This window comes from Parafilimonas sp. (genome assembly GCF_047606085.1).
In the GTDB taxonomy this organism is placed as follows: Bacteria; Bacteroidota; Bacteroidia; order Chitinophagales; family Chitinophagaceae; genus Parafilimonas.
Genome location: NZ_JASGEX010000142.1, coordinates 1 through 44,359, shown reverse-complemented (window position 1 = coordinate 44,359; position 44,359 = coordinate 1). Strand labels below are relative to the sequence as shown.

33 protein-coding genes are annotated in these 44,359 nt (G+C 42.5%); 13 read left to right on the top strand and 20 right to left on the bottom strand.

Features of this window, described 5'->3' with window-relative positions:
• The 3 genes from QM629_RS12675 to QM629_RS12665 all read right to left on the bottom strand — a co-directional run.
• Positions 1-236, bottom strand: a 236-nt coding sequence (locus tag QM629_RS12675; protein ID WP_415160247.1) for a PD-(D/E)XK nuclease family transposase, incomplete at its 3' end; no start/stop codon positions are given.
• 121 nt (positions 237-357) lie between these two features.
• Positions 358-1,116, bottom strand: a complete 759-nt coding sequence (locus QM629_RS12670) for a DUF3108 domain-containing protein (protein WP_415160246.1) — start codon at positions 1,114-1,116, stop codon at positions 358-360.
• 161 nt (positions 1,117-1,277) lie between these two features.
• Complete coding sequence (locus tag QM629_RS12665; RefSeq protein WP_415160245.1) at positions 1,278-2,000, bottom strand: hypothetical protein; 723 nt, start codon at positions 1,998-2,000, stop codon at positions 1,278-1,280.
• Between the two features lie 149 nt (positions 2,001-2,149).
• Between QM629_RS12665 and QM629_RS12660 the strand changes: the two genes are divergently transcribed.
• Entirely contained in the window at positions 2,150-4,945 is a 2,796-nt protein-coding gene (locus QM629_RS12660) for an FAD-binding and (Fe-S)-binding domain-containing protein (protein ID WP_415160244.1), read from the top strand.
• 98 nt (positions 4,946-5,043) lie between these two features.
• Here QM629_RS12660 and QM629_RS12655 read toward each other — a convergent pair whose 3' ends face one another.
• Together QM629_RS12655 and QM629_RS12650 are read right to left on the bottom strand one after the other, a co-directional pair.
• Positions 5,044-5,481 carry a hypothetical protein gene (locus QM629_RS12655; RefSeq protein WP_415160243.1) on the bottom strand — a complete coding sequence of 146 codons (438 nt, stop codon included), beginning with the start codon at positions 5,479-5,481 and terminating at the stop codon, positions 5,044-5,046.
• Between the two features lie 249 nt (positions 5,482-5,730).
• Positions 5,731-6,114, bottom strand: a complete 384-nt coding sequence (locus tag QM629_RS12650; protein ID WP_415160242.1) for a hypothetical protein — start codon at positions 6,112-6,114, stop codon at positions 5,731-5,733.
• Between the two features lie 204 nt (positions 6,115-6,318).
• Here QM629_RS12650 and QM629_RS12645 point away from each other — a divergent pair, with 204 nt between their 5' ends.
• Positions 6,319-8,781: a bifunctional UDP-N-acetylmuramoyl-tripeptide:D-alanyl-D-alanine ligase/alanine racemase gene (locus tag QM629_RS12645; RefSeq protein ID WP_415160241.1), complete on the top strand. Its 2,463-nt coding sequence runs from the start codon at positions 6,319-6,321 to the stop codon at positions 8,779-8,781.
• 576 nt (positions 8,782-9,357) lie between these two features.
• Here QM629_RS12645 and QM629_RS12640 read toward each other — a convergent pair.
• Entirely contained in the window at positions 9,358-10,401 is a 1,044-nt protein-coding gene (locus QM629_RS12640; RefSeq protein ID WP_415160240.1) for a sensor histidine kinase, read from the bottom strand.
• Between the two features lie 61 nt (positions 10,402-10,462).
• Positions 10,463-11,161: a response regulator transcription factor gene (locus tag QM629_RS12635; protein ID WP_415160239.1), complete on the bottom strand. Its 699-nt coding sequence runs from the start codon at positions 11,159-11,161 to the stop codon at positions 10,463-10,465.
• A 167-nt stretch (positions 11,162-11,328) separates the two neighbouring features.
• Here QM629_RS12635 and QM629_RS12630 point away from each other — a divergent pair, with 167 nt between their 5' ends.
• On the top strand, positions 11,329-13,512 hold the full coding sequence (locus tag QM629_RS12630; protein ID WP_415160238.1) for a hypothetical protein: 2,184 nt from the start codon (positions 11,329-11,331) through the stop codon (positions 13,510-13,512).
• Positions 13,513-13,599: 87 nt separating this feature from the next.
• Here QM629_RS12630 and QM629_RS12625 read toward each other — a convergent pair whose 3' ends face one another.
• From QM629_RS12625 to QM629_RS12610, 4 genes are read right to left on the bottom strand one after another with little or no spacing between them, the layout of a single operon-like run.
• Positions 13,600-15,507 (bottom strand): ATP-dependent DNA helicase RecQ, encoded by a 1,908-nt coding sequence (locus QM629_RS12625; protein WP_415160237.1) that lies wholly within the window; start codon positions 15,505-15,507, stop codon positions 13,600-13,602.
• A gap of 5 nt (positions 15,508-15,512) precedes the next feature.
• A complete protein-coding gene (locus QM629_RS12620; protein ID WP_415160236.1) occupies positions 15,513-15,779 on the bottom strand; it encodes a type II toxin-antitoxin system YafQ family toxin in 267 nt (88 codons plus the stop codon).
• On the bottom strand, positions 15,766-15,987 hold the full coding sequence (locus QM629_RS12615; RefSeq protein WP_415160235.1) for a hypothetical protein: 222 nt from the start codon (positions 15,985-15,987) through the stop codon (positions 15,766-15,768). The genes QM629_RS12620 and QM629_RS12615 overlap by 14 nt, the downstream gene beginning before the upstream one ends.
• Before the next feature lie 27 nt (positions 15,988-16,014).
• On the bottom strand, positions 16,015-18,165 hold the full coding sequence (locus QM629_RS12610; RefSeq protein ID WP_415160234.1) for a heavy metal translocating P-type ATPase: 2,151 nt from the start codon (positions 18,163-18,165) through the stop codon (positions 16,015-16,017).
• Between the two features lie 127 nt (positions 18,166-18,292).
• Here QM629_RS12610 and QM629_RS12605 point away from each other — a divergent pair, with 127 nt between their 5' ends.
• On the top strand, positions 18,293-19,315 hold the full coding sequence (locus QM629_RS12605) for an isoaspartyl peptidase/L-asparaginase family protein (protein ID WP_415160233.1): 1,023 nt from the start codon (positions 18,293-18,295) through the stop codon (positions 19,313-19,315).
• A gap of 132 nt (positions 19,316-19,447) precedes the next feature.
• On the opposite strand, the gene QM629_RS12600 is transcribed toward QM629_RS12605, so the two are convergent.
• The gene (locus QM629_RS12600) at positions 19,448-20,338 is read right to left on the bottom strand and encodes an SMP-30/gluconolactonase/LRE family protein (protein WP_415160232.1); all 891 of its coding nucleotides are present in this window, start codon (positions 20,336-20,338) and stop codon (positions 19,448-19,450) included.
• 80 nt (positions 20,339-20,418) lie between these two features.
• On the opposite strand from QM629_RS12600, the gene QM629_RS12595 reads away from it, so the two are divergent.
• The 4 genes from QM629_RS12595 to lepB all read left to right on the top strand — a co-directional run bounded on the left by QM629_RS12595 (position 20,419) and on the right by lepB (position 29,096).
• Positions 20,419-21,588, top strand: coding sequence for a sigma-54-dependent transcriptional regulator (locus QM629_RS12595; RefSeq protein WP_415160231.1), 1,170 nt, complete (start codon positions 20,419-20,421; stop codon positions 21,586-21,588).
• A gap of 492 nt (positions 21,589-22,080) precedes the next feature.
• Positions 22,081-24,255, top strand: a complete 2,175-nt coding sequence (locus QM629_RS12590) for a hypothetical protein (protein ID WP_415160230.1) — start codon at positions 22,081-22,083, stop codon at positions 24,253-24,255.
• A 276-nt stretch (positions 24,256-24,531) separates the two neighbouring features.
• Positions 24,532-27,291 (top strand): glycosyl hydrolase 2 galactose-binding domain-containing protein, encoded by a 2,760-nt coding sequence (locus QM629_RS12585; RefSeq protein WP_415160229.1) that lies wholly within the window; start codon positions 24,532-24,534, stop codon positions 27,289-27,291.
• Positions 27,292-27,590: 299 nt separating this feature from the next.
• Positions 27,591-29,096 (top strand): signal peptidase I, encoded by a 1,506-nt coding sequence (gene lepB / locus QM629_RS12580; protein WP_415160228.1) that lies wholly within the window; start codon positions 27,591-27,593, stop codon positions 29,094-29,096.
• A gap of 88 nt (positions 29,097-29,184) precedes the next feature.
• Here lepB and QM629_RS12575 read toward each other — a convergent pair whose 3' ends face one another.
• Positions 29,185-30,861 (bottom strand): glutamine--tRNA ligase/YqeY domain fusion protein, encoded by a 1,677-nt coding sequence (locus QM629_RS12575; RefSeq protein WP_415160227.1) that lies wholly within the window; start codon positions 30,859-30,861, stop codon positions 29,185-29,187.
• A gap of 169 nt (positions 30,862-31,030) precedes the next feature.
• Here QM629_RS12575 and msrA point away from each other — a divergent pair, with 169 nt between their 5' ends.
• From msrA to QM629_RS12560, 3 genes are all read left to right on the top strand, one after another.
• On the top strand, positions 31,031-31,726 hold the full coding sequence (gene msrA / locus QM629_RS12570; protein ID WP_415160226.1) for a peptide-methionine (S)-S-oxide reductase MsrA: 696 nt from the start codon (positions 31,031-31,033) through the stop codon (positions 31,724-31,726).
• A gap of 113 nt (positions 31,727-31,839) precedes the next feature.
• Entirely contained in the window at positions 31,840-32,121 is a 282-nt protein-coding gene (locus QM629_RS12565; protein ID WP_415160225.1) for a DUF721 domain-containing protein, read from the top strand.
• Positions 32,122-32,188: 67 nt separating this feature from the next.
• Positions 32,189-32,581 (top strand): response regulator, encoded by a 393-nt coding sequence (locus QM629_RS12560; RefSeq protein ID WP_415160224.1) that lies wholly within the window; start codon positions 32,189-32,191, stop codon positions 32,579-32,581.
• Between the two features lie 245 nt (positions 32,582-32,826).
• On the opposite strand, the gene QM629_RS12555 is transcribed toward QM629_RS12560, so the two are convergent.
• From QM629_RS12555 to tkt, 3 genes are all read right to left on the bottom strand, one after another.
• Positions 32,827-34,098, bottom strand: coding sequence for a glycosyltransferase (locus tag QM629_RS12555; protein WP_415160223.1), 1,272 nt, complete (start codon positions 34,096-34,098; stop codon positions 32,827-32,829).
• A gap of 11 nt (positions 34,099-34,109) precedes the next feature.
• Positions 34,110-36,176, bottom strand: a complete 2,067-nt coding sequence (locus QM629_RS12550; protein ID WP_415160222.1) for an HAD-IIB family hydrolase — start codon at positions 36,174-36,176, stop codon at positions 34,110-34,112.
• Between the two features lie 403 nt (positions 36,177-36,579).
• Positions 36,580-38,574 (bottom strand): transketolase, encoded by a 1,995-nt coding sequence (gene tkt / locus QM629_RS12545; protein ID WP_415160221.1) that lies wholly within the window; start codon positions 38,572-38,574, stop codon positions 36,580-36,582.
• Positions 38,575-38,696: 122 nt separating this feature from the next.
• Here tkt and QM629_RS12540 point away from each other — a divergent pair, with 122 nt between their 5' ends.
• Both QM629_RS12540 and QM629_RS12535 read left to right on the top strand, forming a co-directional pair.
• Positions 38,697-39,218 (top strand): VOC family protein, encoded by a 522-nt coding sequence (locus tag QM629_RS12540; protein ID WP_415160220.1) that lies wholly within the window; start codon positions 38,697-38,699, stop codon positions 39,216-39,218.
• A gap of 35 nt (positions 39,219-39,253) precedes the next feature.
• On the top strand, positions 39,254-39,976 hold the full coding sequence (locus QM629_RS12535) for a tRNA1(Val) (adenine(37)-N6)-methyltransferase (RefSeq protein ID WP_415160219.1): 723 nt from the start codon (positions 39,254-39,256) through the stop codon (positions 39,974-39,976).
• Positions 39,977-40,034: 58 nt separating this feature from the next.
• Here QM629_RS12535 and QM629_RS12530 read toward each other — a convergent pair whose 3' ends face one another.
• The 4 genes from QM629_RS12530 to QM629_RS12515 all read right to left on the bottom strand — a co-directional run bounded on the left by QM629_RS12530 (position 40,035) and on the right by QM629_RS12515 (position 44,239).
• Positions 40,035-40,835, bottom strand: a complete 801-nt coding sequence (locus QM629_RS12530; RefSeq protein ID WP_415160218.1) for a sensor histidine kinase — start codon at positions 40,833-40,835, stop codon at positions 40,035-40,037.
• Positions 40,778-41,455, bottom strand: coding sequence for a hypothetical protein (locus QM629_RS12525; protein WP_415160217.1), 678 nt, complete (start codon positions 41,453-41,455; stop codon positions 40,778-40,780). Before QM629_RS12525 ends, QM629_RS12530 begins: the two co-directional genes overlap by 58 nt.
• A gap of 10 nt (positions 41,456-41,465) precedes the next feature.
• A complete protein-coding gene (locus tag QM629_RS12520; protein WP_415160216.1) occupies positions 41,466-42,413 on the bottom strand; it encodes a hypothetical protein in 948 nt (315 codons plus the stop codon).
• 230 nt (positions 42,414-42,643) lie between these two features.
• On the bottom strand, positions 42,644-44,239 hold the full coding sequence (locus tag QM629_RS12515; RefSeq protein WP_415160215.1) for a peptide chain release factor 3: 1,596 nt from the start codon (positions 44,237-44,239) through the stop codon (positions 42,644-42,646).
• Positions 44,240-44,359 lie beyond the last annotated feature (120 nt).

Here is a 44,359-nt window from a genome sequence, read left to right as displayed (position 1 = left end):
GCTGTACAGGTAAGGTCGAAAATAACGCCGCCCATTTCTTCTGTATCCCCCACATGCTCGTTCTTGTTGTAGTATATATCGCTAATGTTTTTTCGCCCCCGGAACAGCGCATTGAGGAAGGCTATCAGCAGGTCTTTGCTTGGCTCTGAGGAAAATAATTTTTTCCAGCCAAAATCAGTCAGCGGGTCAATATACCGGCCTATTGGCGCAGCAATCTTCTTTTGTGTTTTTGCCATAAGCAAAATTAACTGCTTCCTGAGGTGATTTTATAGAAAACATGCCTGAATAAACTAATAAAAAATGGCAGAAATAGTGCGTCTGCCATTAGGGTGCTGCTTATAAATATTGGCCGGAAATTTAATTTATGACCAGCGGATATTTAAGATTTTCATACTGTGACAGGTCAACTTTAATGCTGCCCACAGTGAGCTTTGATTGAATTCTTACCGGTAAATGGTTACTGTCGTCTGTAACCCAAACTGTCATGTCTTCGCCGCCTTTAAATGCATTGCCTTTAAGCAGTAAAGGCTGCAGTTTTATAGTCTGAAATTTTCCGTAATTGGTGCTCACCGTTTCTTTACCCACGTATTTTATATACATGCTGTAAACATTGCTTCCAAAAAACATGCTGAAAGTGATCTTATCGCCCGGCTTGTATTTTGAATAATCAAGATTCCTGGCGAGATAAACGGAACTGATCACATCCTGAACATTTTCGGGCACATTATAAGTTCCCTTTTTGGTAGTGGCCGTATTATTGTGCTGATTGAAAATAACCTCTTCATACTTCCTGTATTTGCCTTCGCTCACATTGCGCACAAATTTTACGGGTTGCATATTGTCTGTATTAAGGTAGCTTTCATAGCGGTCGCGCACTTTAAATATCCAATCGTATTTTGAATTGGTTGACCCTACACCCACCAAATGGTAAATATTGGCATTGGATGTGTTTGCCCGGTTTACTGAAAAAGAAGCCGTGCCTGCATTAAAATAAATGCCTGCCACAGTATAATAAACGGTAAATATTATTTTTTCACCCGGTTGAAAAGAAAAATTCTGTGCCCGCAGGCCTGGCGCCATCCATAAAAGCATCCATAAACAACCAAATTTCTTCATTACAACCTCCATTCTTTAAATATGCAGGGCAAAGTTCGTATTTTTTCTAAAGTTAAACAATCGTTTAACTTTTACATTGCAAATTGCCGCTCCTAAAGACAGGCATTCCGGCCATATTGTAACGTTAGTGTTTGTTAAAAATTTTTTAATCCGGGAAATTATTAATGGTCACTCAGCAACTGCGCATAATAGGCTTCAAGAAAAGGCTTTCCCAATGCATTATAAGGCGTCCAGACCTGCTCAACCGGCAACAGCACCTCAACTGCTTCAGGATCTGGAAAAGTTTTATAATCAAAGCGTGTGCTTTCCGTACTTATATAACCTGTGTAATAATACTGCATATTTTCAGAAAGCGCATATTGCAGCTTTTGAAGTATCAGTAATTTTCCCAGGCTGTACGAATGGTACTTCGGGTGATACATATTCATAATGCCGGCAATGGCTTTATAGCCCTTGTCAAAATAACCGGCGGCAATCAATGTATTTCCGTCAAACACTTTTATCATCATAGCATCAAATGGCTCAGGCACTTCCGGCTGGTGCAGGTAACTGGTACAGGAAGCAGAAGCTTCAAACCGAACATGCTTTTTATATGCTGCATACAGGGCTTCTGTTTCATCATCCACGCTGGCAGGCAGAATGCGGGCCTTAAAACCGGCGCATTTTTTTAAAATGCTTTTGGCAGCGCTTTTTAATACGGCGTTTTGAACTGCGGTGCGCAGCCAGAATACCGGTATGGTTTTATAATCGCTGTTAATAATGGTTTCATTGCAGGTAAACATAAGATGCTGCATGCGGTAATAACCGGCCGCCAGCAATTTATCGAACAGCTCATTTTTAAAGCCTTCTTCCGGTGCAGATATATAATGTAAACTATTGCTCATCTCAATGCTAAAATAGCCTGGTTAATTAATTGTAATATAAGAACAGATTTTTATATCCTGCACCAAGTTTATATGCAGAAGCATATTTTTACAAAAGTATTTCTTAAATAAAATAAGGGTAAGTGTTATTAGAATCATTGCATAAAATTTTGCCTGCAGAACGAATTAAAACCAGATTGATTGATGTGATAACCTATGCCTCCGATGCGGGTTTTTACCAGCTTATACCAAAAGCGGTGGTACAACCTGTAAACGAAGACGAAGTGAAGCAGCTTTTTACATTATCTCATCAATATAATATACCGTTGGTTTTCCGGGCCGGCGGCACAAGCCTTTCAGGCCAGTGCATTACCGACGGTATTTTAATTGATTTAAGTAAGTTCTGGAACAAGCTGGCAATTGAAGAACAGGCTGCAAGGGTGAGGGTTCAGCCGGGCATAACCGGCGCTATGGTGAACACTTATCTTAAAAAGCACGCCTGCAAAATAGGCCCCGATCCTTCCAGCATATCGGCGGCCATGATGGGCGGCATTTTATCGAACAATGCCAGCGGCATGTGCTGCGGGGTGCGGTTTAATTCTTATCATACCACAAAATATATCCGCTTCATATTGCCCGATGGCAATATGTATTCAACCGAAGTTGAAGCAGATTATGATCGCTTTATAACAAACAATAAAACACTTGCCGGCGAATTATCAAACCTGCGGAATGAAATCTTAAACAAAATTGCGTTACGGGATAAAATACGATCGAAATATCAAACAAAAAATACGGTTGGTTATTCACTGAATGCGCTGGTGGATTATGTGCGCCCGCTTGATATGTTTGCTCATTTATTAATTGGTGCAGAAGGCACGCTGGCTTTTATTGCAGAAGCAGTGATGAAAACAATACCTGATCTTCCTTATAAATCAACGGCGCTTTTATATTTTACCGATATATATGCAGCCTGCAAAGCTATTGAACCGCTGATAGCTGCCGGGGCGGAAATGGTGGAGCTGATGGACAGGGCTTCACTGCGCTCTGTTGAAAATGTAAAGGGCATTGACCCTGTAATTAAAACATTGCCGGAGCCTGTGGCTGCTTTGCTGGCAGAATTCCAGGAAGTGGATGAGGCATTGCTGAACAACAGGGTTGATGGCTTCTTAAACACGGCAAAAGATCTTTCTCTTTTAAATAAGCCGGCCTTTACAAAAGATGCGGCGCAAAGGGAATTTTACTGGAAGATACGCAAGGGGTTGTTCCCGGCTGTGGGCGCAGTAAGGGCAAGCGGCACCACGGTTATTCTGGAAGATGTTGCTTTTCCCCTGCATTTACTGGGTGATGCCATTCTCGACCTGCAGGCTTTGTTTAAACAGCATCAATATAACAATGCCATCATTTTTGGCCATGCAAAAGATGGCAATATTCATTTTGTAATTACGCAGGCTTTTAATACAAATGATGAAGTGGAACGCTACAACCGTTTTATACATGATGTGGTTGAGCTGGTGGTAAAGAAATATAATGGCGCATTGAAAGCTGAACATGGCACCGGCAGAAATATGGCGCCTTTTGTGGAAACAGAATGGGGCGGGGAAGCATATACCATAATGAAGCGGATTAAGGCGGCGGCTGATCCAAAGAATTTATTGAATCCCGGTGTTATTATTAATGCGGATAAAGATGTGCACATTAAAAACCTTAAGCCATTGCCTCCGGTGGAAGAAGAAGTGGACAAATGCATTGAATGCGGTTATTGCGAGCATAAATGCCCGAGCCGCGACCTTACGATGACACCAAGAAGGCGCATTGTGGCCAGGCGTGCACTGGCGCAATTAAAGGAAAGCAATGAAGCCTCATACAAACAGCTTATTAAAGAATATGATTACGATGGCCTTGAAACCTGCGCGGTGGATGGCTTGTGCGCCACAGCATGCCCCGTTGATATTAATACCGGCGATCTTGTAAAAAGATTGAGAAGGGAAAATCATTCTGCGCTTCAAAACAAAATTGCATTATGGGTGGCAAAGCATTTTGGGTTTGTTGAAAGATGGGTGCGGCTTGCCCTGCAAACGGGCAAAGGCATTAATAAAATTGCCGGCAAACATTCCATGCACCGCATAACAAAACTGGTTAAGAAGATCATTCCGGGCATGCCGTTATGGTCTGATTACCTGGATAGCCCGCCATCTTTAAAACCATTATATGCAAGCGGCCTGCAAAGCAATGCTGAAAAAACAATTGTTTACTTTCCTGCATGCATATCAAGAGTGCTGGGCAAAGGCGGAGGCGGTAAGAAAAGCATAATGGAAACCTTTATGAGCATATCAGAAAAAGCAGGCATCAATGTAATTATGCTGAACAATATTGCCGGCGCCTGCTGCGGCCAGATATTTTCATCCAAAGGTTTTTACCCGGCCTACCGCTATACGGCCAACAAGATTGCTGAACGTTTATGGATTGACAGCAAAGAAGGAGCATATCCCGTTGTAATGGATGTAAGTTCCTGCACCTATACGCTGCATCATATTCGCGGAGCGCTCACACAGAATAACCGGGCGCGTTATGATAAGCTTACCATTATTGACAGTGTGGATTATCTGCACGATTATATTTTGCCTGCTGTATTACCGGTTACCCGGAAAAATAAAATTGTATTGCATCCTGTTTGTGCGCTGGAAAAACTGGGCATTCGCCACAAGTTTATAAATGTGGCCAATGCATTTGCCAGTGAAGTGAACGTACCTGTGCATGCCGGTTGCTGCGGTATGGCCGGCGACCGTGGTTTTCTTTTTCCCGAGCTTACGGCTGCTGCAACAGCGCCTGAAGCAGAAGAAATCGGCAGGCATGAATATGACGGTTACTACTCATCTACCAAAACCTGTGAAATAGCTATGAGCGAAGCTGTGAAGAAAAATTATGAATCTGTTTTATACCTTGCTGATGCGTGCATATCATAACATCAGCGGGCAGGAATGAACCGGCATGATAAAAAAAGCGGGAATAAGCCGGCTGCACTTTATCCCCGCTTGTAAACCCATCTTATGCCCGGCAAGTATTAGCGCACCTTTGTATAAATATGCAACCTGCCATTAGGGCTTATTTTGAGCACCTGTGATGCATCCCTGGTTGCAACCTGTACATAATAGCTGGCATAACCGTAAGTGTCAATAAACATAATGGCATCAGTAACGGCCCAGTTGCTGTATTTTTCTTTTAGCGCATTTGCAACCACTTCCGGCAGGTTATTCCTCGAAATTTGAATGCTGAACCCTATCAGTTCATTATCGTTACTGTAAAAAACCATCGCCTGCTGGTTCTTAAAATTAAAGCTGGCCTGGTTGTAAGTGGCTTTGCTTACCCAGCTTACCTGGCTGCACTTTCTGAATGCGTTTGACAGGTCGTTAAATAATTTTGTGTCAATAGCTTTTGGGCTTGCAAAAGATGAAACGCTTAAAGCAAACAATAGTGTTGCTGTTAAAATTATGCTTCTCATTGTTTTTTAATTTTGTTCTGCCTGTGGCAGATGTTAAGAAATATTGTTTTGCCAAACTATATTTCAAATCGTGTATCTGTTTCAGTTAATAGTTGTTAATCTGCTGATGAATGGCGGGAAATGTAACTGGCCGGTTAGAAAAAATGATCAATGCTGGTGAATGATTTCACGGCTGTTTTTCAGAGGCCTGGAAACTGTTCGCTTTTGAAACAATACATGTACTGATAGCGATACAATATAAAAAAAGGGTTATTTATTAATCCACGCTTCAATGGTTCCCGGGGATACTTTGTTGCTTTTAAGACGGACTTTTTGCAGTGCCAGTGAATCCTGCGGATAATACTTCCTGCACACGTCCTGTACTTCTTTTGCAATAGCTGAATCGGTACCGTGAAAATATTTCACTATGTTTTTAAAAGGTTTATCTATGGTTTCAGCAGCAGGCACTATAAAACCCGTATCTCTTAAAGCATTCATACAGTCTGTAAGCGCCTGCGGCCTGTAGCTTGAGCTGACCTGGAAATAAATGGTTCCCCTGTATGCCTTGTTTATTTGCTGCATGGTTTTTTGATACCGCTCTGCCCGCTCCGTTATGGAGTCATTATTTGTTTTTAAATAAACATGCAGTAACATACTGAAGATTATGGTAAGGTACTGAAGCTATGCCTGATGTTAAACCATCGTCCGCGTTCTGTATTCATCTTACCTTAGCTTTTTCAGAATGGTTGCAGCATATTAAAACACCTGTATGCTGCAGTTAGAAAATGGCCTGGTAATGATAGCCCGAATGAGTGATTTTATTTCAATAAATATTATGTAGCGCTTTCAAAGAAGTGTATGTACACCATCAATAAAATTGTTTCAATACTGAATACGGATGCAGGCATCGCAGATAACAGCCATATTATTGAGCAACTGTTAACTGACAGCCGCCGGCTTATTTTTCCATCCACCACTTTATTTTTTGCCATCGTAACGCAAAGAAGAGACGGGCATAATTACATTAGGGAAATGTATGACCGCGGCGTTCGGAATTTTGTTGTGCGCCGCCATCATTTTGATACCGCCGCATTTGCAAATGCCAATTTTATTTTTACAGATAACACATTAACGGCGCTGCAGGCACTGGCTGCTTATCATCGCAGGCAATTTAATTATCCGGTAGTTGCCATAACGGGCAGCAATGGAAAAACAATTGTAAAAGAATGGCTGTACCAGTTGCTGTCTGCTGATTATAATATTGTGAGAAGCCCCCGCAGCTATAATTCCCAGCTTGGCGTGGCATTAAGCGTTTGGCAAATGAATGCCGGTAACAGCCTGGCCATTTTTGAAGCCGGTATTTCCATGCCGGGCGAAATGGAAAAACTGGAAAATATCATTCAGCCAACCATTGGCATTCTTACCAATATCGGCAGTGCGCACAGCGAGAATTTTATTTCCGCTGAACAGAAAACTGAAGAGAAGTGCAGGCTGTTTAAAAATTGCGCAACGGTTATTACAAATGGAGATCATGCATCAATTGTAGAAACAATTCACAAAAGCTCAGTGGCCAATATTATTGCCTGGGGCAATAATGATAACAATGCCATTCAAATATTTTCGCGCTGTGCACACGAAGATCATGTGGCTGTGGAATTAAGGTATGATAATGTTATTCATCAATTCAACATACCCTTTACAGATGAGGCTTCTGTTCAAAACGCTGAAACCTGCATTGCCGTTTTGCTGTACCTGAATATTCCTGCAGAAGAAATTAATGAGCGCCTGCAGGCATTGCAGCCCGTTGATATGCGGCTGCAGTTAATTCCTGCCATTAATAACTGCGCCTTAATTAATGACAGTTACAATTTTGATATTGCTTCGTTTGCCGTGGCGCTCGATTTTGTGCAGCAGCAAAACCAGTTCACACATAGAACCGTAATCCTTTCAGATGTGCCGGGCGACGGTAATGGCGCATACACGGAAATAATTTTTATGCTGAAGGCAAGGAACATCAACAGCGTTATTGTAATTGGTGAACAATGGAAAACATATTTCTCTTCTTTGAAAGAGGTGGTTAAGGATAGTTATTATTATGCTTCCACCAATGATTTTCTCGACAGGTATTCCACCAGTTTTTTCCGCAGCCAGGTTATATTGCTTAAAGGCGCCAGACGGTTTGGTTTTGAAAATATTGCAGCTGCGCTTCAGCAGAAAGTGCACAGAACGGTAATGGAAATAAACCTTACCTCTATTGTTCACAATCTGAATGAATACAGGAAATTGCTGAAGCCCGGCGTTAAGATAATGGCCATGGTGAAAGCGTCCGGTTATGGCAGCGGCAGCGCCGAAATTGCGAATGTATTGCAATATCATAAAGCAGATTATCTCGCTGTTGCTTATGCCGATGAAGGTGTTGAACTGCGCCGGGCAAACATTCGCCTGCCCATCATGATTATGAATGTGGATGAAGAAGCGTTTGAACAGGTTATCCAATACAACCTGGAGCCGGAGATATATTCAATCAGCATTCTCAAAAGCTTTGATGCTTTTCTCAATAAGCAGGGCTTGCAGTATTATCCTGTTCATATTAAAATTGATACCGGCATGCACCGCCTTGGTTTTGGTGAAGATGAAACAGATGAATTGATTGGTATGTTAAAAGCGGGCAACCGCCTTGCGGTAAAGTCTGTGTTCAGCCACTTAGTGGCAGGCGAAGATGCGGCTGAAGATGCATTCAGTTTCAGGCAGGCTGAAAAGCTGGAAGCGGCATGCGGCAGGCTGGAAGCCGCACTGCATTATCCCTTCCTTAAACATATTTCCAACTCGGCGGCAAGCATTCGCTTGCCGCAATTGCAGCTTGATATGATACGCCTTGGCATTGGCCTGTATGGTATTGACAGCAGCAACAGCCATGTACTCAGCCTGCAGCAGGCTGTAACGCTTAAAACAACCATTGCGCAATTAAGAAAACTGCGATCAGGCGATACGGTGGGATATAACCGCCGCGGTAAAATACAGGAAGATGCCATTATAGCCACATTGCGCATTGGTTATGCAGATGGTTTTCGACGCGCTTTAAGCAACGGTGTTGGCAAAGTTTTTATTAAGGGGAAGCCGGCGCCCGTTGTGGGCTTGGTTGCCATGGATATGGCGATGGTTGATGTAACCCATATTAATGATGTGGAAGAAGGGGACGAGGCGGAAATTTTTGGCAGCCACATCAGCGTAAGCGAAGTGGCAAAAAGCTGTGGCACCATTGCTTATGAAATATTAACGGGCATAAGCGGAAGAGTGAAAAGGGTGTATATTGAAGAATGAATATCGGTGTGCTGCATCTCCCGGAGATTCGCAAAAGCGCAGGCTTTAAACTCTTTGAGGCTGTTTAAATTTTTTCGCACGGAGAACGCAGAGCCGGCAGAGTCGCTTCATTGCTTTGTGTACTCCTTTGCTCTGTGCGAAAAATCGCTAAAACCCTGTAAAGGATTAAATTTTAAACAGCCTTTTAGAAATTGTTTGAAAATGATAACCGGGATTTTGCATAATGCTAAAAAATATAAAGGAACTATGCCTTCGTTCCACAGCGGGGGAATCTCGTAGCCGGGTTGTGTGCAATACAGCATAAGCGTATAAAAACCGGTACCTGCCGAGTATGAGATGCTCGGTCAGGCCGGGCATGACGATGCCGTTGTTGTGTTTTATGCGTGACTTCTAATATATGAGGACATGCCGGGCGTATTGAAAATTATATTTTAGGCAACTGCTTACAAATAAATAAACCTGTATAAAGTTTCAGGGCGCCACTGTTAGCATAAAATAAACCGCTTCGTATGAGGCATCCCTCTCCGCTTGTGGAGAACTTGCCCCGATCCTTCGGGGTAGAACGAGGGTGAGGGCCTATCTTTTATCCAGTGTAAACCCGGTTGTAGTGCCCACATTTTCCTTGCTGCGCACATGAATGCTCTGGTTATGCGCTTCTATAATATGCTTGCAAATGGCAAGGCCCAGGCCTGTGCCGCCGGCATTACGGCTGCGGCCGGTATCTGTGCGGTAAAAGCGTTCAAAAACCCTTGACAGGTGCCGCCCGGCTATGCCAATGCCATTGTCGGAAATTTCAATTAGAATATGCTTCTCATCCGTATTATAAATACCGGCAGTTACATGCCCGTCGGTTTTGCCATATTTAATGGCATTGTCAACAAGATTAATTAAAACGCGGGATATTTTCTCCTTATCGGCAAACACTTCCACCGGTTGTTCGCAACCTTTTTTTATGCTGCAATGAATATTTTTTTCAGCTGCTTTTTTTGAAAGCGTTTCAAATACTTCGCGTATCACTTCCTGCATCACAAATTTCTTTTTGTGCAGTAATTGTTCGCCGCTTTCAAGCCGGGTTATCTCATCAAGGTCGTGCACGAGGTCAACCATGCGGGTAACATTGCGGGATGTGTTTTCAAGAAATTTTTTTGCTATGGCAGGATTTTCCATCGCCCCGCCCAGCAGGGTGTCAACATAACCCTGTATAGCGAAGATGGGGGTTTTTATTTCATGGGCAAGGTTCTGGAGAAACTCGCGGCGGTAGCGTTCATTGTTCTTCAAATCATCAATTACAGCGGCCTGCTGCTCTGCCCATTTTTCAACATCGTTGTTCACTTCTTCGATACTTTTCTTGGGCAAAATATATTTCTGGTAAATCTCTTCGCGCTTATTGGCTTTTGTTTGGTAAATGTATTTATAGATCACTTTTATTTTCCTGTAAATAAATTTGTTTAAAACAAAACGGATGAGGAAGAAAGCCAGCATAAATATAATAGCCAAAGCAATTAAAGCATCTATCCAGTTAAAGCTAATGATATAAAATGCAATGCTTACAGGAACTGCCAGGCAAACGGCCGTGAATAAAGAGAGTTTATCCGGCGATAGATTTTTTGTATTGAACATGCATCCCCTTTTCTGCCCGAATATAAGATGGATAAAGGGCCGGGCATTCCTTTATTTAAAGTTAGCTTAAGCTGTGCTCGGGCTCGTATTCAAATTTATAACCTACGCCTTTTATAGTGCTTATGCAATTAACGCCTATCTTTTGCCGTATTTTTCTAATGTGCACATCAATGGTTCTGTCGCCCACAATTACTTCATTGCCCCACACCTGTTCCAGTATTTCGTTTCGCAGGAAAACACGGCCCGGCTTGGTTGCAAGCAGGTGCAATAATTCAAACTCTTTTTTTGCCAGCACTACCGAACTGCCATTTACGGCAACGGTATATTTGGAAGGGTCAATTGTAATATTACCGGCTGCTATCACATTGCTTTCCTCGCCCTGCGTGCGCCTGAACAGGGCATTTACCCTGCTTAATAATATCTTGGGGCTTACCGGCTTGGTTATAAAATCATCAGCGCCGGAATCAAGCCCTTTAATATGGGAAGTTTCATCGCTTAACGCCGTTAACAGAATAATAGGAGCTTCTTTAAATTTAGGCTGTGAGCGCAGTGCCCGGCAAACTTCAATCCCATTCTTATAGGGCATCATAATATCCAGTATAAAGAGATCGGGGTTTATAAGCTTCGCTTTTTCCAGGGCATCATTTCCATCCTTTGCTGCATACACGGTATAACCTTCTTTTGTAAGGTTGTAAGAGATTATCTCAAGAATATCCGGTTCATCATCTGCTATCAATATAATTTTATCTTTTGGGCTCATTAACATAAAATTTACACAAAAATAACCTGCTGCCAAAAACCTGCCACATTCATATTATTATCTTATTGTTAAGGGTATGGCATAATATTAGTCATATTTTTGCACGGTTTATCTTTTGCAGTTATATACTGCTGCTGTTTTGAGATATGAAAATGAATATGCTAGAAATGAAAAAAGCTTACCCGCTATTGGCTTTTGCTTTTGTTTTCCAGGGTTTTACCATGGCGCAGTCTGCTGCCAAACCAGATATTCCATTGGTGCGTGTTTATTTTCATGAAAAAATAGACAGCACGCAGAAACTGATAAAAAAACTTGACGGAAAGAAAGATGACGACTCTTTTAAGCCATCTGATAATGATGATCTGAATAACCGCTTAAATGATGCATTAACTGCACAGGTTGATGCGCTGCAGGATGAAATAGAAGCCAGCAAAATTGCTGATAATAACGATAAGATACGGTACCTGCGCGGGCTGAATGAAGCCCTGAGGCGGTTTTACGCCGGGTTCAGGTATCAAACAGTTAAATCGCCTGTTTTACTTGAAGTTGTTTCCGGCTATAAGAATTGCATGGAGCTTGACCAAAAGAAAAGCTCCATTTTTCCTGAAATAAAAAAACATAGTTATGACGCCGGCGATATTCTTGTAAACTCTTATGCTTTTAATGATAATGAAGGCTTGAATGATTCGAAAGATTTTTTAACGCTGAAAGTGTGCAGCGAACATCCGGAGCGCATGATGACGGTGCTTAGCGGCAACCCCGATTTTGTGTATGCCGACAGCTTAATAGTAGTGGCAGCGCATACAAGGCCGGATGATCTTTATACGTATGCCGGCGCCTATAATAAATTTGCAGAGCGCATAAGGAGCAACCCGGACAGCCTTGTTCAGCTTATATCCCGCATTGCCAAAATGCCCACAGGCCGCATGTTTTTTCCTTTTCTGGATAACCTTTCAAAAAATAAAATAAGCTTTGAACAGGTGGAAACAGCATTGAAAGATGATGCGAAATATTATGCATTGCTGGTAAAAACGGAGATTGATTATGCCGACAGGGTGCGCCGGCGCGATACACCCATTTCCATGATTGCTTTGCAAGGCAAGCTTACCGATAAAGCCAAAGAAGTATATGTAAATGTGATTAACGGCCTGCATGAATCGCCGGATAACGTGCGCTTTAAGAAGATAGCCAACCTTACGCCGGAAGAATTGTATTATCTCGCTGTAATGACGGAAGATGAAATTTATACCAGCAGCTATACGCACGGCGTTTACCCGTTTATATGGAAGGAAATGAAAACAAATAAAGGCGGCGACAGCCTTTTGCTGAGGGTAAGGTTTGACCACTTCAGGAAATGGATTAAAATGGCTGCCAATTATAATACGCTGGATGATTTTTTAAAAAGAATGGATAAGGGCAATGCCCAGATATTAATGAAAGCATTTGTGAACGGCCTTGAAAAATCGCCTACGCTGGAAGATGCAGTTGACGTGGCCGATTCGTATGCGAGCATTGATGACAAAGCTATACAGGGTCTTGTGTTAAGCCAGGTGCAATACAACCTGGAACAGTCTAAGCAAAACGTCAATACAAAAGCGGAGAACATTTATAATATTTTAAATACGCTGTTTCTTTCTATTGATTCATCCAATCACATTAACCTGTCGGAAAAATTGGGTATTCCTCCCATTTATTTTATGCCGAATAAAGATATGCGTGATGATAGCGGCAGAATAATTATTCAACAGTTCTTTTATGGAGACGAAGACGGTAAAACCTACTTCCCTTTATTTGTAAACAGCTTTAGAAATGCAAACTGGAAAATTCAATCCAATAACCAGTGGGTAACCATAACATCAACCAAAGGCGTTCCCGTGAGCATATATTCAAACAAGCCTTTGGATGAAAAGCTGGGCCTTGATGCAGAAGCGCAATCTGCCTTAAACCAGTACTTGTATGACAGGGATCTGAACCCCACCATGGTTATTCACCGGGGGCATAGTTACTGGCTGCCTTCCACATTAGACCAGTTAAGTGATTCTGCCAGGCTCGTTATGCTGGGCAGTTGCGGCGCTTACCAGAATTTGAATAAGGTGCTGCAAATTTGCCCTACGGCACAGATTATTTCATCAAAACAAACAGGCGCCGGTAATATAAACCAGCCAATGATCAACACGATAATAGATGAATTAAGGCAGGGGAAAAATCTTGACTGGCCTTCTATGTGGAAACGCTTTGGCGCATTGTTTAATCATGGAGACCTGTTTAATGATTATGTGCCACCTTACAGAAACCTCGGCGCCGTATTTATAATGGCTTACCAGAAAGAACAGATGAACGAAGAGAATTAATGCCTTCTGTTTTCAGCCTGCACAATTACTTTCTGTAACGTAGCAATTCACTTTGCCTTCATGGGTTAAAGAAAGAGGAAAAATGAATTAAGGTTTTGCACGGGTTATATTCCCGTCAGAAGTGATTATGATCATCTTTTCGCTTTGCAGGTAATTAAGCACAAGCCACAGGTTTTCTTTTTTGATGTGCTTGTATTCATCCAATATATTTTGAACATTGGCGCTTTTGCCGGCGGCCCTGCTTAATATCGCCTCTTTAATTGTGCTGAATGCTTCCCGGCTTAATGCCGTCGATTTTCTTTTCAGGCAATTATCGCAAATGCCGCAATCGCTTATTTCATTATCGCCAAAATAATTTCCAATGAACCTGCTGCGGCAAACCAATGTTTCCTGCATAAAGCGCAGCATAGTTTCCATGCGCTTTGTAAAATCAGCCTTACGCCGGCGGTATCTTTCATGATTGATGACAAGATATTGCGCCGGGGCTCGGTTTGTGATGAAATAGATTTGCGGCGTATCTTTTTGCAGTGTGTAATCAATTATATGAAAAGCCTGAAGCTGCAGCAATTTCTGCTTTACCTCATCCGGAGAAGTTTTGGTTAAACGGCTGATCAGTTTTTCGCTGATGGAGACCTTGTTGTCATAAATGCCTTCATACGTTCTAAGCAAACATTTAATAACAGGCTCTAACCGGGGATGCGCATTTTCAAAATCAAACAACAATGCTTTTGGCGCAGTGAATTCAACTGTGGAAGCAATAAAAACCGTTTCATTAAAGCTGATATATCCTTCCTGCTCCAGCATCTTTAAAGTGCTCATAGCGGCAACTACATCAAGCTTAAAGTTTTTAATAAATTCGTTCAGGTTAAAGCTGTAGTAGTTGCCTTCGCCTATGCCAACCGGTATTTGCAAATAATCAGCCAGGCATTGATAAATCCTTTTAATTTCTTTTATAGGCGGAAAATGCAGTTCCGGCAGGCGTTTCAGTTCCTTTTCATCTTCCGCATTATACAATAAAACGGTATATGCTTTTTTGCCATCGCGGCCCGCACGCCCGGCTTCCTGGTAATAGCTTTCCAGGCAGTGTGGCGCATCATAATGAATTACGGTTCTTACGTCAGGCTTGTCAATACCCATTCCAAAAGCATTGGTGCAAACCATTACGCGCGTTTTATTATGCAGCCAGGCTTCCTGTTTTTCACTGCGCGCTTCAAGCGTTAAGCCTGCATGGTAAAAATCTGCATTGATATGCTGAAGGTGCAGCAGCTCCGTGATTTTCTTTGTGAGCTTCCGGCTCCTGCAGTACACGATGCTGCTGCCTTTTACATTGCTTAAAATTTCAATGGCTTTGTTTATTTTACTGTCAGCCTTAAATACAGAATAAGAAAGATTTGAACGCAAAAACGATTGCCTGAATACCACCGCATCTTTTAATTGCAGTTTGGCTTTTATATCATCTAATACAATGGGCGTGGCCGAGGCGGTTAAGGCAAGCAACGGCGCCTGTACCAAATCTCTTAACGCCGCAATTTGCAAATAGGGCGGCCGGAAATCATAACCCCATTGCGATATACAATGCGCTTCATCAATCGCAATGAGGTTAATATTTAATGATGGGAGAAATTCTTTAAACAGCCTGCTTTGCAAGCGTTCCGGCGAAACATACAGGAGTTTATAGTCGCCATGAGCAGCGTTTTGCAAAGCCTGCTTCACCTCGTAAAAAGTTAAGCCTCCATGCAGGGCAAATGCGGGAATGCCTTTTTGCCCGAGGCTGGCAACCTGGTCTTTCATTAAGGCTATCAGCGGGCTTATTACAAGGCATAAGCCTTCATGTATTAGTGCCGGAACCTGGTAACATACTGATTTGCCACCGCCGGTGGGCAACAAAACGATCGTATCTTTTTTGTTTAAAACAGATTGAATGATGGCTTCCTGTTGCGGCCGGAAAGATTCATAGCGCCAGTATTGCCGGAGTATGGACAGGGGAGAAGGCATGCTTGTTAATAAACTTCATCGTGTGGGCCAATATCAATCAGTATTATTTTATCAGCCTCTATTTCAAGAATAACCCGTAAATCATATTCTATTGAAATAGCATAGTACTTGTGCAAGGCGCCTTTTAACTTATGTAATTTAAGAGAAGGATGATTTATATCCTGCGATATTATGAAGAGCTTTTGCATTACTGTAAAAGCTATATCTGAATTTTTTGATACAGCTTTTTTAAATGCCTTTTTGAATGGAATTGAAAATTCAACTTTCTTCATCCATTACATCTTTAAACCACTGAATAATTTCTTCAGGTGTTGATGCCACATAGGTTTTTCCTTCATCGTGCTCTTTTCGCGCCTCCTTAGCAGCTTCAAGTATTTCATTTATTCTTCTTGAAGCTTTTTCTTTTTTTAATGCGAGTTCATATTGTTCTATCTCTTTGTCAGAAAGGTTATGTAATTCTTTTGCAAAATCAGTGAGCATGCTTAAATTTTTTTAAAATTACACCATTCACACCACTTTCTTCCAGTTCAGCCTTACAGAGTTTATGGCCAGCACCACATCGCTTAAGCCCATTACCAATGCACCAAATGTTGGCGTTAAGAAGCCCAGTGCAGCCACCGGGATGGCAACAACATTATACAAAAATGCCCAGAATAAATTTTGTTTGATAGTAATATAAGTATGCTTGCCCAGGCCTAAGGAAAGCGGCAGGTTTTTCAGGCCGTTATTCATTAAAACCACCTGTGCGCTTTGCACGGCAATATGCGAAGCATCGCTCAATGAAATGCCAACGGCCGCCTTCGCCAGGGCAGGGGCATCATTAATGCCATCGCCCACCATGGCTGTAGGCGCAATTGCATTCAGCTTAGCCACCCATCCTGATTTTTGTTCCGGCGTTTGTTCGGCAATTGCTTCATCAATGCCCAGCTGTGTTGCCACTGCCTCGGTTTTATCTTTCCTGTCGCCGCTTAATAAAATGGTTTTGATGTTTTTTGCATGCAGCATTGCAATCACATCTCCCGCTTCCGGCCTTATTTCATCCGCTACATCCACCCATCCTATCCATTCATTATTGCGGATGATGTAAACATTGTGCGATGCATCATCCGTTAAATGTTTGGCTGCGTTATAAGAGCCGGCAATATAGGTGCTGCCATTAAGCCCGGTAGCCTGCATGCCCAGCCCTTTCACTTCATCAATATGGCTCCATTTTATTTCATCGGGTCTTTGCCATGCAGCGCTTATGCTTTTAGCAATGGGATGATTGGAAAATTTTTCAAGCGAATAAGCTATGCGCCTGCCCTGCTCTTCGTCAATAAAGAACATATAACCGGTTATGGTAAACCGGCCGGTGGTTAAGGTGCCGGTCTTGTCAAATATTACCTGGCGTATATTATTAAACACTTCCAGGCTTCTTGCATTTTTAAATAATACGCCGCTGCGTGCGGCCCTGCCCAGGCCTACGGCAATAGCAGCCGGCGTGGCCAGCCCCATTGCACACGGACAGGCAATAACCAACACCGCAATGCTTCTCAACAGGCTTGCGCTTGCAGTATGATCTCCTGAAAAATAGTTGGCTAAAAATGTAATAACCGCAATGCTTAAAACAACCGGTACAAACACGGCGCTTATTTTGTCGGCAAGCTGTTGTACCGGTGGCTTTTCTGTTTGTGCATTGCGTACCATTTTTAGTATATTGCTCAATACAGTGTCTTCGCCAATAGCTGTAACTTTTGCTTTCACCGTTCCGTTTTCCACCGTGCTGCCGCCTATGAGTTTATCGTCCGGTTTTTTTTCAACAGGCACGCTTTCGCCTGTAAGCAATGCCTCGTTTATACTGGCTTCGCCCCAGATAATCACGGCATCCATCGGCACAGGCTCACCCGTTTTTATTAAAACCATATCGCCTACTTTAAGTTTGGTATTTTCTATTTGTATGGTTTGTTCCTGCTGCTTTTCATCATATACAATTTTATTGGCCATTGTTTTTTGCGTAATGGCTAATTTCTTTAAGGCCGACTGGGTTGTTTGAACAGATTTATCTTCCAGCCAGTTGCCCATAAATACCAGGGTGATGATGGTGGCCGTGGTTTCATAGAACATAAACTGTTCAGGCTGGCTGGTAACAGTTCCATATAAGCTGTAAGCAAATGATGCAATGGAGCCTATTGAAACCAGCACATCCATATTCGGCACGCCGCCCAGCAGGCTTCTTATGCCGCTTTTACCAAAATACATCATGCCGGCAATAAATACCGGCAGCGTTAAGCCCAGTTGTACATACGGGTTCATTAAAAAAGATATATGCACACCAAGCATGTGCAGGAATAAAGGAGCGGCAAATACAAGGCAGAAAATAAAGCGTTGAAAATTGTTGCCGAGCAGTTTTTTTGATTTGCTTTGATGCGCATGCATGTGATCATGGCCTTCAGGCATATCATGATGGTGATGTTGCTCAGGCACTACCTCATAGCCAAGCCGCTCTATGCCCCGCCTTATTTTTTCTTTGGGGATGCTGGCATCTTTATCAAAGCTTACATCGCCGCCTATGAAATTCACTTTTATATTTTTCAGGCCTTCTTTTTCCAGGTATTTATTGATGGATAAAGCGCAATTGGTGCAGCTCATTCCTTTAACCTTCATGTTTACTGATTCCATACAGAAATTTTATATAAGCGCTTATGTATTTGCAAAATTACCCAGCCGTTTTTTCTTTATGAAAAATATAAAATCAACCATGTTGCATTTTCAATCGTTTATTGTTTAAAACGAGTAATTTGCCGGTATGAAAAGAACCATTTACCTGCTGCTCTCACTTGCTTTTACAATATCGTTAATGGCACAGCCTGCCAAAAAATATGTGCTGGTGATACACGGTGGCGCCGGCACCATTCTTCAATCTTCCATGACGCCTGAGAGAGAAGCATTGTATAAGCAAGGCCTGCAAAATGCCCTGAATGCAGGCAATGCTGTTTTAAAAAACGGTGGCGCTGCCTTAGATGCAGTTGAAGCCGCTATAAAGATCCTGGAAGATGATTCTTTATTCAACGCAGGCAAAGGCGCTGTATTTACCAATGCGGGAAAGAATGAATTGGATGCCTCCATCATGGATGGAAAAACATTGAAAGCCGGCGCTGTTGCGGGTGTTACGAATATTAAAAATCCCATTACGGCTGCACGTGCGGTAATGGATAAAAGCGAGCATGTGATGATGGCAGGCAAAGGCGCGGAAGAATTTGCTGCGGCCAATGGATGCACGGTTGTTGACCCTTCTTATTTTTTTACAGCTTCAAGATGGAGTGGCTTGCTGGCAGCAAGGCGGGAAGATTCCTTAAAAGCCCTGCATAAAGATTCAACCCACACATTGTTACGGCAACCTGGCAACTATGATTATAAATATGGAACAGTGGGCGCTGTTGCCCTGGATATATATGGTAACCTTGCTGCTGCCACAAGCACCGGCGGCATGACAAACAAACGCTTTGGAAGGATAGGCGATTCGCCTGTAATTGGCGCCGGCACGTATGCTGATAACAATACCTGTGCCATAAGCTGTACAGGCTGGGGTGAGTTTTTTATTCGGTTGGTGATGGCCAAAACCATTAGCGACAGGATGGAATTTGCGCATCAGAGTTTAAAAGATGCAGCCGATGAAATGATTATGAAGAAACTGCCTGCGCTTGGCGGCGACGGTGGTTTAATAGGCATAGACAAAGAGGGCAATATTGTAATGAGCTTTGATACGGATGGTATGTACCGGGGCTATGTAAAATCGGATGGCGAAACAGGCGTGGAGATTTATAAATAAAGCGCATTGTGCAATGTGGTTTTAATTGCAGCCGAATGTTTTGTAAAACTAATCCGGCGCAACTGAAAGCAGTACAAATGATGTTAACCAAAAATTACCTGGCATATACTATATACTGCTATGGCATGCCCTTTACTCAATTCCCTTCACCTGCATCTCTATAATATAAACTGATTTAGATGCGGTAATAAATAAGATGTTCTTATCCCTTCCGCCAAAGCAAACATTGGCTGTCCAGTTTTCAGGCACATCAATATGTTCAATTTTCTCACCGGCGCTGTTGTAAATATTCACACCCTTGCCGGTTAAATAAATATTGCCTTTTGCATCAATCGTCATTCCGTCCGATGCTTCGTTGGCAAACAATGTTTTATTGCTTAATAAGCCGTCAGCATTTATATGATACCGAAAAGTTTTACCCACGCCCATATCGGCCACATATAAATAATTTCCGTCGGCAGTGCCGGTAATGCCATTGGGTTTAACAACGGTGCTGTCAGCCAATATCAGTTCTTTTTTACCCGGCGGAAGAAAATATAATTTTTCACCGCCCAACGCAGCATCAGGCTTTGTGCGGCTCCAGTAATTGCGCTGGTAATAAGGGTCTGTAATGTATATGCCGCCCGTAAGCCTGTTCACCCAAACATCATTCGGGCCATTTAGAATATGGCCTTTATAATTATTTACCAAAACGGTAATTTTTTTATGCTTATCAATGGCAATGAGCTCATCGTTTTCGTCGGCGCAGCTTATTAAATTTCCTTTGGCATCAAAGTACATCCCGTTGGAACGTTTTGCGCCCTGCATGAACAATGACAGCTTTCCATCTGTATCATACTGCCATATATCATCATTTGGCTGATCGGTAAAAAATATATTACCCGCTTCATCAGTGGCAGGGCCTTCTGTAAAAGAAAAACTGCTGTCAATTAAAGTGAGTTTCGCTCCCGGCATTGTTACCTGAGCACCTGCAGATATAGCAAAAACAATCGTGGATAAAAACAGAGATATGCTTTTCGTCATAAAAATTAAAGTTTTGAAATTAGTAACTTCTTTTTGAAACCTGTTTATTACCTTGCCGCGTTCTACTATAAAAGATAATTATGGCAAAAATTTCCGGCAATATCTTAATTATTGATGATGAGCGCTCCATAAGAAAAACCCTGAATGAAATTCTTTCTTACGAAGGTTTTAAGATTGATGAGGCGGTTGATGGCGAAGAAGGCCTGAAGATGTTTACTGATAGAGCGTATGATGTTGTGTTGTGCGATATTAAGATGCCTAAAATTGATGGGCTTGAATTTTTAGTGAAGGCGGCTGAAATAAACCCCGACGTGCCTGTGATCATGATCAGCGGACATGGCACGATTGAAACCGCAGTGGATGCTGTAAAGAAAGGCGCTTACGATTATATTGCCAAACCACCTGATCTTAACCGGTTGCTGATAACCATCCGCAATGGGCTTGATAAAAATTCGCTGAGCAAAGAAGCCAAAGTGCTGCGCAAAAAAGTAACCGGCGTGCAGGATATGATCGGTGAAAGCGATGGCATGAAAAAAATTAAAGACACGATTGAAAAAGTGGCGCCAACCGATGCGCGGGTTTTAATAACCGGCGAGAACGGCGCAGGTAAGGAAATGGTTGCCAAATGGCTGCATGCGAAAAGTAAAAGGGCAGATCAGAGTTTAATTGAAGTGAACTGCGCGGCCATACCTTCTGAACTGATAGAAAGTGAATTGTTCGGCCATGAAAAAGGTTCATTTACCTCTGCCATAAAACAACGCATCGGCAAGTTTGAACTGGCCAATGGCGGCACCTTGTTTCTGGATGAAGTAGGCGATATGAGTTTGCCCGCGCAGGCTAAAGTGCTGCGGGCATTGCAGGAAGGCAAGATTACCCGCGTAGGCGGCGATAAGGAAATTAATGTGGATGTGCGGGTAATTGCCGCCACCAATAAAGACCTTTTGAAAGAAGTGGAAGAAAAAAACTTCCGTATAGATCTGTATCATCGTTTGAATGTTATACTCATTCATGTGCCTTCGCTTAATGAACGCAAGAGTGATATCCCGTTGCTGATAGATAAATTTCTTAAAGACATTGCAGAAGAGTATGGCCAGGCAAAAAAAGAAATTGATGCGAAGGCCGTTGTTGCTTTGCAGCGCCATAGCTGGACGGGCAATATACGTGAGCTGCGCAATGTGGTGGAAAGGCTGGTTATCTTATCCGGCAAAACCATTACAGAAAGCGATGTTACCAGCTATGTGCTTATCTGAGTAGTTTGAGGCAATGTCTTAACTATTAACGCCCTGCAAAAAGGATGAAGTGATTTATGCCATGGCAGACGGCTCTATGGTGTTTACCCGTGAGAAGGGCTGAAAAGGGGTAAAAGTGGGCCGTATATTTAAAAGCTCATCCTGCATACATGCAGACGGAAAAGAAGGCCGGATAAGCAATTCCCAATACTTAGCTTATTTGGATACTCATAAAAAATTCACCACAGAGATGGAAAAATACAATATATCTGAAAATAGTTTGATTGTTCTATTTCTTAACTCAACTCCAAAATTGAATATTGGAAATTGCCGACAGGGTTTATTTCTATGGCCCCTGGATAAAACTTTTAATCTAAAGAAGATGATTTTAACTACCGATCATGAAATAAGTAATTAGTGGTAATGCATAGAAATATTTTTCTGATAATAGTTCTGTTCCATGAGTCAATCCTTTGCAAAAGCCAAATCATCCAATCAAATTATTCAAACAATTTGATTGCCCTGCAGCAGCATATTTACCTGCAGTTAGATAACAATATTTATTCAGCAGGCGACACAGTACATTTCCAGGGTTATGTTTTGCAAAACGGATTACCGGCCGTTACTTCAAAAAATCTGTATGTGGACTGGTTTGGGGATAATGATAAATTACTGGCCCACCAGGTTTATCTGGTTGTGAATGGCACAGCCGCTGGCCAGTGGGCTATCCCGGAACTATATGAAGGTGGAAGCTTTAAAGTGCTGGCCTATACATCCAGCTTAATACAGTCAGACAGCAGCCTGGCTTTTCACCAGGAATTTCCGTTGCTGGGCCATGAAATAATACAACCTTTTCAGCTTAAAGTTTACCCTGAAGGCGGTATGCTCATAGCAGGTATTATCAATCGTGTTGGTTACCATATAGCAGGTTCCCCGGCTATGGAAATGCTGCTGGTTTCTTCAAACAATGATACGGTAACAAAAATTAATACCTCAGGAAAGGAATATGGTAATTTCAGCTTCATTCCCGAGAACAATAAAAGCTACCACATTGCATTGCCGGTTAACGGGATAGAGGGCATTGATTTACCTCTTGTTCAGGAAAAAGGTATAGCTCTACAAGTAACGCCATATCCTAATTCGATAGCCGTTATGCTGCGAAGAAGCAAAGGCCTTCCTGTGGCTGACTGGCAGTTAACAGGCATAATGAATGGTGATGTTGCCTATCAGTCAACTTTCAGTTTAAAAAACCGGGATAGTGGTTTTATTGAAATCCCAACCCAAAACCTGCCAAAAGGAGAGTTGCTGATTACTGTATATAACAATAAAGGACAATTACAGGCTTCCAGGCTGGTATATATTCCGGGGAAGGAAACTCCCGGCAATGTATTTACCTTAACCTATAATGACAGTAATTCCAACTCCGGCCAAAAGTCGTGGCGGTTAAATTACCGGGATTCAACAATGGCTTTATTGTCTGTTGCTGTGGCTGATGCTGTATTGCCTGAATGCAGCAGCAATATGCAGGGCTGGCTGCTGTTAGGCAAAGATGTGCCGGACAGCCTGCTCCATCAAAAAGACCCTGCTTCATTGATGGCAACAGACAATATCATGTTATGTTCTTCACCATTAAACACCTTAAAAAATATTAATACCACAGACACAGCTTATTTCTGTTTGTCGGGCAAAATAACAGGGAAGAAGTTGCCGAAGGAAGTAAGCCTGATTGTAAAAACGGGAGGCCGGTATCAGCCTGTAAAACTGCCTTTGGATGAAAAAGGCTGTTTCCGGGACAGCAGTTTTTTGTTGTTTGATTCCTGTTATGTGGCGCTGGCAAAAGGGCAGGAAAACCTTGCTTTGGAATTAGATACTCTATCTCCTCCTGCTTTTTTACAATATCCTTTTTCCGGCAAATGGAAGGTAGAGGCAGTGGAAAGTGAAAGTGAGCCAGCAGCAGTAACACGCCAGGTTACGCTTCCTCTCAATTTGGCGGCCTACAAAGATACTTCCGGTAGCCATCATTTATTGCCAACAGTAGAAGTCAAGACCCAAAAATGGAGAACAAAGGGAGATTCTGTGCGGGCAATCTATATGTCGGATATGATGCAGAATAGATATCCCAATGGGTATGATGTGAATTTTGACGGAGATCCAGCGCTTTATATGGGCGGCGCAACAATATGGGATTTATTGTTGGGCAAAGTGCCGAATTATGGTTATAATCCGATAACTAAAACAGGAAAAGCTGATAAAGTTTTTCTTGATGAGGTTGAAATGAGTGTTGAAGGGGTTGATGATTTACAATTACCCCAGATTGCCTTTGTTAAATATATTCCAGGACATGGAACCTCCATAACAAGTGGCAAGACAGGGAGTATATTACTGATTTACAGCAAAAAATATAAGGATCCCACCTTAAAAGAGCGCCTTGCCCATAATTGGGGAAAAGCAATAACGGGCTATAACAGTTACATACCTTTTGGACAAACCAGCTTTGATACGCAAAAAAAGGATTCTGTTGACAGGCGCAAGACCCTATATTGGGAGCCGGGCGTTATAATGGATGCAAACCGCAGACAGTTGAATCTGGATTTTGAGAATAACAGCTTAGCCAGGCAATGGCGCATCGTAGTGGAAGGTATAAAGGTGGATGGAATGCCGGTTTATTATGAGGAAGTAATTAAGTAGGATTTGGTTTATCTTTTTGAGTACTACGAAGCAGTGTTTAGCAAAAACTCTTACGGATACCGTCTGGCAAAGAACGCACATCAATAATCCCTGATCATTTGCTCACTGGCATGCTGGTTACACGATTTAGATTGACAAGAGCCGTATGACGGGAGACTGTCAGGTACGGTTCTGTGAGAAACTGGGGACTAAAACGCTCCGGCTTACCCGACCAGTTAAGATTGTATGAAATAATAAATTATGATCATTATATATTTAGTGCACAAAACAACAGCCATGAAAAAAATTTTTTTCGCAGTAATTACGCTCCTTCCCACATTACTATCTGCCCAGGTAAAACAGGTGAAGCTTACCGATTTTGATATGCAGTCATCCGCTATTATTAAAGAGGATGCGGCAACCATTTCCGGTAAAGATTACCATTCAAAAAATTACTGGTTTCCTGTAAAAGTTCCCTCAACCGTGCTTACCGGTTTGGTGGCCAATAAAGTATATCCTGATCCATACACCGGTATGAACAATATGCTGATACCCGACGCTTCAGATTCGTTCAACAGGAAATATAATCTTGAGCAATACAGCTATCTGCCCAATGACCCCAATCCCTGGAAAAAGCCGTACTGGTACAGAACGGTGTTTAATGTGCCCGCGGCTGACAAAGGCAAAATCTTCCAGCTTATATTCAAGGGCATTAATTACCGCGCAGAGGTATGGGTGAACGGAAAGCAGTTTGCCGATTCATCGCAAATGGCGGGCATGTTTGCGGAATACAGCCTGAATGTAACGGATGCCATTGAGCCCGGCGACAGCAATGTGCTGGCCGTGAAAATTTACCCGCTCGATTATCCGGGCGAGCCTGCGCCGCCGCAACTAAAAGCCCTGGGCGATTTCTTTTTAAACGGCGGCCCCACAGGCGATATCGGCAAGAACATTACCATGCTTTGTTCGGTAGGCTGGGACTGGATACCCGAAGTGCACGACCGCAACATGGGTATATGGCAGCCGGTTTATTTGCGCACAACAGGCAGTGTGGTGATACAGCAGCCGCATATTATAACCGAACTGCCCAAACTGCCTGATACTTCGCTGGCTGAATTAAGTTTGAACGTATCATTAAAGAATAATGGCAATGCGGCAGCAAAAGGTAAGCTGAAGATTACCATTTCTCCTGAAACATTTGAGGGCAAAGCTTTTGATGTGGAAAAAGAGGTAATGGTGGAAGCCAATGCTGTAAAAGAAATAAAATTATCTGCTGATGATGTGAAGCAGTTTGTGATAAGCAAACCGCATTTGTGGTGGCCCAATAATTATGGCGATCCCGATCTTTACCGCGTCCGCCTGCAATATATAAGCGCTAATACCATTTCTGATGATACTTCATTCCTGTTTGGCATCCGCACGGTAAGCTCAGAAGTAAGGATGGTGAAAGACTGGGCGAGAAGGGATTTTTATGTGAATGGGAAGCGGGTGCATTTGGTGGGCGGCGCCTGGGTGCCTGATATGATGCTGAACCGCGATTCGCTGCGCAACGATTACGAACTGCATTTATGCCGCAATGCCAATATAAACCTGGTAAGAATATGGGGCGGCGGCCTGGCAGAAACAGATGATTTTTATGAACTGGCCGACCGTTATGGTCTGCTGGTATGGCAGGACTTCTGGATAACCGGCGACACGCAGGGCGAATTTAAAGGCTCGCCTGATTATCCTTTGCAGGGCGAAATTTTTAAGCGCAATGTAATAAGCACCATTTACCGCATACGCAACCATGCAAGCCTGCTGGTGTGGACGGGCGGCAACGAAGGCCATGCCCGTAAAGAATTATACGATGCCATGCGGGATAATATTACACAGCTTGACGGCACCAGGCCCTTCATTCCAAGTTCATCGGGCTTTGCCAAACTGCCACAGGGTTTTGCCGGCTCATGGCCCGATGATAAACCTTCGGGCGTGTACAGCGGTGGGCCGTACAGGTGGCAGGAGCCTTCAAAGTATTATGAGCTTATCAATAAGGGTAAAGACTGGGTTTTTAAAGATGAAACAGGCATTCCATCGCAGCCGCCCTATTCATCGCTGGCAAAAAATATTACGCCGCTTGTGCCCGATGATACCATTCCTTACCCGTTAAATAATGTTTGGGGTTATCATGACGCCTGTATTGGCGCAGGCCATTTTGAAGACTATTATAAACAGATGGCCAGCCGTTTTGGTGCACCTGCAGGCATGAAAGATTATGCTGATAAAATGCAGTTGATGAATGCTGATGGTTACCGCGGCATTTTTGAAGCCGCTGCACATAAGCTTAACGATAATGGCGGTGTTATGTTATGGAAACTGAATGCGGCATTTCCAAGTGTGATATGGCAGGTATATGACTGGTTTTTGCAGCCCAACGCCGGCTATTATTTTATGCAGCGCGCCTGTGCACCGCTGCATGTGCAGTTTAATTATGATGATTCTGCGGTGGCCGTTATTAACCGCAGCTATCAGCCGTATTCAAACTTAACTGTTGATGCGCAGGTGATTGATATAAGCGGAAAACCTTTGTACCGGCAATCAAGAAAAATTAATATGCGTGCAAGCGCAGCCAATGAATTTATACCATTGGTTGATGTGCTTGCCAAACAAAAGGATGTTGTGTTTGTTGTGCTGCATGTAAGAGATGAGCATGGCAAAACCATTTCAGAAAATACCTACTGGCTGCAACCAGAAAATGATTATACATCTTTCGGCAGGATGCCCGCGGCTGTTGTATCGAATAAAGTTATTGCCTCAGAAAAGAAGAGCGGTTATCAGTATTATACTTTGCAGTTTACCAATACTTCGTCACAGTTTGCTTTCTTCATTAACCCGCAGTTAATGGTAAATAATGAAGAAGTAATGCCGGCTTTCTGGAGCAATAATTATTTTTCTTTAATGCCAAACGAAAGCACAACGGTAACGGTTAGCTGCCCGCTTGAAAAATTGAATGGTAAGAAACCGCAGATTACCATAGCTGCATGGAATGTAACCGGCGTTACAACTGAGCTGCCTTAGAATCTGTTTAAATTTTTCGCGCAGAGAACACAGCGCCAACAGAGACGTTGTATTACGCTGTTTACTCCTTTGCTCTGTGCGAAAAATTGCCAAACCCTGTAAAGAATTGAATTGTTAACACAGTTTCCTGAAATCTTGGCCTGTTCGCATCGTAACTGTGCAAACTGTATAAGCTTTATGCTACGCCAATAACCGCCTGTATGGCCGTGGAAACGTTAAACATATTTAAGAAAACTTTACTTTGCTTAATTGCAGTTGCATAATTAGAATACTATTTTTGTTGCCTTTAAAATAAAATCATGGGTTGGATCATATTTATAATCGGCGCCATTGGCTGGCATATAGGTGTTTATGGCTTGTTTAAAAAAGCCGGTATTGCCGCCTGGAAAGCCTTTGTGCCATTTTACAATACCTGGTGCATGGTTGAAATTACCGGCATTAAAAAACTATGGTTCTGGGTGCAGTTCATTCCAATCCTGGGACAGTTTGTCACTATCTGGATAACGATAATTTTTGTAATGCATTTCGGGCAGTTTACGCTGCTGCAGCATGCCGCACTGGTGTTCCTGCCATTCATTTACCTGCCATATATTGGTTTTTCAAAAGATGTGAGATGGGGCGGTAAAGATGTAATGAAGCATTACAAAAAATCGGCTGCAAGGGAATGGGTGGACGCCGCGGTATTTGCTGTAGTGGCCGCCACATTAATCCGCACATTCATCTTTGAAGCCTATACCATTCCAACAGAAAGTATGGAAAAAACATTGCTGATAAACGACTTTCTGTTTGTGAGCAAATGGAGTTATGGGGCAAGGCTGCCGGTAACGCCGCTGAGTTTTCCTTTTGTGCATAATGTTATGCCGGGCATGCCCACCACGCCCTCTTATTTAAAATGGATACAGTTACCGTATAAAAGATTGCCGGGTTATACATCCATAAAAAGAAATGATGTGGTTGTGTTCAATGTTCCGGCTGCAGACACCATCATCAACCTGCCGGACTATGGCAGCAAGGTTTTGTATTATGATGTATTGAGACAACAGTTTAACGGCAACCGTGATGCATTGAATGCAACGTATCCTGTGCTTGTTCACCCTTTTGACAAAACAGATAATTATATAAAACGTTGTGTAGGCGTGCCCGGCGACGTGATACAAAACAAACAGGGCATACTGTATGTAAACAATCAGCCTGCTTATGTGGCGCCCGGTTCGCAGATTGATTATGTGGTTGAAACAAATGGCACCATCTTTAACCCGCAGTTCCTGGAAGACTCCCTGGAGATGGATATTAATAATGGCGACCAGGTGCAGGTTGATGGCAGCCAGAAAATATATATTATGAACCTTACACCTGAAAAAGCGGCTATTGTAAAAAGGCAGCCAAACGTAAAAAGTATTTCTATTTATTCGTCAGCGGATGTAACCATTCAAACGTTTCCTTTTGATACTGCCAATTTTAAATGGTCTGTTGATAACTACGGCCCGCTGCAGGTGCCTAAAGCCGGATCAACCATAACCTTATCGCCACAGAACATTGCTTTGTATGAGCGCATTATAACAACGTATGAGCATAATACGCTGGAATATGCAAATGGCAGCTATGTAATAAACGGCAGGCCTGCCAATAATTATACTTTTAAATACAATTATTACTGGATGATGGGCGATAACCGCCACCGCAGCCAGGACAGCCGTTACTGGGGCTTTGTTCCGGAAACGCATATTGTGGGAAAAGCCTCGCTTATATGGTTTAGCTGGGATAAAGGCCCGCGATGGAGCCGTTTGTTTAAATCTATTCAGTAAAAGGATAATCAGTAAGCCGGCATAAAAAAATAACCCGGTCTTTTAAGCTTGCAAATGCAGGGGCATACAATTGTTAGAGACTTTACAATCAAACCTTCCTGCCGCCTTCTTTTTGCTGCTCTTTTGCCCAGGTGTCTTTTAATGTAACCGTTCTGTTGAAGATCAGCTTTTCTTGGGTGGCGTTTTTATCCAAAGTAAAATATCCTTTGCGCAGGAATTGATAACGCTCATCCTGCATTGCATTTTTTAAAGCAGGCTCGGCATATACAACAGGAAGAATTTCCAGCGAATTTTCGTTAATGTAATCTTTAAAATCGCCTGCTTCACCGGATGGGTCTTCTGCTTTAAACAAACGGTCGTATAATCTTACTTCGGCTGTTATGGCATGCGCCACGCTTACCCAATGCAGGGTGCCTTTTACTTTTATGTTTGATGTATCGTTACCGCTTTTGCTTTCAGGGATGTAAGAGCAGTTAAGCTGGATGATATTGCCCGCATCATCTTTCACCACTTCATCGCATTTTATAATGTAAGCGCCTTTTAACCGTACCATGCCGCCGGGAAATAAGCGGAAATATTTTTTGGACGGGCTCTCCATGAAATCATCCTGTTCTATATACAATTCCCTGCTGAAAGGCACATCGCGAAAACCGCCATTAGCATCTTCAGGATTATCTTCCACGCTCACCATTTCGTTTTCCTCCTTATAATTAGTAAGCACAAGTTTTACCGGGTTGAACACAACCATCCTGCGCAAAGCGATCCTGTTCAGATCTTCCCGCACACAAAATTCAAGCAGGCTCAGCTCTGTAACGTTTTCCCTTTTGGCAATGCCTGCCCGGTCGCAAAAATCCCTGATTGATGCAGGCGTATAACCCCTTCTTCTTAACCCGCTGATGGTGGGCATGCGTGGGTCGTCCCAGCCATCCACATGCTTTTCATTTACCAGTTGCAGCAGCTTGCGTTTGCTCATTACGGTATAGCTGATGTTGCGCCTTGCAAATTCATACTGGCGGGAAGGGTAAATATCAAGCTTCTCAATAAACCAGTCGTATAATTCGCGGTGCGGCACAAATTCCAGCGTGCAAATGCTGTGTGTTATATGTTCTATGGAATCGCTTTGGCCATGTGCAAAATCATACATCGGGTAAATGCACCAGTTATCGCCTGTGCGGTGGTGGTGTGCATGTTTAATACGGTAAATAACCGGGTCGCGCATCAGCATATTAATATGCGCCATATCAATTTTTGCACGCAATACCCGTTCGCCGTCTTTATATTTTCCGGCTTTCATTTCTTCAAACAGGCGCAGGTTTTCTTCTATGCTTCTGTTGCGGTATTTACTGTTAATGCCCGGCGTTGTTGGCGTGCCCTTTTCAGCAGCCATGGTTTCACTGTTGCTGTCATCAATATATGCATAACCTGTCCTTATCAGCTTAATTGCAAAAAGATATAGCTGTTCAAAATAATCCGAAGCATATAGCTCGTGCTTCCATTCAAAGCCCAGCCAGCGCACATCATTTTTTATGCTTTCCACATATTCTGTTTCTTCTGTTGTGGGGTTGGTATCATCAAACCGCAAATTGGTATAGCCGCCGTATTTTTTTGAGAGGCCGAAGTTCAGGCAAATGCTCGCCGCATGACCCAGGTGTAAATAACCGTTGGGCTCAGGCGGAAACCGCGTAATGATTGAAACATATTTGCCGGCATCCAGGTCGCGCTCTATTATTTCTTCTAAAAAGTTTAAAGATTTTTCTTCTGCCATAACCGGCAAAGATAATTGCTTAATGTTGCGTTAGTCAACCTCCTGAAGAATCTTCAACCAGCGAATTTTAAAAGAAACGTTAAACTGGTTTCTTTTGCGCTTTTGCATTTATGCCCTTGCAGTTTGTTAATTAACTTGTCTTACTGGCAACAAAAATGTTATTTGCACCATGCTCCTGAATTTCACACATATTTTTAGCTTATCCATGCTTGGGTTTGCAGGCATCTTCTCCATTTCGTCCTGTGCGGGGCACAACACACAATCTGTTATTGGTATGAGCGAGCAAAAAATTACTACGGCAGTCACTGATACAGCCAGTTTTGGAACAGGTTGTTTCTGGTGCACAGAAGCCATCTTTCAAAGATTAAATGGCGTTATAAAGGTTACAAGCGGTTATAGCGGAGGCTCTGTGCCTGATCCCACTTATGAAGAAGTTTGCACCGGCACCACAGGCCATGCAGAATGCTGCCAGGTGGTGTACAACCCGTCTGTTATAAGCTATGATGAATTGCTTGAAGTTTTCTGGAAAACACATGACCCCACCACTTTAAACAGACAGGGTAATGATGTAGGCCCGCAATACCGCAGCGTGATATTCTATCATTCAGAAGAACAAAAAGAAAAAGCAGAACATTATAAGGCTGCGCTAAATGATAGCGGGGTTTTTAATAAACCGGTTGTTACAGCTATTGAACCTTACCGGAATTTTTATGCTGCCGAAAATTACCACCAGAAATATTTTGATTACAATCCGGGCCAGATGTATTGCCGTTTAGTAATTGCGCCAAAGGTGGAAAAGTTTGAAAAGGTGTTTAAGAATAAATTAAAAAGCACCTCTAAAAACAGCGAAACGGCGAATAAATGAATAGCAGGTTAAAGGGCGTATCCAAATTTTTGCTTCCTCATGATTTTCCGGTTAGTGGATACCGGCCGGCAAAAAATAACCGAAGAAATTTTTAAGTTTTTTACATTCGCACAATGGCTCAATTGCAATTAGGCGATGCACTGAAGGAATTCTTAAACAGGAGTAAGCTTAAAGCCGGTTTAAGGGCGGTGCAGATTGAAGGTATCTGGGAAGATGTGATGGGTAAAACCATTGCCCGTTATACGGATAAAATCCAAATAATTAATAATACCCTTTTTGTTTATACTTCTGTAGCTGCGTTAAAACAGGAACTGGTTTATCAAAAAACCAAAATAATTGAAAGGATAAATGAAGCGCTGCACGAAAAAGCCATTACTGATATTGTTATAAAGTAAACGCAGGTATGCTTTATTTTTCACGGTTGTATGTATAAAGCCAATGGCGGGAAGAAAGAAAATATTAATGGTTGATGACGACGCAGAAGACAGGATGCTGATGCAGGATATGTTTGCGGAAATAGGAGCGCCGGATGCTGCCCATTATGCCGATAGCGGCGAAACCGCACTGCTTTACCTGGAAGGATTAACCGATAATGAACTGCCTTCGGTTATTGTGCTTGATCTGAATATGCCCAGGTTAAATGGCACGCAGGTTTTAAAAATATTAAAGCAAAATACAAAGCTTAAGCACATCACCGTAATCATGTATTCAACTTCCATAAATAATATTGAGAAAGAACAAAGCCTTAAACTGGGTGCGCATTCTTATGTAATCAAGCCAAGCTCTTATAACGATTGTATTAAACGGGCAAAATATTTTAATGACTTATCAGCTGAATTAAGCAGTTATAATTAAATTAATGCTGCAGTTTGAGACTTTGGCATATCTTCCAAACCCGGTTCAATTAACGCGCGTTCAATATAAACATTCATTAACCCGATGCTTTAGCTTTGGGCAGAAGATGCACATAGGTTCCCGGCTTTAGCCTGGGTTCTTCAATCAAAAAATAAAGCTTTGGCCAAAGCCAATAACACTTTACCTTAAGCAGCCCGGGCTTAAAAGCCCGGGTTAAAAATTATATTGAGCTCACGTTAAAATAATTAGTTGGCAAGCAGTTTTTTGCTTCTTATCAGGGGCTCAAATACCGAGATGATGCGTTGGGCAATACCTGTCCATCCGAAATTTCTCCTGGAAAAGATGGCGCCTTCCACGCCAATGCGTTTTGCTATTTCCGGGTAAAGCAACGGAAATGCCAGCATAGTTCCATATTCGATCGGACGGTTGGGATCGGCCAATAGTGCCTGTTTGCCAAAATTTATAAGGTCAAATAAACCACCATGCACAGTAATGACTGTAGGTGTTCCGCATGCCATTGCTTCAATGGCTACCATGCCAAATGGCTCATACCTCGACGACAGTGCAAATACTTTTGCGCATCGGTAATAATCTGCTAAATCTTCGTCAGGCACATATAGTTTCCAAACGATTTTATCGGAAACGCCTAATGCTTCTGCCAGGGCTTTCAGTTCTTCAACACCCTGTTTATCCTGTTCAGACTCATTGCTTCCAATGGCGGCTACTAACCTCGCCTGTGGCACCAGTTCAAAAAGTGTGGGCAATGATTTTATAAGCAAATCATGACCCTTGTTATATGCCATCCTCCCTAAAGCTAAAACATCGTGTTCCAGAAAGCAGTGCCGCTCACGCAGCCGTGATGCCTCCTCCGTCATTACCGGAGAAAAACGGTTTTCATCCATTCCGGGAGGTATAACGGTTACATGTGTATCCAATACGTCATAACTGTTTTTCAGCAGTTCTATTTGCGGAAGCGTGGTAGCGATAACATAATTGCACATCTGGTAAACAAAGTATTCTTTGCGTATGCGTTCTTCAAACCGGTAAATGTTTTCCATTTCAACCGGGTCAAAATCTCCGCCAAGGTTATTCTTCTTCCACAAGCCCAGTGAATGCGGTGTGTGCACATGCGGAATATCAAGGTCTTCTGCTATTTTCTGCCCAGCCCAGCCCGCATCCCAGTAATGGGAATACACCAGGTCGTACCTGATGCCGGTAGTCCTAACTTTGGCCAGGAAGTTGGTAATCAGCTGATCGAGATAATCGTGCATATCTTCTTTGCGGATGAATTTTTTGCCGCCAAACGGAATACGCCACACCCTGAAATTTTCATTAACAATATCAAATTCAGGCTGGTCTTCAAACTGCCTTGTAACCAGGTCAACTTTCAAGCCCAGCCTGCTGAAACGGTTAGCCAGTTCCAGTACATATACTACCTGGCCACCGGTATCGGGTTTGCCCAGTTCGGGCTCTGCGGCTACATAGCCATGTACTGACATTATTAAAATCCTTTGCATATTTGTGTTTTTTAGTTTATTAAATTAAGCTCATGGCAGGTATGGATATATTCAGATGCCGACCATGCCTGGTACGATTTTCCCATGGGCCTGCCTGTTGTTCCATTCGCCCATTCATTAAACTCCCATTCATTAAATATGCCGAGTTTGTTTAATTCTGCTAATTTGTATAGCTCTTTCAAAGCCAGCTCCCGCATGCCCAGTTTATCAATATACCTGACCCAGCCTGCCCCTACAAAAGGCCAGATGCCGCCATTGTGATAGTGATTGGGCAGGTTTAAAAGATTAACGGTATAATATGGCCGCCAATCCGGGTCGCCGGCCATCACAGCAGGATACACATTTTTTACCGGGAAAGGATCATTTACGCCCGCACCCCAGATAAACCGGAACGTAGTTGTAGCCTTTTCTTTGTCCACAACATTATACAGGAAGGCAAGGATGTTGGCATAAACATCGCACCTCCAGCTAAAATCGAAAGGGGTTACCTGAGCTATTAAATACCTGGCATCGCCGATAGTAAATTGTTTTTCGGCAAAGCCGGTAGAATGATCTAATATACCGCCGGTGGTGGGCCAGAAGTTTTGAATGATTTCTCTTTTTATAATATGCGACCACCGCAGATAGTTGCCGGCTTTTTTATATTCTCCCAGCAACTCAAGCAGCCTGCCAAAACAAACATTGGCCTGGTACCAGATAACTTCATCATATAAAACGTTATAGCTTCTGCCAAAAAGATCTGTCCAGTCGCCTGCTTCAGGTATTTCAAGCAGTGCATCATTGTTTCCGTCCTGCGCTGTCAGCCATATCATTATACGCTGCAGCGTATCAATGTTTTCCCGAAGAAAGGTGATATTGCCTGATGCTTTTATAAAATCATGAAAAGCGATTATAAGCCACAGCCCGCTGTCTATGGAGCAAATGCCGCCCACACCTGAATAATCCGGTTTGCCGGTATCAAGGCTTACGTTGGAGGGAATCTGCCCGGCCGGTGACACATATTTCAGCAGCGTTTTTAGCGTGTTGAGCTGGCAATTATACACCTCGGTGTCATCAATAAGGTACACTGTTCCGGTAATGGCGATTGACCCGTCCCGTGCCCATACACTCCTGTAATTAACATCAGTACCTGATGCAGCATTATCATTCAGCGAACAGGCAGAAAACCCCATGGGAGTAATGTTTTTGAGAATTACTTTAAGCGCCTCCTCGTATCCCTGCAGAATAAGGTCATATTGAGCATCTGTTATACTTTTTATTTCCCCTATATCCATCAGGTTTATCTGCTCCAGGTTTATTTCGTCATTGCCCTGCGTATTTTCCAAAACCTGATCATTTGAAACACGGGCGCCAAAATGTAACAGGCCATCCACCACGCCTTCATCATGTTCTTTACCGGAAAAATAAACGCGGCCTGGTTTTATCTGACTTAATAATTCCTGGTGCGCATTAGCCACCACAATTCCTTTTATTCCCTCTATCTGGAACATTGCCATATCGTTACCACTGTCTCCGGCAACAATGGTTTCATCAGCCGGGATATTCAGAAAGTCCAGCAGCCATTTAAGTGCATTTCCTTTATTGGCCCATTTAGGCAATATGTCCAGGTGAATATCACTTGAATAAACAACATTTACCCCCAGCCCTTTTTTTGCCAAGGCCTGTTCAATACCCGATAACATTTCGGGCGTTGCATCGTGCAGGTACCAGCTTGATTTATATTCATTCTGAAAATGATCCGCTTGCTTTTTCAGTCCGTTTTTAAGGCCGTTCATAACATCGTTAACTGTATCTATATTCCATCCTTCTTCCAATACCTGCGAAAACGCTTTAATAAGTTTTCTTGTTTTAACGTCCCATATTGCCGTGCCAACACCGCATATTATATAAGAGGGTACAGGCAGCCTTCTCGACAATATTAATTTCATGGTATCATCAATTAAACGTCCTGTGTTATAGCAAAGCAGCGGTGGCTCATCAAATGTTATTTTTTTCCATTGCCTCACAAAAGAAAAATGGTGATTTGAGACCGGTAATAATGTGTCATCTATATCGAATGAAAGAAATTTTATTGCCATAGAAATAATGCTGTTTATTGTATTGCCTGCAGGGAAAGCATCACGTTATAAGAAAAATAAAAATGCTTATTGTAGGCAGTATAAGCCAAATTGCAAAAATTTTTCCTGCTGATTGTTACAAAACTCTAAAAATCATGCCTTTTTATTAAAAAGCACCTGTTTTCACTTTGGAAATAAGCTCTGCGCAGCGATAGTTTGGTTATAGTAGAATAGTATTGTATAATCCCTTTAAAGCCCAGGAGGCGGGCACATATAGGTTGCACCTTTGGTTTGCATTTTCCTGATAAAACTATGTGGTGATTTTTTTAGTGTAATGATTTGAATAATTTACTTCAAACAAAAACCGGATTGTCACTTTTTTTGCAACAACCCGGTTATAATATAAACAACCACTTTAAAAGCTTTATTGCAATAAGGCTTTTGCCTTGTTTACAATATTCTCCACAGTAAAGCCATATTCCTTCATAACCACATCACCCGGTGCAGATTCACCGAATTTTGAAATGCCGATTATATCGCCTTCATCCGTAACATATTTATGCCAGCCCATGGGAGAGCCGGCTTCTATAGCAAGGCGTTTGCTTAAAGACTTTGCAAATACAGACTCTTTATAAGCGGCATCCTGTTTTTCAAACAATTCCCACGATGGCATGCTTACCACCTTTACGGCAATGCCCGCTTCCTTTAATGCAGCCTGCGCTTTTAGGGCAAGTGAAACTTCGCTGCCTGTTGCAATTAAAATAAGCTGTGCATTTTCAGCATCCGATAATATGTATGCTCCTTTTTCAAGCCCTGATGCTTTTGCATATTTGCTTTGATCTAAAGAAGGCAGTTTTTGTCTAGATAGGATTATTGCAACCGGGCCGCCTGTATGCTCCAGTGCAACGCGCCAGGCCTGCGCTGTTTCGTTGGCATCGGCCGGGCGGATAACGGTAACATTGGGTATGGCACGCAATGCAGCCAACTGTTCAACCGGCTGGTGCGTTGTGCCGTCTTCACCCAAACCAATACTGTCGTGTGTATAAATGTAGATTGGCCTTAACTGCATGATGGCTGCCAGGCGGATGGGCGGGCGCATGTATTCACTGAAAATTAAAAATGTTGCACCATAGGGTGTAAAGCCTTTGGTAACAGCTATACCGTTTAATATAGCGCCCATGGCATGTTCGCGTATGCCAAAATGGAAGTTCCTGCCGTTGTAATTGCCGGCTTCAAATGACTGTGCATTTTTAATTAATGTATTGGTTGAAGGTGCAAGGTCGGCAGCGCCGCCAATCATCAGCGGGAAGAGATCTGCAATGGCATTAATGGTTTCGCCTGATGCCTGGCGGGTAGCCATTGCATCATCCGGGCCGAATACCGGCAGTTTCTCCTTCCAGCCCTCCGGTAACTTACCGCTGCTGAAAAGTTCATATTCTGCGGCCAGTTCAGGATATTTTTCTTTATAAGCTGCAAATAATTCTTTCCATTGCTTTTCCGTATCGGCACCTTTGGAACCAGCCTTTCGGTAGAAGTCAAGCACTTCATCTGCAACAACAAAAGATTGTTCGGGATCGAAACCAAGATTCTTTTTTGTGGCGGCCAGTTCTTCTTTGCCCAGTGGTGCGCCATGCGATTCAGCCGTATCAACCGCGTTGGGAGCACCATAAGCAATATGTGTCCTAACCAAAATCAAGGAAGGTTTGTCGGTTACTTTTTTCGCGTTTTTAATAGCGGCAGCAATGCCTTCCACATCATTACCATCTGCAACAGACTGCGTATGCCATCCGTAGGCTTCAAAACGTTTTGCCACATCTTCGTCAAATGCCAGTGAAGTATCGCCTTCAATTGAAATATGATTGTTATCGTACAGGTAAATAATGTTGCCCAATTTTAAATGGCCGGCAATGGAAGCGGCTTCTGCGCTTACGCCTTCCATTAAATCACCATCGCTGCAGATGGCATAAATGTTATAATCAAAAAGATCAAAGCCTTCTTTGTTATAGCGGGAAGCAAGATATTTCTGAGCTATCGCCATGCCAACACCATTGGCAAAGCCCTGACCTAAGGGGCCGGTGGTAATTTCAATACCGGGTAATAAACCATATTCAGGGTGGCCTGCTGTTTTGCTATGCAACTGTCTGAAATTTTTTATATCATTAAGGGTAACATCATAGCCGGTTAGGTATAGATAAGCATATTGTAACATACAGGCGTGGCCTGCTGATAAAATAAATCTGTCTCGGTTGGCCCATTCAGGATTTTTGGGGTTGTAGTTCATTGTTTTTGTCCATAATGCATAACCCATTGGTGCAGTGGCCATTGGAGTACCCGGATGGCCTGAGTTTGCTTTTTGAACTGCGTCTGCTGCAAGCAGCCGGACTGTGTCAATTGATAATTTGGTAAGATCAGCGTTCATTCTTTTATTTTTAGGAGCGGCAAGATAAAAATTTATTAAAGAAAAAATAATTGTTTACATGACAATTATCCTCGATAACATAGATTCTGCATGTATTTCACTAATTTCCGCTAAAATTTTGTATGGATTATACTGTGCCGCCCCATACCAGAATCGGGCACGTGCATTTAAAAGTTGCCGATTTGGACCGTGCATTATCTTTTTATAAAAATTTACTGGGTTTTGAAATTATGGACAGGTTTGGCACCCGGGCTGTATTTATATCTGCCGGCAGTTATCATCATCATATAGGCTTAAACACCTGGTACAGCAAAAATGCGCCGCCGGCACCGGTGCATTCTGCAGGCCTGTTTCATACTGCTATTCTATATCCCACAAGAAAAGACCTGGCAGTTGTATTTAAACGGCTGCTGGATGCCAAATATCCTTTCACCGGTTTTGCCGATCATGGTGTTTCTGAAGCCCTGTATCTGAATGATCCTGATGAGAACGGTGTTGAATTGTATTGGGACAAACCCCGCGACCAATGGCCTTTTGATACGAATGGCGAGTTGCACATGTACACGAAAGAACTGGATATGGAATCTTTGCTTGCCGAATTGACCTCGCTCCAACCCTTCTCCACCCGGGGAGAGGAATATTAATTCAAAGCTGTTATAGTTTATTTAAGGTTTGTTCCATGCCCAATAATTATTTTAAGTTCAAACAATTTACGGTTTATCAGGATCAATGTGCCATGAAGGTTTGCACCGACGCCTGTTTGTTTGGAGCATGGGCGGCTGATTATAACTTACAGCCTGTAGTTCACCGCTTGCTGGATATAGGAACCGGTACAGGCTTATTGTCTTTAATGCTTGCCCAAAAATTACCGGATGTAATAATGGATGCTGTTGAAATTGATGAAGCTGCAGCGCAGCAGGCAAAAGAAAATTTTGAAGCTTCTCCGTGGAAAGAAAGGCTTAATGTTTATAATACTTCTATCCAGCAGTTTGCTGAAACAACTGCGCATAAGTATGATATTATTATTTGCAATCCGCCGTTTTATGAAAATGATTTGAAGAGTGGTGATGCTAAAAGAAACCTGGCGCTGCACAGCGCGGAATTAAGGCTGGGGCAGTTGATTGCTGCTGCAGATACGCTGCTTAATGATGGCGGGCGTTTTTTCGCGCTGCTGCCATATTTCAGAACGGAAGAATTTGAGGCATTGATTGATGGTAAGTTTTTTGTGCGGGAAAAAGCGCTGGTGAAGCAATCCGGAATGCATGATTATTTCAGAAGCATGTTTTTGTTGACGAAACAGGAAGGCTCTCCTGTTTTTTCAGAGATGAGCATAATGAATGAAGACGGAAATTATACAGAAGCGTTTGTGGGGTTGCTGCAAACGTATTACCTGAAATTGTAAGTATTTTTCACAGGCGGGCGCATCTGTTTTCTTAATAAAAAGAAATGCATTCACAGTTTTATTGAGATGTTTCTTTATCCAGTGGTATTTGAATTATAACAGCCGTTCCTTTTTCTTCCCGGTTAAGCCAATGGATATTTCCCTGCAGTAACTTAACCCGGTGTGCCATGTTTCTTATGCCAAGGCTTTTATTTTTTGTTGCGGTTATGTCAAAGCCGGTTCCGTTATCATTAACCGTTAGCTGAATCATGTCGCCTTCTTTTTTGATATGAATATCAATTGCCGTAGCGTTTGCATGTTTTAATGTATTTTGAACAGCCTCCTGCACCACGCGGAAAAGCATAACCTGCGCTTCAGCTTCCACAGGCAGTTTTTCATAATCACTGCTTATACGCACGGATATGTTGCGGGCGGCATTCAGCCGTTCTTTTTCCCAGTTCAGGTTTTCTATAAAATCGAATTGGCGTATCCAGTCTGTATTCAAAGATTTGGAAAGTGTGCGCAAATCCTGTATAGCGCGGGCAAGGCTTTGCTCTGCAGTTTTGAATGTATCCGGCACGGTTTGTATTTCCATGCCCGCAATATTGAGCAGCATTTTGGTGCTGCTCAGTAACTGGCCAATGTTATCATGCAGTTCCTGGCTTACCTGGTTAAAAGCATGTTCCTGGGTTTCAAGCTGGGCTTTCAGCAACTGTTCATTAAACGAAAGTTGCATCAGTTGCTTTTCCTGTATATATCTTTTTTTGCGGCCATTAAAGTAAGCCACCAGTATAAAAATGAAAACGCCCGCCAGCAATAAAACTATTGTGGCGATGATAATGGCGATAATGAGGTCTGACGGGTGTTCCTTCGGCGGCATATAAATGCAATGATTAAGCTGCTACGTAAAATTACATTTACTGTGTAATTAATATAACCATACAGGTTGATGCCGGTAACATCGTGATAATGCTGCAGGTAATCAAGAAAAAGGTAAATCAGCATGCTGCCCAGTGCAGACAGTAACAAGCCAATGGCCAGCCAGGCATATTCGCTGGCCAGCAGGTTTACATAATTTTCCTGCGAAAGCAGGGCATAAAAAAAGTAACAGCTCAAAAATGAAAAGATAATGTTTCCGGTTAATTCGGTGTAAGAATTATAAACATGCATGCCCTGCAGGAAAATGAAATTCATCAGCCAGGCCAGCGAAAATATACCCGTCAGCCAATAACAAAGCTTTTTCATTGCCGGTGCAGCCAGGCTGAATATCCAAACAAAAAACAAAACATTTATAAGCAGCAAAATATTATAGGGCAGCGCATTATTGTATGCCTTCCGTATATAGCTGATATACCATCCTGTTGCATCGAGCAGGATGGTAATAAAAGCCAGTATTTTAAAAGACCGCCATTGGCCGGTTGGCTTATCCAGCAAAACCACAGCGGCAATAAAAGAAGCCCATTCGGCTATGATAGTGATATTAATGTAAGAAAGCAGCATCGGTGGTTTTTTATTGTGTTACAGGGCAGTTGGCAGGACAGAGGTGACCGTTATCAAGTGCCATTATAGTGTTATCTTTCGATTTCAGAAAGCTTTCGTGGTGATTCATATTACATTTTCTACAACAGAAATCAGGCGAATCTTCAAACTTAAAAAGTTTGTTGCCGGTTTTCACATAATCAAATTGTAATATCATTCTCTTCTTATACCTATGGCCATCATAGCAGGTTGAATCTTTTCCTTTTTTATCATAAGCTGATATTGTTATTCGAAATCCTATAAAGTCCTTTAACATCGTATTGGTTTTAATTTCTTCAAAGGCTTCAATAATCCTCTTGTTTTCATAATAAATGCTTTTTGTGTCAGTATAGTTTTTTGAACCGTTATCGTTATCGCTGTTAGAATCAATTGTTTTTCTTAGTGCAGGTAATATATGATTGTTATATTCTGTTGTCCAGTTGATCTTATTGCTATCGGGTACCTTATGTAAAACTGTATCGTTATCCACCACATAACACTTCCCATAATCTGTGTTTTTATCAGCAGCAGTAAAAAGCAAAACTATCTGACCATCATTTAGCTGTATAGAGGTATCGCTGCCTTTCTTAACAAAACAAGCAAATATTACTCTAAGGCCCTGGGCTTTCTGAGTGCCTGTATCTGCCTTAATTATTTCATTTAGATTGCTTTTTGATATAAAAAAATAAGGATTGTTATGATATAGCCTTCCTGTTTCCTTCAATAATTGATACTTTGATTTTGCAAATAACTCTTTTTTAAAAAGCTGCTTTTTCCTTTTATCAGCTGAACTGTCGCTTACCCACATTGCCGGTAATGGTTTTATTCCATCGCAGGAGTTTGTGCAGTTACATTTTTGTGCTTTGGCATCAACTGATAAAGTTTGAAATATTAATCCGGCAAGCGCTGCTAAAAGCAATCGGGTACAATTGTGTTTCATGGTTTAATCTTTAAATGAAAAATACAAAGTAATCAGCCTGCAAGCTCCATAATTACTAACATCTTTTTAACCGTATTTTTCACATCGCGGGTTGGGGATTTTCCCTGAAGGGCCACTCAAAGATTGCTTTATTGGTTTGATGATAAAAAGGCTGAAATAAATAAAACAGGAGATTTCACCCACACCCAAAAATGCCCACAAACCAGTCCTTCCTGCACGAACCTTAAACCTTATACCTGCTTATGTATCTCGCTTGTAAAATGAAATTCGATATCCGGGTTATTGGTGATCTCCGTATTTAAAAACCATTCGCTTTGCGCCAGATACACAGGGTTGCCATCTTTATCAGCTGCGCTGTTCTGTTGCTTAAAGCGAAGGAACTCATCCAGCTTCTTCTGATCTTTACTGGTAAGCCAGCAGGCTTTATAAAAAGGCAGCATTCTAAATTCGCAGGCAGCGCCATATTCATTCAGCAGGCGGTACTGGATCACCTCAAACTGCAGTTCACCCACGCAACCAATAATTTTTTTATTGCCGCCAAACTGCGTGAACAATTGTGCCACGCCTTCATCGGTTAACTGGGTAATGCCTTTTTCAAGCTGCTTGGTTTTCATGGGGTCTTTATTTACCAGTTCCTTAAATATTTCAGGTGAAAAAGATGGAATACCCGTGAAATAAAAATTTTCACCTTCAGTAAGCGTATCACCAATTTTAAAATTGCCGGTATCAAACAAGCCAATCACATCGCCGGGGTAAGCATCTTCAATAACATCCTTACTGCGGGCCATGAAAGAGTAGGGGTTGCTGAAACGAAAATCCTTATCCAGCCTTACATGGTGATAATATTTGTTGCGCTCAAACCTGCCGCTGCATACCCGCATAAATGCAATACGGTCGCGGTGGCGGGGATCGAGGTTAGCATGTATTTTAAATACAAAACCGCTCAGCCTGGGCTCATCCACTTTTACCAGGCGCCTGCTCGTTTCGCGGTTAAGCGGTTCGGGCGCAATCTTAATGAAAGTGTCAAGCAATTCCTTCACGCCAAAATTGTTGATGGCGCTGCCAAAAAAAACCGGCGCCACATGGCCGCTTACATAGTCTTCCACATTCAGCCTGCCATAAACGCCGTCAATCAGCTCTACGTCTTCACGCAATGCATTCGCGTCGCTGCCGCCCACCTTATCATCCAGTATGCTGTCATTCAATTTTTCAATTATTATGCTGTCATCATCTTCGGCAGCTTTTGTATTGGCGGTGAAAAGCAATAAACTTTTTGCATCAAGGTTATACACGCCTTTAAAATCCTTGCCGCTGTTAATGGGCCAGGTCATCGGGTGCAGTTGAATTTTCAGTTCCTTTTCAATTTCTTCCAGCAGGTCAAAACGGTTCTTGCCGTCGCGGTCCATCTTATTAATAAAAACAATCACCGGTGTATTGCGCATACGGCAAACCTCCATAAGGCGGCGGGTTTGTTCTTCCACACCATTTACACTGTCAATTACCAGCACTACACTGTCAACCGCGGTTAAAGTGCGGTAAGTGTCTTCCGCAAAATCCTTGTGGCCCGGCGTATCCAGCAGGTTAATCAGAAAGTCCTTGTATTCAAATGTCATTACACTCGTAGCCACCGAAATGCCACGCTGCCTTTCAATCTCCATAAAATCGCTCGTAGCATGTTTCTTAATCTTATTGCTTTTAACTGCGCCTGCCGTTTGAATAGCGCCGCCAAACAACAAAAACTTTTCGGTTAATGTTGTTTTACCGGCATCGGGATGCGATATAATAGCAAAAGTTCTTCTGCGGCTTATTTCTTTTTCGTTGCTCATTTATATTACCAGTTCAATGTTTCAATCTGATAGCTGATAGCTGATAGCTGATAGCTGATAGCTGATAGCTGATAGCTGATAGCTGATAGCTGATAGCTGATAGCTGATAGCTGATAGCTG

Bases quoted from the DNA above. Each gene is read 5' to 3' on its own strand.
- QM629_RS12650 (WP_415160242.1), bottom strand. From the start codon at position 6,114: ATGTTACTGCATGTTTATTTAAAAACAAATAATGACTCCATAACGGAG.
- QM629_RS12665 (WP_415160245.1), bottom strand. From the start codon at position 2,000: ATGAGCAATAGTTTACATTATATATCTGCACCGGAAGAAGGCTTTAAA.
- QM629_RS12595 (WP_415160231.1), top strand. From the start codon at position 20,419: ATGGCAAAAATTTCCGGCAATATCTTAATTATTGATGATGAGCGCTCC.
- QM629_RS12610 (WP_415160234.1), bottom strand. From the start codon at position 18,165: ATGGAATCAGTAAACATGAAGGTTAAAGGAATGAGCTGCACCAATTGC.
- QM629_RS12575 (WP_415160227.1), bottom strand. From the start codon at position 30,861: ATGGCAGAAGAAAAATCTTTAAACTTTTTAGAAGAAATAATAGAGCGC.
- QM629_RS12560 (WP_415160224.1), top strand. From the start codon at position 32,189: ATGGTTGATGACGACGCAGAAGACAGGATGCTGATGCAGGATATGTTT.
- QM629_RS12515 (WP_415160215.1), bottom strand. From the start codon at position 44,239: ATGAGCAACGAAAAAGAAATAAGCCGCAGAAGAACTTTTGCTATTATA.
- QM629_RS12620 (WP_415160236.1), bottom strand. From the start codon at position 15,779: ATGAAGAAAGTTGAATTTTCAATTCCATTCAAAAAGGCATTTAAAAAA.
- tkt (WP_415160221.1), bottom strand. From the start codon at position 38,574: ATGAACGCTGATCTTACCAAATTATCAATTGACACAGTCCGGCTGCTT.
- QM629_RS12540 (WP_415160220.1), top strand. From the start codon at position 38,697: ATGGATTATACTGTGCCGCCCCATACCAGAATCGGGCACGTGCATTTA.
- QM629_RS12520 (WP_415160216.1), bottom strand. From the start codon at position 42,413: ATGAAACACAATTGTACCCGATTGCTTTTAGCAGCGCTTGCCGGATTA.
- QM629_RS12615 (WP_415160235.1), bottom strand. From the start codon at position 15,987: ATGCTCACTGATTTTGCAAAAGAATTACATAACCTTTCTGACAAAGAG.
- QM629_RS12670 (WP_415160246.1), bottom strand. From the start codon at position 1,116: ATGAAGAAATTTGGTTGTTTATGGATGCTTTTATGGATGGCGCCAGGC.
- QM629_RS12630 (WP_415160238.1), top strand. From the start codon at position 11,329: ATGAAAAAAGCTTACCCGCTATTGGCTTTTGCTTTTGTTTTCCAGGGT.
- lepB (WP_415160228.1), top strand. From the start codon at position 27,591: ATGGGTTGGATCATATTTATAATCGGCGCCATTGGCTGGCATATAGGT.
- QM629_RS12645 (WP_415160241.1), top strand. From the start codon at position 6,319: ATGTACACCATCAATAAAATTGTTTCAATACTGAATACGGATGCAGGC.
- QM629_RS12655 (WP_415160243.1), bottom strand. From the start codon at position 5,481: ATGAGAAGCATAATTTTAACAGCAACACTATTGTTTGCTTTAAGCGTT.
- QM629_RS12605 (WP_415160233.1), top strand. From the start codon at position 18,293: ATGAAAAGAACCATTTACCTGCTGCTCTCACTTGCTTTTACAATATCG.
- QM629_RS12600 (WP_415160232.1), bottom strand. From the start codon at position 20,338: ATGACGAAAAGCATATCTCTGTTTTTATCCACGATTGTTTTTGCTATA.
- QM629_RS12625 (WP_415160237.1), bottom strand. From the start codon at position 15,507: ATGCCTTCTCCCCTGTCCATACTCCGGCAATACTGGCGCTATGAATCT.
- QM629_RS12525 (WP_415160217.1), bottom strand. From the start codon at position 41,455: ATGCTGCTTTCTTACATTAATATCACTATCATAGCCGAATGGGCTTCT.
- QM629_RS12535 (WP_415160219.1), top strand. From the start codon at position 39,254: ATGCCCAATAATTATTTTAAGTTCAAACAATTTACGGTTTATCAGGAT.
- QM629_RS12565 (WP_415160225.1), top strand. From the start codon at position 31,840: ATGGCTCAATTGCAATTAGGCGATGCACTGAAGGAATTCTTAAACAGG.
- QM629_RS12555 (WP_415160223.1), bottom strand. From the start codon at position 34,098: ATGCAAAGGATTTTAATAATGTCAGTACATGGCTATGTAGCCGCAGAG.
- QM629_RS12635 (WP_415160239.1), bottom strand. From the start codon at position 11,161: ATGAGCCCAAAAGATAAAATTATATTGATAGCAGATGATGAACCGGAT.
- QM629_RS12585 (WP_415160229.1), top strand. From the start codon at position 24,532: ATGAAAAAAATTTTTTTCGCAGTAATTACGCTCCTTCCCACATTACTA.
- QM629_RS12530 (WP_415160218.1), bottom strand. From the start codon at position 40,835: ATGCCGCCGAAGGAACACCCGTCAGACCTCATTATCGCCATTATCATC.
- QM629_RS12640 (WP_415160240.1), bottom strand. From the start codon at position 10,401: ATGTTCAATACAAAAAATCTATCGCCGGATAAACTCTCTTTATTCACG.
- QM629_RS12550 (WP_415160222.1), bottom strand. From the start codon at position 36,176: ATGGCAATAAAATTTCTTTCATTCGATATAGATGACACATTATTACCG.
- msrA (WP_415160226.1), top strand. From the start codon at position 31,031: ATGCTCCTGAATTTCACACATATTTTTAGCTTATCCATGCTTGGGTTT.